Origin of the sequence: Rhizobium sp. 25PS6, assembly GCF_032464655.1 — a bacterium.
In the GTDB taxonomy this organism is placed as follows: domain Bacteria; phylum Pseudomonadota; class Alphaproteobacteria; order Rhizobiales; family Rhizobiaceae; genus Rhizobium; species Rhizobium laguerreae.
The window spans coordinates 1-52,514 of record NZ_JAWDIV010000010.1 but is presented as its reverse complement, the minus strand read 5'-3'; the positions used below and the strand labels follow the sequence as shown (position 1 = coordinate 52,514).

At 60.9% G+C, this 52,514-nt stretch carries 63 protein-coding genes and 1 pseudogene (1 of these 64 running past the window's edge); 38 read left to right on the top strand and 26 right to left on the bottom strand.

Features of this window, described 5'->3' with window-relative positions:
* The 3 genes from RWK44_RS15810 to RWK44_RS15800 form a co-directional block, all read right to left on the bottom strand.
* Positions 1-1,065, bottom strand: the 5' portion of a protein-coding gene (locus RWK44_RS15810) for a thiamine pyrophosphate-binding protein (protein ID WP_316029071.1). The gene continues 567 nt to the left of window position 1, outside the view; only the first 1,065 of its 1,632 coding nucleotides appear in the window; the start codon lies at positions 1,063-1,065; its stop codon lies beyond the left edge, outside the window.
* A gap of 108 nt (positions 1,066-1,173) precedes the next feature.
* Positions 1,174-1,656, bottom strand: coding sequence for a hypothetical protein (locus RWK44_RS15805; protein WP_020052531.1), 483 nt, complete (start codon positions 1,654-1,656; stop codon positions 1,174-1,176).
* Positions 1,657-1,683: 27 nt separating this feature from the next.
* Complete coding sequence (locus RWK44_RS15800) at positions 1,684-3,012, bottom strand: tetratricopeptide repeat protein (RefSeq protein WP_221998442.1); 1,329 nt, start codon at positions 3,010-3,012, stop codon at positions 1,684-1,686.
* A gap of 253 nt (positions 3,013-3,265) precedes the next feature.
* Between RWK44_RS15800 and RWK44_RS15795 the strand changes: the two genes are divergently transcribed.
* From RWK44_RS15795 to RWK44_RS15745, 11 genes are all read left to right on the top strand, one after another.
* A complete protein-coding gene (locus tag RWK44_RS15795) occupies positions 3,266-3,985 on the top strand; it encodes an SDR family NAD(P)-dependent oxidoreductase (RefSeq protein ID WP_246621781.1) in 720 nt (239 codons plus the stop codon).
* A 7-nt stretch (positions 3,986-3,992) separates the two neighbouring features.
* Complete coding sequence (locus RWK44_RS15790; protein WP_020052528.1) at positions 3,993-4,208, top strand: hypothetical protein; 216 nt, start codon at positions 3,993-3,995, stop codon at positions 4,206-4,208.
* 1 nt (position 4,209) lies between these two features.
* A complete protein-coding gene (locus tag RWK44_RS15785) occupies positions 4,210-4,374 on the top strand; it encodes a hypothetical protein (protein WP_020052527.1) in 165 nt (54 codons plus the stop codon).
* The gene (locus RWK44_RS15780; protein ID WP_316029070.1) at positions 4,371-5,468 is read left to right on the top strand and encodes a Rieske 2Fe-2S domain-containing protein; all 1,098 of its coding nucleotides are present in this window, start codon (positions 4,371-4,373) and stop codon (positions 5,466-5,468) included. The genes RWK44_RS15785 and RWK44_RS15780 overlap by 4 nt, the downstream gene beginning before the upstream one ends.
* Positions 5,468-6,238, top strand: coding sequence for a hypothetical protein (locus tag RWK44_RS15775; protein WP_221998437.1), 771 nt, complete (start codon positions 5,468-5,470; stop codon positions 6,236-6,238). The genes RWK44_RS15780 and RWK44_RS15775 overlap by 1 nt, the downstream gene beginning before the upstream one ends.
* Positions 6,235-6,444, top strand: coding sequence for a hypothetical protein (locus RWK44_RS15770; RefSeq protein WP_131639964.1), 210 nt, complete (start codon positions 6,235-6,237; stop codon positions 6,442-6,444). The genes RWK44_RS15775 and RWK44_RS15770 overlap by 4 nt, the downstream gene beginning before the upstream one ends.
* Before the next feature lie 116 nt (positions 6,445-6,560).
* On the top strand, positions 6,561-7,169 hold the full coding sequence (locus tag RWK44_RS15765) for a TetR/AcrR family transcriptional regulator (protein WP_131662894.1): 609 nt from the start codon (positions 6,561-6,563) through the stop codon (positions 7,167-7,169).
* A 115-nt stretch (positions 7,170-7,284) separates the two neighbouring features.
* Positions 7,285-7,839, top strand: coding sequence for a sigma-70 family RNA polymerase sigma factor (locus RWK44_RS15760; RefSeq protein WP_025398402.1), 555 nt, complete (start codon positions 7,285-7,287; stop codon positions 7,837-7,839).
* Complete coding sequence (locus RWK44_RS15755; RefSeq protein WP_020052521.1) at positions 7,836-8,471, top strand: NrsF family protein; 636 nt, start codon at positions 7,836-7,838, stop codon at positions 8,469-8,471. Before RWK44_RS15760 ends, RWK44_RS15755 begins: the two co-directional genes overlap by 4 nt.
* Positions 8,472-8,477: 6 nt before the next feature.
* Complete coding sequence (locus RWK44_RS15750) at positions 8,478-9,035, top strand: chlorite dismutase family protein (RefSeq protein ID WP_032999298.1); 558 nt, start codon at positions 8,478-8,480, stop codon at positions 9,033-9,035.
* Positions 9,036-9,111: 76 nt separating this feature from the next.
* On the top strand, positions 9,112-9,747 hold the full coding sequence (locus tag RWK44_RS15745) for an NrsF family protein (RefSeq protein WP_168323340.1): 636 nt from the start codon (positions 9,112-9,114) through the stop codon (positions 9,745-9,747).
* Positions 9,748-9,867: 120 nt separating this feature from the next.
* On the opposite strand, the gene RWK44_RS15740 is transcribed toward RWK44_RS15745, so the two are convergent.
* Both RWK44_RS15740 and RWK44_RS15735 read right to left on the bottom strand, forming a co-directional pair.
* Entirely contained in the window at positions 9,868-10,329 is a 462-nt protein-coding gene (locus tag RWK44_RS15740) for a GFA family protein (RefSeq protein ID WP_222011053.1), read from the bottom strand.
* 41 nt (positions 10,330-10,370) lie between these two features.
* Complete coding sequence (locus tag RWK44_RS15735; RefSeq protein ID WP_316029069.1) at positions 10,371-11,798, bottom strand: coniferyl aldehyde dehydrogenase; 1,428 nt, start codon at positions 11,796-11,798, stop codon at positions 10,371-10,373.
* Between the two features lie 97 nt (positions 11,799-11,895).
* Here RWK44_RS15735 and RWK44_RS15730 point away from each other — a divergent pair, with 97 nt between their 5' ends.
* The gene (locus RWK44_RS15730) at positions 11,896-12,507 is read left to right on the top strand and encodes a TetR/AcrR family transcriptional regulator (protein WP_222011055.1); all 612 of its coding nucleotides are present in this window, start codon (positions 11,896-11,898) and stop codon (positions 12,505-12,507) included.
* A gap of 169 nt (positions 12,508-12,676) precedes the next feature.
* On the opposite strand, the gene RWK44_RS15725 is transcribed toward RWK44_RS15730, so the two are convergent.
* Complete coding sequence (locus tag RWK44_RS15725; protein ID WP_316029068.1) at positions 12,677-13,051, bottom strand: nuclear transport factor 2 family protein; 375 nt, start codon at positions 13,049-13,051, stop codon at positions 12,677-12,679.
* A 157-nt stretch (positions 13,052-13,208) separates the two neighbouring features.
* Between RWK44_RS15725 and RWK44_RS15720 the strand changes: the two genes are divergently transcribed.
* Positions 13,209-14,093, top strand: a complete 885-nt coding sequence (locus RWK44_RS15720; RefSeq protein WP_316029067.1) for a helix-turn-helix domain-containing protein — start codon at positions 13,209-13,211, stop codon at positions 14,091-14,093.
* Positions 14,094-14,165: 72 nt separating this feature from the next.
* Here RWK44_RS15720 and RWK44_RS15715 read toward each other — a convergent pair whose 3' ends face one another.
* A complete protein-coding gene (locus RWK44_RS15715) occupies positions 14,166-14,765 on the bottom strand; it encodes an NADPH-dependent F420 reductase (RefSeq protein ID WP_221959034.1) in 600 nt (199 codons plus the stop codon).
* Positions 14,766-14,882: 117 nt separating this feature from the next.
* Complete coding sequence (locus tag RWK44_RS15710) at positions 14,883-15,617, bottom strand: SDR family NAD(P)-dependent oxidoreductase (RefSeq protein WP_131662887.1); 735 nt, start codon at positions 15,615-15,617, stop codon at positions 14,883-14,885.
* 263 nt (positions 15,618-15,880) lie between these two features.
* On the opposite strand from RWK44_RS15710, the gene RWK44_RS15705 reads away from it, so the two are divergent.
* A complete protein-coding gene (locus RWK44_RS15705) occupies positions 15,881-16,777 on the top strand; it encodes a LysR family transcriptional regulator (RefSeq protein ID WP_131662886.1) in 897 nt (298 codons plus the stop codon).
* 155 nt (positions 16,778-16,932) lie between these two features.
* Here RWK44_RS15705 and RWK44_RS15700 read toward each other — a convergent pair whose 3' ends face one another.
* Positions 16,933-17,826: a LysR family transcriptional regulator gene (locus RWK44_RS15700; protein WP_316029066.1), complete on the bottom strand. Its 894-nt coding sequence runs from the start codon at positions 17,824-17,826 to the stop codon at positions 16,933-16,935.
* A gap of 153 nt (positions 17,827-17,979) precedes the next feature.
* Between RWK44_RS15700 and RWK44_RS15695 the strand changes: the two genes are divergently transcribed.
* Complete coding sequence (locus tag RWK44_RS15695; protein WP_221949599.1) at positions 17,980-18,627, top strand: hydrolase; 648 nt, start codon at positions 17,980-17,982, stop codon at positions 18,625-18,627.
* 306 nt (positions 18,628-18,933) lie between these two features.
* Here RWK44_RS15695 and RWK44_RS15690 read toward each other — a convergent pair whose 3' ends face one another.
* On the bottom strand, positions 18,934-19,464 hold the full coding sequence (locus RWK44_RS15690; RefSeq protein ID WP_316029065.1) for a dihydrofolate reductase family protein: 531 nt from the start codon (positions 19,462-19,464) through the stop codon (positions 18,934-18,936).
* A gap of 219 nt (positions 19,465-19,683) precedes the next feature.
* On the bottom strand, positions 19,684-20,565 hold the full coding sequence (locus RWK44_RS15685) for an AraC family transcriptional regulator (RefSeq protein WP_131662882.1): 882 nt from the start codon (positions 20,563-20,565) through the stop codon (positions 19,684-19,686).
* A gap of 161 nt (positions 20,566-20,726) precedes the next feature.
* On the opposite strand from RWK44_RS15685, the pseudogene RWK44_RS15680 reads away from it, so the two are divergent.
* From RWK44_RS15680 to RWK44_RS15670, 3 genes and pseudogenes are all read left to right on the top strand, one after another.
* Positions 20,727-20,876: pseudogene (locus tag RWK44_RS15680) on the top strand (GNAT family N-acetyltransferase); the annotation flags it as partial.
* Positions 20,877-20,948: 72 nt separating this feature from the next.
* On the top strand, positions 20,949-21,224 hold the full coding sequence (locus RWK44_RS15675) for an AbrB/MazE/SpoVT family DNA-binding domain-containing protein (protein ID WP_221998421.1): 276 nt from the start codon (positions 20,949-20,951) through the stop codon (positions 21,222-21,224).
* Positions 21,211-21,600 (top strand): type II toxin-antitoxin system VapC family toxin, encoded by a 390-nt coding sequence (locus RWK44_RS15670; protein ID WP_162115490.1) that lies wholly within the window; start codon positions 21,211-21,213, stop codon positions 21,598-21,600. The genes RWK44_RS15675 and RWK44_RS15670 overlap by 14 nt, the downstream gene beginning before the upstream one ends.
* Positions 21,601-21,639: 39 nt before the next feature.
* Here RWK44_RS15670 and RWK44_RS15665 read toward each other — a convergent pair whose 3' ends face one another.
* Positions 21,640-22,536, bottom strand: coding sequence for a LysR family transcriptional regulator (locus tag RWK44_RS15665; protein WP_316029064.1), 897 nt, complete (start codon positions 22,534-22,536; stop codon positions 21,640-21,642).
* Positions 22,537-22,641: 105 nt separating this feature from the next.
* Between RWK44_RS15665 and RWK44_RS15660 the strand changes: the two genes are divergently transcribed.
* Genes RWK44_RS15660 through RWK44_RS15650 form a run of 3 tightly spaced genes read left to right on the top strand, consistent with a single transcriptional unit; the run spans position 22,642 to position 24,715 of the window.
* Positions 22,642-23,016 carry an Atu4866 domain-containing protein gene (locus RWK44_RS15660; protein WP_316029063.1) on the top strand — a complete coding sequence of 125 codons (375 nt, stop codon included), beginning with the start codon at positions 22,642-22,644 and terminating at the stop codon, positions 23,014-23,016.
* Positions 23,017-23,074: 58 nt separating this feature from the next.
* Positions 23,075-23,926, top strand: a complete 852-nt coding sequence (locus RWK44_RS15655) for an oxidoreductase (protein ID WP_316029062.1) — start codon at positions 23,075-23,077, stop codon at positions 23,924-23,926.
* 54 nt (positions 23,927-23,980) lie between these two features.
* Positions 23,981-24,715, top strand: a complete 735-nt coding sequence (locus RWK44_RS15650) for an SDR family oxidoreductase (RefSeq protein ID WP_316029061.1) — start codon at positions 23,981-23,983, stop codon at positions 24,713-24,715.
* A gap of 35 nt (positions 24,716-24,750) precedes the next feature.
* On the opposite strand, the gene RWK44_RS15645 is transcribed toward RWK44_RS15650, so the two are convergent.
* Positions 24,751-25,314 (bottom strand): methylated-DNA--[protein]-cysteine S-methyltransferase, encoded by a 564-nt coding sequence (locus RWK44_RS15645; RefSeq protein ID WP_131639976.1) that lies wholly within the window; start codon positions 25,312-25,314, stop codon positions 24,751-24,753.
* A gap of 271 nt (positions 25,315-25,585) precedes the next feature.
* Between RWK44_RS15645 and RWK44_RS15640 the strand changes: the two genes are divergently transcribed.
* The 4 genes from RWK44_RS15640 (at position 25,586) to ybaK (ending at position 28,320) form a co-directional block, all read left to right on the top strand.
* Positions 25,586-26,185, top strand: a complete 600-nt coding sequence (locus RWK44_RS15640; protein ID WP_316029129.1) for a 2'-5' RNA ligase family protein — start codon at positions 25,586-25,588, stop codon at positions 26,183-26,185.
* Between the two features lie 98 nt (positions 26,186-26,283).
* Positions 26,284-27,345 carry a succinylglutamate desuccinylase/aspartoacylase domain-containing protein gene (locus tag RWK44_RS15635; RefSeq protein WP_168286185.1) on the top strand — a complete coding sequence of 354 codons (1,062 nt, stop codon included), beginning with the start codon at positions 26,284-26,286 and terminating at the stop codon, positions 27,343-27,345.
* 119 nt (positions 27,346-27,464) lie between these two features.
* Positions 27,465-27,815 (top strand): ArsC family reductase, encoded by a 351-nt coding sequence (locus tag RWK44_RS15630; RefSeq protein WP_077977275.1) that lies wholly within the window; start codon positions 27,465-27,467, stop codon positions 27,813-27,815.
* Between the two features lie 31 nt (positions 27,816-27,846).
* Positions 27,847-28,320, top strand: coding sequence for a Cys-tRNA(Pro) deacylase (gene ybaK, locus RWK44_RS15625; protein WP_168286184.1), 474 nt, complete (start codon positions 27,847-27,849; stop codon positions 28,318-28,320).
* Between the two features lie 63 nt (positions 28,321-28,383).
* Here ybaK and RWK44_RS15620 read toward each other — a convergent pair whose 3' ends face one another.
* Complete coding sequence (locus RWK44_RS15620; protein ID WP_131662873.1) at positions 28,384-28,827, bottom strand: MarR family winged helix-turn-helix transcriptional regulator; 444 nt, start codon at positions 28,825-28,827, stop codon at positions 28,384-28,386.
* 82 nt (positions 28,828-28,909) lie between these two features.
* On the opposite strand from RWK44_RS15620, the gene RWK44_RS15615 reads away from it, so the two are divergent.
* On the top strand, positions 28,910-29,590 hold the full coding sequence (locus RWK44_RS15615) for a glutathione S-transferase family protein (protein ID WP_170269624.1): 681 nt from the start codon (positions 28,910-28,912) through the stop codon (positions 29,588-29,590).
* Positions 29,591-29,716: 126 nt separating this feature from the next.
* Positions 29,717-30,970, top strand: coding sequence for an aminopeptidase (locus RWK44_RS15610; protein WP_168257147.1), 1,254 nt, complete (start codon positions 29,717-29,719; stop codon positions 30,968-30,970).
* On the opposite strand, the gene RWK44_RS15605 is transcribed toward RWK44_RS15610, so the two are convergent.
* Positions 30,918-31,829 (bottom strand): EamA family transporter, encoded by a 912-nt coding sequence (locus RWK44_RS15605; RefSeq protein WP_131639984.1) that lies wholly within the window; start codon positions 31,827-31,829, stop codon positions 30,918-30,920. The two genes, RWK44_RS15610 and RWK44_RS15605, sit on opposite strands and share 53 nt — an antisense overlap.
* 81 nt (positions 31,830-31,910) lie before the next feature.
* On the opposite strand from RWK44_RS15605, the gene RWK44_RS15600 reads away from it, so the two are divergent.
* Positions 31,911-32,411, top strand: a complete 501-nt coding sequence (locus RWK44_RS15600) for a MarR family winged helix-turn-helix transcriptional regulator (protein ID WP_168285025.1) — start codon at positions 31,911-31,913, stop codon at positions 32,409-32,411.
* 3 nt (positions 32,412-32,414) lie between these two features.
* Here the strand turns inward: RWK44_RS15600 and RWK44_RS15595 are convergent, their stop codons facing one another.
* Positions 32,415-33,008, bottom strand: coding sequence for an NAD(P)H-dependent oxidoreductase (locus tag RWK44_RS15595; RefSeq protein WP_316029060.1), 594 nt, complete (start codon positions 33,006-33,008; stop codon positions 32,415-32,417).
* A gap of 2 nt (positions 33,009-33,010) precedes the next feature.
* A complete protein-coding gene (gene xseA, locus RWK44_RS15590; RefSeq protein ID WP_316029059.1) occupies positions 33,011-34,591 on the bottom strand; it encodes an exodeoxyribonuclease VII large subunit in 1,581 nt (526 codons plus the stop codon).
* Positions 34,592-34,932: 341 nt separating this feature from the next.
* Between xseA and RWK44_RS15585 the strand changes: the two genes are divergently transcribed.
* Positions 34,933-35,178 carry a hypothetical protein gene (locus RWK44_RS15585; protein WP_131662867.1) on the top strand — a complete coding sequence of 82 codons (246 nt, stop codon included), beginning with the start codon at positions 34,933-34,935 and terminating at the stop codon, positions 35,176-35,178.
* A 119-nt stretch (positions 35,179-35,297) separates the two neighbouring features.
* Here RWK44_RS15585 and RWK44_RS15580 read toward each other — a convergent pair whose 3' ends face one another.
* On the bottom strand, positions 35,298-37,166 hold the full coding sequence (locus RWK44_RS15580) for a hypothetical protein (RefSeq protein WP_316029058.1): 1,869 nt from the start codon (positions 37,164-37,166) through the stop codon (positions 35,298-35,300).
* Between the two features lie 160 nt (positions 37,167-37,326).
* Between RWK44_RS15580 and RWK44_RS15575 the strand changes: the two genes are divergently transcribed.
* A complete protein-coding gene (locus tag RWK44_RS15575) occupies positions 37,327-38,334 on the top strand; it encodes a glycosyltransferase (protein WP_316029057.1) in 1,008 nt (335 codons plus the stop codon).
* Positions 38,331-38,708 (top strand): GtrA family protein, encoded by a 378-nt coding sequence (locus tag RWK44_RS15570; RefSeq protein WP_131662864.1) that lies wholly within the window; start codon positions 38,331-38,333, stop codon positions 38,706-38,708. The genes RWK44_RS15575 and RWK44_RS15570 overlap by 4 nt, the downstream gene beginning before the upstream one ends.
* A gap of 102 nt (positions 38,709-38,810) precedes the next feature.
* Here RWK44_RS15570 and RWK44_RS15565 read toward each other — a convergent pair whose 3' ends face one another.
* Complete coding sequence (locus RWK44_RS15565; RefSeq protein ID WP_168285029.1) at positions 38,811-39,797, bottom strand: Gfo/Idh/MocA family protein; 987 nt, start codon at positions 39,795-39,797, stop codon at positions 38,811-38,813.
* Between the two features lie 178 nt (positions 39,798-39,975).
* On the opposite strand from RWK44_RS15565, the gene RWK44_RS15560 reads away from it, so the two are divergent.
* Together RWK44_RS15560 and RWK44_RS15555 are read left to right on the top strand one after the other, a co-directional pair.
* Positions 39,976-40,923: an aldo/keto reductase gene (locus RWK44_RS15560; protein ID WP_168285030.1), complete on the top strand. Its 948-nt coding sequence runs from the start codon at positions 39,976-39,978 to the stop codon at positions 40,921-40,923.
* Positions 40,924-40,937: 14 nt separating this feature from the next.
* A complete protein-coding gene (locus RWK44_RS15555; protein ID WP_077977262.1) occupies positions 40,938-41,381 on the top strand; it encodes a GNAT family N-acetyltransferase in 444 nt (147 codons plus the stop codon).
* On the opposite strand, the gene RWK44_RS15550 is transcribed toward RWK44_RS15555, so the two are convergent.
* Positions 41,371-41,988, bottom strand: a complete 618-nt coding sequence (locus RWK44_RS15550; RefSeq protein ID WP_168285031.1) for a hypothetical protein — start codon at positions 41,986-41,988, stop codon at positions 41,371-41,373. The two genes, RWK44_RS15555 and RWK44_RS15550, sit on opposite strands and share 11 nt — an antisense overlap.
* Before the next feature lie 146 nt (positions 41,989-42,134).
* Here RWK44_RS15550 and RWK44_RS15545 point away from each other — a divergent pair, with 146 nt between their 5' ends.
* The gene (locus RWK44_RS15545; RefSeq protein WP_221944794.1) at positions 42,135-42,632 is read left to right on the top strand and encodes a YciE/YciF ferroxidase family protein; all 498 of its coding nucleotides are present in this window, start codon (positions 42,135-42,137) and stop codon (positions 42,630-42,632) included.
* 44 nt (positions 42,633-42,676) lie between these two features.
* On the opposite strand, the gene RWK44_RS15540 is transcribed toward RWK44_RS15545, so the two are convergent.
* A complete protein-coding gene (locus RWK44_RS15540; protein WP_221944797.1) occupies positions 42,677-43,585 on the bottom strand; it encodes a LysR family transcriptional regulator in 909 nt (302 codons plus the stop codon).
* Between the two features lie 234 nt (positions 43,586-43,819).
* Between RWK44_RS15540 and RWK44_RS15535 the strand changes: the two genes are divergently transcribed.
* A complete protein-coding gene (locus tag RWK44_RS15535; protein ID WP_222011082.1) occupies positions 43,820-44,815 on the top strand; it encodes an aldo/keto reductase in 996 nt (331 codons plus the stop codon).
* 91 nt (positions 44,816-44,906) lie between these two features.
* Entirely contained in the window at positions 44,907-45,266 is a 360-nt protein-coding gene (locus RWK44_RS15530) for a nuclear transport factor 2 family protein (protein ID WP_017962862.1), read from the top strand.
* A 54-nt stretch (positions 45,267-45,320) separates the two neighbouring features.
* Here the strand turns inward: RWK44_RS15530 and pheT are convergent, their stop codons facing one another.
* From pheT to infC, 5 genes are all read right to left on the bottom strand, one after another.
* Complete coding sequence (gene pheT, locus RWK44_RS15525; protein ID WP_316029056.1) at positions 45,321-47,744, bottom strand: phenylalanine--tRNA ligase subunit beta; 2,424 nt, start codon at positions 47,742-47,744, stop codon at positions 45,321-45,323.
* Positions 47,745-47,760: 16 nt separating this feature from the next.
* Positions 47,761-48,843, bottom strand: coding sequence for a phenylalanine--tRNA ligase subunit alpha (pheS, locus tag RWK44_RS15520; protein WP_024322278.1), 1,083 nt, complete (start codon positions 48,841-48,843; stop codon positions 47,761-47,763).
* Positions 48,844-48,992: 149 nt separating this feature from the next.
* Positions 48,993-49,397, bottom strand: coding sequence for a 50S ribosomal protein L20 (gene rplT, locus RWK44_RS15515; RefSeq protein ID WP_003544622.1), 405 nt, complete (start codon positions 49,395-49,397; stop codon positions 48,993-48,995).
* 38 nt (positions 49,398-49,435) lie between these two features.
* Positions 49,436-49,639 (bottom strand): 50S ribosomal protein L35, encoded by a 204-nt coding sequence (rpmI, locus tag RWK44_RS15510; protein ID WP_003544621.1) that lies wholly within the window; start codon positions 49,637-49,639, stop codon positions 49,436-49,438.
* Positions 49,640-49,950: 311 nt separating this feature from the next.
* Positions 49,951-50,487, bottom strand: coding sequence for a translation initiation factor IF-3 (infC, locus tag RWK44_RS15505; protein ID WP_072640862.1), 537 nt, complete (start codon positions 50,485-50,487; stop codon positions 49,951-49,953).
* A 177-nt stretch (positions 50,488-50,664) separates the two neighbouring features.
* Here infC and RWK44_RS15500 point away from each other — a divergent pair, with 177 nt between their 5' ends.
* Both RWK44_RS15500 and RWK44_RS15495 read left to right on the top strand, forming a co-directional pair.
* Positions 50,665-51,504, top strand: a complete 840-nt coding sequence (locus tag RWK44_RS15500; protein ID WP_131662860.1) for an alpha/beta hydrolase — start codon at positions 50,665-50,667, stop codon at positions 51,502-51,504.
* Positions 51,505-51,669: 165 nt separating this feature from the next.
* Complete coding sequence (locus RWK44_RS15495; protein ID WP_131662859.1) at positions 51,670-52,269, top strand: transglutaminase-like cysteine peptidase; 600 nt, start codon at positions 51,670-51,672, stop codon at positions 52,267-52,269.
* Positions 52,270-52,514: the final 245 nt, after the last annotated feature.

The window sequence follows — 52,514 nt, the reverse complement described above, 5'->3', positions numbered from 1 at the left end:
GGCAAGTTCGTTTTTCACGGCGGCGGGTTGGCCAGCCGTCCAGGTCTTGGCCCCCGCGTGAATATTGGCCAGCGCCTCTAAAAAAGAGCAAGGTGCAGCCTGGATTCTGGTTCCGGCATGATGCATGCCGTGATCCGGGGCAGTATCGGAAATCTCCACCAGCTTTGCTGGATCTCCGACGAAATCCAGCCAGCCGAGCCGCATTTCAATTGGGTCATACCCAATTGACAGGACCAGATCAGAATCCCGGACCAGGTTCAGAAGAATCCGATCCGCCAGCGGCGACAATCCGGCGGCGCCAAGCGACAGAGGGTGGTTCTCGGGGATGATGCCCTTGGCCTTATAGGTTGTGATAACCGGTGCGCCAATTTTTTCGACCAGGTGCTGAAGTGCCGGACCGGCATGATCTCGTACGGCGTCAAGACCAGCGATAAAAAGCGGTCGTTGCGCCCGGCCAATCCTCTCGGCAAGTGTATGAACGGCCGGATCCGTCATTGTTACCGAGGGTTTCAGAAGCTTCGGAGGCGAAATGACATTCAAGGTTGGCGAGACCGCGGCAGCCGTCGCCGGAGACAGGTCGAGATGGACGGGACCCATCGGCTCCGTCATGGCAAGCGCGAGTGCACGAGCGACCGCGGAGGCAGCGCTCTCAGGCTCGATTTCGAAAGAAGCCTTGACCAGCGATCGCAGCAACTGCGCATGGTCGATCACCTGATGGGTGTAACGCGCGCGGGTCGGACGGTCGACAATGCCGGATATGACGATCAAGGGGACGCGCTCCTGGGCAGCATCGGCGATGCCGTTGACCGCATTGGCAAGGCCCGGGCCCACGGTCGTCACGAGAAGTTCCGGGTTTTGCGTCATCGCGCTCGCGCCTGCCGCCATGATCGCTGCCGCGGTTTCGTGGCGTGCAAGGCGAAAGGCGATGCCTGAGGCCTCCAGGCCGTCTATCAGCGTGACCACTTCTCCGCCCGGCATGCCGAAAGCATGACGGACGCCATGGGCATGAAGCGTCCTGGCGACGATGTCGGCAACTCTCGGCGTTACGAAGCTTTCGGTGGTCACGATCAATCTCTCGAATCTGGTGAAGTGGGCTGTGCTCAGCGTTCACTGGAAAAACCTTGCACAGTTAGAAAACCTGCCCGATGGGGCAGGCCTAGTCTCACAACGGGTCTAGCGTTCCAGGCGGCGGACGACGAACGCGACAACCGTACCAAACAGCATGTGGCCGATCAGAGATGCCCAGGTGAGGGTGACAAAACCGAGAAATGCCGGTTGGCCGCCAAACAGGTGTGCCATGACGTAAAGGGCGAAGATCCAAAGACCGATGCCGAAGCCGATACCCGTCAATAGTAATGGCAGCTTGGGGATGATCAGCCGCTGCAACGGCCGGGCGATGAACAGGTAGCCGATCGGATAAAAAACGATGCCCACGATCGCGTGGATCGCTTCGGCCAGCAACAAATTGTTGAACCCGAACACCGATTGAACGAGAGCAGCGGGCTCCAGCGGTCCGCCAACCCACAGTGGCGTGATCAGCCGTGCCCAGATTTCCCAGGTAATATTGGCGGCAAGGCCGGAAAGAATAATCGTCCGGCCGAGGCTCGGTTGAATTTCAGGGAAGACGCTTGTCTTTTGCATTTCCATCATGGACATCGTGTTTTTCCTTTCTTTGAGGTGAGATCAGGCGGATAAACTCATGCCAACCGAATGTTCGATGGATTTGAATAATCGGTCGTCGGCCTTCAGCCGCTGGCGAATCTGGCCGATACGCGAAACACCGACATTATTGCCGTCGGTCGCCATCGCCCTGGCGAGCGCGAGGACGAAAAAGTCGCGCTGTGCGTTGCTGCCGCCGATCTTCGGCAGGTTCGCCACCATGCGTTCGAGCATGTAGCGGTCCGCCGGAGCATGGAGACCCGTGAGAACGCGCGCCATCGGTACACCGATCTCGGCGGCGACGCGGCCCTGGTCATCCATACGAAGCGCCTTGGCTTCTATATGCGATACAAGCTCCACAGCCCCATCGCGGTCGCCAACGGCAACCATGGCGGCAAGATTATGCAGAGCTGCAAAAATCAAGGTCGTGTCCGCCTTTCGACGATGGGCTATTTCTGCCAGATCGGTCCAGCGATCACCGACATGAGCTCCCGATTGCTCCATCCGCCACAGGAGCGAGACAGCATTCGCCATGTCTCGGAAATCGTCGGTTTGCTGTGGGCGAACGTCGTCGTCGTAGATCTGCAGCACCCGATCATGATCGCCGCGTTCCAGGTGTAGCAGACCGAGATGCCAGGCCATATGGAAGGAGAAATTGTTGCAGCGCGACCAGGCCTTGCGGTTCGCCTCGAGCCAGTCAATGCCTTCTTCCGTATCGCCACGCATCTCGAAGACATGCGAGACGGCGTGAAGGCCCCAGGAATCATCGGGCTGCAGAGCAACCGCAAGCTGTCCCGCGGCAAGCGCCTCGGCATACCGACCATGCTCTTCAAGCGAAAACGCGTGGCAACCAAGAATAAAGCCCTTCGCCGTCGTGCTGGTGTCAAGGCGGGCGACTGCGCGCGTGCTGGCCCGTAGCATGCCGCGCGCATCTCCAAGCATGAAACGCAGAGCCTGCGAAATCTTAAAGGGCAGGAACGTCACCGACCGATCCTCAAAACCATCGTCGAGAATATCCGTCGCACGCGAAAACGAGCCTTCGACGGCGGCCTCCAGTGCTTTCACAAGGGTGCGCTCGTCACCGGTTCCTCCGTCTCTGACCACCAGCGCTGCCTGCGCATCAACAAGTGCCTTGGCAGCCGGTTCGTCGAGCTCCGACCGCGCCAATATCAGATTTGCAAAGCCCTTCAGCGCATGGCCGGCAACATGATGCGGGTCGGCTGCCAAAGTTGACTGGATGGCTACACCAGTACTTGGCCGATGCGCCGCCAGACCAAAGACGGCATTCTCGAATGCCCGTTGTGCCTCGTTGCTGTGAGTGCTGGTCATGAGACCGTAAGCATCGCGCTTCATTCGTTTGCTCCTTCAGGAGGACGCCGATCGGAACCTTCGAGATCCCATTACCCTTCGTCCGACAGAGACCTTTACGGTCGCGTCAGGTGGTTCGTTACAGCCGGTCCCGAATTTTTTCGCAGCCACATCAAAATTTCCTGGCGTCGCATAGCGGGCGGGAATTTTTTAAGAACGTGTGTAACAAAACCATGTGCTGCCGCGAATTATGGGCGAGCCTTTGCAGGCGGCCTCAACTCGAAAGGGCGGGACCATCATGAGTGAAGCAACAGGAACAAGCACCGTTGTCATGGTTACGGGTGCAGCAGGAAACCTTGGAAGCGCCGTCGTCAGGGAGCTTGCGGCGAACGGTGCGCGGCTCGTCTGCGTTGAGCACAATTCGGAAGCCTTGGAAAAATTGGCAGATAGCCTGCCCGACAGCAGCGAAATCCTGCTGATCGGCGGCATGGATCTCGCCGATTTGACCCCATGCCAGGAAGCGGTCCAAAAAACGCTCGCGAGATTTGGCCGGCTCGATGCGCTCGCCAATACCGTCGGCGGCTTCCAGACAGGACCGGTCGACGAGACGGGCGTGCACCAGTGGGACCAGTTGTTTCAGATGAACGCCAGAACAGCTTATGCAATTAGTGCGGCGGTCCTGAAACCGATGCAGCAGGCAGGCTACGGCCGCATCGTCCATGTCGCGGCAGCGCCGGGACTAAAGGCCGGCGCCAATCAAGCCGCCTATGCCGCATCGAAAGGGGCGGTGATCCGGCTTACGGAAGCGATCGCCGCGGAAAACCGCGACAAGCGCATTACCGCCAACTGTATTTTGCCGGGCACGATCGACACGCCGCAAAACCGGTCGGCGATGCCGAATGCGAAGACGAACAGCTGGGTTCAGCCGACGGATATCGCCAAGCTTATCGGGTTCCTGATTTCGCCTGCAGCAGGCATCGTCACCGGTGCGGCCATACCGGCGACCGGCCGCATCTGAGGGTCCCATGGTGTCGATCTCCGATCCCGTCTCCGCAGGATTGATGCTTTGGGCCGGCATCGGTCTTGCCGTCGCCGTCGCCTTTCTGCTGTTCGGATTCGACAAGGTCGATCCGGGAGCACGTGACGCCTATGCAGTCCGGCCGCTCCTTATCCCCGGGCTCGTTCTCCTCTGGCCGCTGGTCGTCTGGCGGTGGACCAGACTTTCCAGGGGAGAGTCCTAGCATGCAGCGCCGTCACCGTCGCGCTCACACAGTGATCTGGACAGGCCTTGCGGCCGTCATCCCGATCATGCTTGTCGTCATCTTCGCGAGCGTCCCGAAACTGCCGGCCGATGCGCCGGCTGTGCGCCTTGATGCCACTGCAGCACAGGGGGATAAGCAACCGTGAGCGTGTCCTACAAGCCGGTCATCTGGAACAAGACCAAGATCATCTATGACGCGGTCATGCTGGCCGGGATCTTCATCTACATCCTCATTTTCCTGCGGCTGGGCCCAGTCATGTCCTCTGCGCTGCGGGATACCGACCTGCCGATCCAGCGGATGCGCGCCTTCGGGTCTCTGGCCCTGCTGATGCTGACCATCGTCCTCGCAATCGGGCCACTGGCGCGGATCGATGCCCGTTTCGTTCCGCTCCTCTACAATCGCCGCCATTTTGGCGTGATGACCGCGATCATCGCAGCCACGCACGCCTACTATGTGCTCGGATGGTATTTCTCCTTTAGTCCAACACCACAGCTCACGGCGCTCTTCACCAGCAATACCAGCTTCACGAGCATCGCCGGCTTTCCTTTCGAACTCTTCGGCGTCTTCGCGCTCGTCATTCTGGCGGTCCTTGCGGTAACGAGCCACGATTTCTGGCTTTCCTTCCTGACGCCGCCGCTGTGGAAGGCGATCCACATGAGCGTCTACTTCGCCTACGCTGCGGTCATCCTGCATGTGGCGCTCGGCGCTGTGATCGATCGCCGGGATCTTGCTTTGGCATTTTTGTCGCTCGGTGGATTGGCGACACTGTGCGTCCTGCACCTTGTCGCAGGTCGGCGGGAGACATCGGCTGACGCGGCTGCGTCGCGAATGGCCACCGAGGCGCCTTGGGTGATCGTCGGCGATGTCAGCGAGATTGCCGAAGGCAGGGCGATCATCGGGGTGGCACCGGGCGGCGAGCGCATCGCCGTCTTCCGTTCAAAGGGTGGTCTTTCAGCCGTATCCAATATCTGCTCGCACCAGAACGGCCCCATCGGCGAAGGCAAGGTCGTCATCGGCTTTATCACCTGCCCCTGGCATGGCTATCAGTATCGCCTCGAGGACGGTTGTTCGCCACCGCCGTTCCGGGAGCGGATCCGTAAATATCGCCTTCGCCTGGAGGGATCGAGCATTCTGGTTGATCCGGAACCTTTGCCTCTTGGCACAAAGCTGGAGCCGTTGGCCATCCCCGCGGAGTTGCTTCCCGCGGCTGCCGCGCCGAAGAATGGAGGAACGGTTTGATGCTGAGGCCCGTCGAACGCGGATTTTTTGTCGGTTACTTCAAGAAAGTCCCAGCCGATGTCAGGGTGCTGATGATCGGGTTCATCGTGTTCTTCATTGCCACTATGGCGACGACTTCGGCGTTGCTGTCCCTGAATACCGAAAGTCCAGGCGCGGGCAGCTATGCCGACGAGCTCTCCGGCGAGCATTTGATCGGCACCATGGAGGTAAAGCCCTATCCGATTCTTCGTGTTCCCTCCGACGGCAAAAAGCCCGCGCGCGCTGTCATGCTGGCGGGCTCGGGCAAGTTCGGGGTGGACGACAGGGCGCTGCCACTTGCGGGCAAAACCGCACAGGCCGGTGGCATCTTCGTTAAGCGTGGAGACCTGGTCATGCTGCTGATCGGCGGCGAAGACGACCTAAAAGCAGCCGATCCGCAAATGCCGGCCCTGCCGGTCACGTCCGTGCCGGACAATCTCGGTCGGTGGCGTTTGACGGGCGAGATCTGTGATGGAAAATGCAGTGCTGGCGCCATGAAGCCGGGGACGGGCCTCGCGCACAAGGCCTGCGCTAATCTGTGTATTTCTGGAGGTGTTCCACCCGTCTTCGTTTCCACTGCACCCGTGGACGGCCACATCTTCTTTCTTCTCGCTTCCAAGGACGGAGGACCGATGCCGGCGGCCTTGCTCGACAAGACCGGTTTACCGGTGGTGCTTGAAGGTAATATCGAACGCCGCGACGATCTGCTGATTTTCAAGATCGACAGTTTCCGCGAGGTGGCGGGAGCATGACCCAGAAAGGGAGAGGCTTCTGGCGCCATCTGTTCGGTCTATTGCTGGCGCTGATTGCTACCATCATGATCGTCCTCGCATGGCAGTATGGTCTGGACTATCTGAGCGGCACCCCGTTCGAAGAACTGCGCTACGTGATCTTCGGGGTTGCCGTTATCGGACTGCTCTCCGCCCTTAACAGCCTGACGCTGAGGCTGATGAAGTAGAAAGCAGACAAAGGTTGAACCATACAGGGTTGAGTTTTAGACCGTATGTTCTAAAATAGATCGGCGATAGCCCTGGGCAGTCGCCCGTTCGATCCATGTTCTGGGAGACAGGATGTATGGCAAGACCTAGAGAATTTGATGAAGAAAAAATATTGCTGCTGGCTGTAGAGCGGTTTTGGGAACACGGCTACGAGGCAACGTCAATCCGCGATCTGGCCCAGGCAATCGGGCTGACCACCGCAAGCATCTACAATGCCTTTGGCGACAAGCACGCATTTTATCGCAAAGCGCTCGATTTCTATGTCGAACGGAGCTTCGGCGACCGTGTCGGCCGGTTTGAGACGAAGCCGCCGCGTGAGGCGATCGGCGCATTTTTCAACGAAATTATTGAGCGGTCGTTGAGCGATACAAAGCGGAAAGGCTGCATGCTGGTCAATTCCGCGCTCGAGGTAGCACCACATGATGATGAGTTTCAGCGGGTGGTGGCTCAAGTCCTGGTGCGGGTTGAGGCTTTCTTCAGGCACTGCGTCGAAAAAGGCCAGAAAGACGGATCGATCAATCGTTGCCAAAAAGCATCGGACATGGCCGGCACGCTCCTCGGCACACTGCTTGGTATTCGTGTGCTAGCGCGCACGCGTCCAGAAAGAGACCTTCTGGAAGGTCTTATCCGGCCCGTTTTTGCACTGCTGGAACCCCAATCACAGTCAGACAATCTTATCTCATGATCGATGACATGAACGTTCAAACGCTTGCACGTTTCGGCCCGATATCCCACACGCAAAAAAATCCGGCTGGTCTCTGTAACAATTGCACGAGAACCGCCGAAGAAGGATATGTCGGATGAAAGATCTGGCGCGTGAAAAGGAATGGGCATCCTGGCTGCGTTCCGCGATTGCGGGCGACAGTCATGCCTATCACAAATTCCTGACGGCCCTCACACCACATTTACGGGTGATGGCGCGGAAGCGTTGTGACCAGTTCGGTGCGCCGGCCAGCGAGGCTGAGGACGTGGTTCAGGAAGTGCTGCTTACTATCCATCTCAAGCGGGGGACATGGGATCCGTCACGGCCTTTGGGGCCATGGCTATCGGCAATCGTTCGCAACAAGGTGGTCGATAGCCTGCGGCGCCGTGGCAGTCAGTCAGTACCACTCGAGGACGTCGTTGCTACACTTAAAGCAGACGAACGCATCGCAGCCTCCGATCGCATCGATATCGAACAGATTTTGGGCAAGCTCAAGGATCCGCAACGAACGATCGTTCAATCGATATCGATTGAAGGGTCGAGTGTTCGGGAAACCGCCGATCGGCTGGAAATGACAGAGGTGGCGGTACGTGTTTCCCTGCATAGGGCATTGAAGGGGTTGGCTGCTCTCTATTCGGGGCGGGTGACATGAAAACTGATGAGTTGATCGAACTGCTCGTGCAGGATACCCCGGTTCGACTGAATCTTGATCATGCCCTGATGCATGCTGCCACTGCCGCTACATTGATCGCCGCCATTTTGTTCTTCGCGGTCATCGGCTTGCGTGCGGACTTCGTCACGGCCATCGAGACCGGCCGCTTCCTGTTCAAATTCGTGATCACGGGATCTCTCAGCTTGACCGGTGGGATGGTCATGTTCCGGATTGGAAGACCGGGCGTCCCGGTTCGGTTGACGGCATTGGGCTTAACGGTTCCAGCTCTGTTGATGAGTGCAGCGGCGATCTTTGAACTGTTGGTCATGCCGTCGGAGACATGGGTGACGCGCATGATCGGGCGCAATTCCAGCCTCTGCCTGACGATTATCCCTTTCTTATCGGTGGGTCCTCTTGCCTGTTTTCTCTACGCGCTTCGATCCGCTGCCCCCACCCGACCCGCGGTCGCCGGAGCTGTTGCCGGGCTCGTAGCGGCAGGGATTGCGGCGACATTCTACGCAGCCAATTGCGATGACGACAGCCCGCTCTTTGTAATGCTGTGGTATCCGATTGCCATTTCGATAGTTGCCGGAACCGGTGCTTTGCTTGGCCACAGACTGTTGCGCTGGTAGGTCACGATGGTGAAACCGACATACTTCGTGGCTGGTGAGAGTGGCCAATGGCAGGTCGAGGCAACGCGCGCCATTATTGGCAAGGGTCTGGATGTTGCGCCTCGTCTTAGTGTCATGGACACCGATCAGGTCATATTACCCGATTCGGCGGCCTGGATTCTGCGCGGAACAGCCGGCAGCGCGCGATACACGACCCGTGTCGAACTCGATCAGCTTGGAGAACGCCAACCACCGTTGGGCCGCGCAACGGCCTGCCTCGCGGTCTTGATCCCGATCCGCAAGTCGGATCTTTGGTGGTCTCTTGCGCAGGACGAACGCCGTGCCATCATTCAGGAGAGGTCGGCGCATTTTCAGATTGGAATGGACTATTTGCCTGCGGTCGCTCGACGCCTCTATCACAGCCGTGATCTTGGCGAGCCTTTCGATTTTCTCACCTGGTTCGAATTCGCGGAGGAAAGTGCCTCTCAATTTGAGGCCATGCTCTTTCGATTGCGTGCGACCGAAGAATGGCGTTATGTCGAACGTGAAGTCGAGATCCGCTTGCGGATATGGCAAGATGAATAATGTTGTCAAGACAGCCAATCTTTGCACAACGAAACGGGACGGTTCTCGTCGGACCAGCCGCAAACGGAGTACTTGAGTGAACACGGAAGACCTGATCAATCTGATATCAGAGGACACACGGCGGCCCGTCAACCTCTCGAGGGCGCTTGCTCTGGCGACAGCTGCTGGCGCATTGGTAGCGGGATTGGTGTTCTTTTCGGTCCTGGGTGTTCGACCTGATTTTGCTCAAGCCATCCTGACTGCGCGCTTCGCATTCAAGTTCATTGCCACCTTGGCGCTGTTTTTTGTGGCGGCATCGCTGATGGAGAGCCTTATTCGTCCAGGAGAGAGCGCAACGGCTCGGCGCTGGTTACTGCTGCTGGCACCAGCGCTGTTGATCGCCGCCGCCACCATCGAGATGATCGTCACCCCGGCCGATCTTTGGGGAACCAGACTGTTGGGCCATAATGCGTTGCATTGCCTGACGGTTATACCGATCCTCTCATTAGCGCCGACCGTGTTCCTCTTTCTGGTGATGCGCCATGGTGCGCCGGATCACCCCGGTCAGGCTGGGGCAATCGCGGCTTTGGCTTCCGCCGGTATTGCCGCTACGCTTTACGCCTCCAATTGCCCCGACGACAGTCCGTTGTTCGTCGCAACCTGGTATCCAATCGCCATACTCATTGTGGCCGTTGCGGGCTATTTTGCAGGCCGACGCTTTCTAAGGTGGTAGCTACGACGAAGCAGTTGCAATGCCAGGCCCTATCCGTCCGGCGAAAGTCGATGGCGTTCATTATGAACAATCGTCTGGAACGGGGCCGCTGATTGCAAGCCGACAGCTTTGGCTGGAGCCCTACAAACCACCCATGATCAGTTTCCCGACCGCGAACTCGCTCGCGAAATAACCGCTGTACTTGGGTAAACTGTCTGCCATGTCCATCACACGACGGTGATAGAAGATGTCCATCCGTACCGGCGGCAGCCGGGTTTCCGGGCCGAAGTTGCTGGTCGGAATGAACATCACCTTGAGTGGCCCCGCCCCCATAACCTCTACGACGGGATTGTCGCAAGTGCGGCAGAGCCCGCGATCGAAGTTCGGCGGTGAACGATACTTCTTGAACGAGATATTATCGGCACCTTTCAGTGTCACATCCTTGGCGCGAACAGCGACAACATCGGCGAACAGTTTGCCGTTGAACGCCTGGCAGATCAGGCAGTGGCACCGGAACCTGGCTTTCGGCGAGGTATGCACCTCGAACGAGCAAGCGCCGCATTCGCATGCGCCGCGTAGCCGCGACGACGTGTCGGTGGTCATGTGCTGATACTCCTGAGCTTGATTTGATGACGGCATGCTGATCACCGGAGCATCATTTTGAGGATGATATCGATCGGCTGTCTGAACGGGGCATGGAGCAGGTTGGAGAGGTTCCAATGGCCCTGCTCATAGATCCCCTTGGCATGGCTGAGGGTGCGGAAGCCTTCGATGCCATGGTATGCGCCCATGCCGCTGGCCCCGACGCCGCCGAAGGGCAAGTCATCCTGAGCGATGTGCATGATCGTGCCGTTCACGGTGACGTTGCCTGAGGTTGTTCGGCTCAGCACCATGCGTCGGTCTTCATCATCGGCACCGAAGTAGTAGAGCGCGAGCGGCCGGGGCCGGGCGTTCACGTAGGCGATCGCTTCTTCAACGTCGCTGTAGGGAAAAATCGGTAGGACCGGGCCGAAGATTTCCTCGTGAGCGATGCGCATGTCGTCTGTAACGCCAAGCACCACGGTTGGCGCCAGCGTGTTGGGGCGACGGGATGCATCGTCGGGCCGGTTGCCGACCTCGATGATCCGCGCTCCTTTGGAGCGAGCATCGTCGATAAGGCTCCGGAGCCGGGAATAGTGCCGCTCGTTGATGATCGAGGTGAAGTGTTCACTCGTCGGACCGTCAGCATAAAGCGACGCCACTTTCCGGTCATACGCCTTGACGAATGCGTCAACCTCGCTTTCGTGGACCAGTGCGAAGTCCGGGGCAATGCAGGTTTGTCCGGCGCTGAGCAGCTTCCCGTAGGCAATTGACGCCGCCGCCTGGTCGAGAGTGTGGCCCTTGGCGACGATGACCGGTGATTTGCCGCCGAGTTCGAGGGTAACCGGAACGAGGTTCTCGCTTGCGGCCTTCATCACCGATCGCCCTACTGCGGTGCTCCCGGTGAAGACGAGATGGTCAAACGGGAGGGCAGTGAATGCCGCCCCCACGACCGCATCGCCCGTGACGACCGCGAACTGATCTTCGGAGAAGATCTCGCCGAACATTTTTGCGAGCAGCGCATTGGTGACGGGCGTGAACTCCGAGGGTTTCAGCATCACCCGGTTTCCGGCAGCGATGGCGGTCGCGACCGGCATCAGCGCGAGGTTCACCGGATAGTTCCACGGCGACATCACGCCGACGACGCCAAGCGGCTGATATTCAATGCGGGCCTTGCCCATCCGCATGTGCAGAGCAACGTGGCGGCGGGTCGGCGTCATGAATTTGCGAAGGTTGCGGATCAGATACTTTGTACCCTCGGCGACCCCTCCAACCTCCATGATCGCCGTCTCGTACCTCGATCGATGCCCGAAATCGGCATTGATGGCATCTTCGATCGCTTTGCGGTGCCCGATGAGCGCGGCCCTCAACTTGGCCAGATCAGCGCGTCGCTGCGCCAACGAAGGCGCTCCCTCGCGCAGGAAGGCAGCGCGCTGGCCTGCGAGGAGACTGCCCAGCCGATTAGCCTCGGTGATATTTGCGGTTGCGTTCATGGTCCGCTCCAATGTAGACAAGAGAAACTTACGCCCTTGACATAAGCGCTTAAGTAGTCACTGTCAACAATGTAATCACAAGAAACTTTGAGGTATCATGCCGGACACATCCAGCCGCCCTTACCATCATGGTGATCTCCGTCGTGCGCTTATCGAGACGGCGTTGGATATGCTTGCCGAGGAAAAGGGCTGGCAGTTCACGCTGCGGGAAGTCGCGCGCCGGGCTGGCGTCAGCCACGGGGCACCCTACAAGCACTTTCCAGACAAAGGCGCGCTGCTCGCGGAGCTCGCAATGATTGGCTTCGACCGCCTGCGGAAGTCCCTTTCGGCTGCGAAGCCCAAGGCGCCCAATTCTCTGCGCGACGAAATCACTCCGATAGCTCGTGCCTACGTCGCGTTCGGAACGGACAACCCGGCTCTCTACCGCCTGATGTTCAGCGCAGGGGAGGAGAAAGCCGCAGGGGTGCATCTCAACGAGCGGGCGCTCGCGGTCTTCGATGTGGCGCTCGAAATCCTCCAGCGCGGCCAGGCCGCGGGGAGCATACGCAAGCGGCCGATAGAAGGTCAGGCGGCAGCCTGGTGGGGGCTCATCCACGGCATGACCATGCTTGCGATCGATGGGCTCCTAGTGCCCGAGAAAGTCGGATCGGCCCCCTTGGATGCGGCTTTGAGCACGCTGGTGGAAGGGCTGGCGAGCCCGGCAACATGACACGACCTGCGCATGGTTGACCTCTTCTTCGTGAAGGTGAGCCGGCGTCGCAAGTAGTCCTTCGGCAGATCGTGATACGCGTTGGTGACGATACTTTCGAAGTGCGTCGCGTTGAGCAGGGTCGCTTTCGTTCCGCTGCTCCAGATGCGGTGACTTATTTACCCGAGAACTAGTCCTCTTCTTCCGGATCGGAGGAGAACAGCCAGACTTCGACGATCTTGCCATCCTGCACGCGCAGCAGATCGATACCGGGCTGGTCGACCTTGGCGCCTTCACGCTGACCGGCGAACTCGATCTCGATGGCAACCAGGTCGCCGTTGGCGAGATAGCGATGGGCATGGGTGATGGCGAAACTACCACCAGACTTTGCCATCATGGCGCCCATCATGGCACCAAATTCGGCAATGCCGTTCTTGGTGCCCGAGAACTGGTTATTGCCCGGCTGATGCCAAATGACCTGGGGCGAAAGCAGTTCGCCAAGCGTGGCCTGATCGCCGGTCTGGACGGCTTTGATATAAGCTTTTCCGATGTCGATAGTGGTCATTTCGGTCTCTCATTTGCAGATGTTGGAACCTGCTGCGAAGTGCCCTTCGCAGTTCATAAGAGTGATAATAATGGGTAGCATCCCATTCTGTCGTGGTTCATAATCGCCGAAATATGATACTTATCGGACATGTCCGACCGGAACTGGCGCAACGCGAATGACAAAGAGCCGAGCGAAGCTGGATCAACTCAATTACCGTCCGAGTGGGCGCGATCTGGATGTTGAGATATTTCATTTTTCGGACTTGCGGCGCCGCGTGACCTCCGAGCAAATCCTGGCGCTGTACCATTATTCCTTCCACACGCTGATCTGCGTGACCGAGGGTGCGGTGACCCAGATCGTGGACTTCCAGCCGATCAATTGCGCGGCCGGATCCCTCCTCGTGTTGAGGCCCGGACAGGTTCACAGTTTCGGCAGTGATAAAGGCTGGGACGGGTGGATGGTCCTGTTCCGCGCAGAATTCCTCCCATCGGAGACGCAAACGACTGCCGATCTGCTGCCTGTCCTGGGTCTGGATCGGCTACCCGATCACCTATCCCTATTCACTGCCGATTTCGGCGCTGTGAATGAGGCGATCGCCAGGATGCAGCAGGACGCCACGAGCCCCGCTCCGCCCAAGGATGTACACGCGCTCTTGCGATACGAACTTTGTGCGCTGCTTCTGCGCCTTGCCATCCTGCAGGATAAGCACATGGGCATTGACGTCGCACAAAGCCCGGGGGTGCAGCGTTATGCCAGGTTTCGCAGGCTACTCGAACAAAACTATGCTGGCTGGCATCAGGTATCCGCCTATGCGGCAGCTCTAGGCTGTACCGAGAAAAGCCTGACGCGAGCGGCGTTGGAGGCGACCGGGCAAAGCGCCAAAAACGCCATCACGGCTCGTATCGCCTTGGAAGCCAAACGGCTCCTGGTCCATACCGACAGGCCCATCTACCTCATCGCAGAGGGCCTCGGTTTCGCGGAGGCAACCAATTTCGCTAAGTTTTTCAGCCGCGAAACCGGTTTCACCCCGATTAAGTTTCGCAAGCAATACAAGAACTGAACGCCTTAGGGATAGCACCTCAACCGCCACGGATAGCTTGGGGACGGCGTCGATCACACGGTTGTAGATCGATTACTGCTCCTTCTTGTACAAATCCTGGAAGATGAGCCGGCCCCAAGTGCGGCCGCGTGCGTGCACCAGCGCGCCACCCTCGTTGAGCTTTCCCAGCTTGACGGGTGCGAAGCCGAGTTGTTTGGCCAAGGCCGCCACGGGAGTGATCGCGTCCTCGTCGTCGCTCGACAGAAAGACGACCCGGTGGCCGCCCTCAACGGCCGGATCGGCAGCCAGGGTGGCCGCAATCAGGTGATTGAACCCTTTCACGAGCTTGGCGCCGGAGAACGATTTCGCTACGAAGGCGGAGGACGGGAGGCCGTCCAGCTCTTCAGGGACGGGAAATGCGTTCATCGCATCGATGACTGTCTTGCCTTCCCAGCTCGGCAGAGCCTTCGCAACATCGCGATGCTCTCCGAACGGGACCGCCAGGATGATCGTGTCGGCCTCGAGTGCATCCCGCAGCGACTTGGCGACGACCGTGGGTCCAATAGCCCGAGCCTGCGGCGCCAACGCCTCGGGCGGCCGGCGGCTCGCGACGGCCACCTCGATGTTTTTACGCGCGAAGGCGTGGGCGAGGGCCTGGCCTATCTTGCCGAATCCTACAATTGCGTAGCTCATAATGCTTCTCCGATATTGTGTTGATATTGATTTCCCGGCCCTGGACGGCGCTGGGTTATCTGCCGAGCCCCACAGAGCTCCGAATAAGTGAACGGGCGCCTGGCCGGGTGCAGGGCGTCAGAGTTGGGCTAGGCCGCCGTCGACGGCTACCTCGCTGGCGGTCATGAAGCTGCTGTCCGGCGAGGCGAGGAAGGCCGCCGCCGCCCCGAGCTCTGCCGGATCGCCCATGCGCTGAAACGCCGTCATTGAGCCGTAGGCCTTCAGGCCGTCCTCGCCGAGCGCTTCGGTCGCGAGTTCGGTCGCGATGGCCCCAGGCGACAGGACGTTTACCCGGATGCCGGTGCCCTTGAGATCCTCTGCCCAGGTTCGCGCGAGGTTGCGCACTGCCGCCTTGCTCGCGCTGTAGGCGGTGAATGCCGGGGCGCCCGTGGTACCGGCGCTCGATCCGGTCAGAATAATCGAGCCACCTTCGCCCATCAGCGGTAGCGCCTTCTGGACCGTGAAGATCGTACCCTTCACATTGACGTCGAAGGTTTCGTCGATGTGCTCGGCGGTGATCTCGCCGAGCTTAAGCTGGCTTCCTACCCCAGCATTGGCGAAGACGATGTCGAGGGTTCCGCGCTCGGTCTTCACCGCCGCGTAAAGTCGGTCGAGATCGGCCTCATCGGAAACCGAGCCCTGCACCGCGCGGGCATTGGATCCGAGCTCGGCGACGGCGGCGGCGAGCGCATCCTGCCGGCGGCCGAAGATGAAGACGAAAGCGCCCTCCTCGATGAAGCGCTTTGCAGCGGCGAGGCCGATGCCGGTGGCGCCACCGGTGATCACGGCCGTCTTTCCATTCAGTCTGTTCATGTCATGCATCCTTTGATTGTCCAGGGACTCCTCCCGAGACCCTCAAAATAGGTCCGCCGGAGTCAGGCGTTGAGTGCGGAAGCGCGCACATCGGTGGTGCAAAATCGATCCGGCTGGACGACTGACGCCAGCCGCGACAGCGGTGCCCGCGTTCGGAATTGGGCCGTGCTCGTCGACATAAGCTATGATGACCGCCCGTTCTGCTGTACGAATGCGTTCGATACGGGCTTTGGAAGGCGCACCGAGCGGTGCCGGATTGCACCATGATCGACTGGGATGACATTCGCTACTTTCTTGCCGTGGCGCGCGGAGGCTCGGTGCGGGCTGCCGCCGAGGGCCTCGGGGTGTATCACTCGACCGTGCTGCGACGCATCGCCCAGCTCGAGGAACGCCTCGGGGCGCAGATGTTCGAAAAGCTGCCTTCGGGCTACCGCCTGACGGCTGCGGGCGACGAGGTCCTCGAACTCGCTAACCAGATGGAAGCGTCGTCGCACCAGCTGGAGACGCGTGTCTTCGGGCGCGACCAGAGCGTGCGCGGGCAGCTGCGGGTGACGTTGGCTCCAACCCTTGCGACGCACCTGCTCATGCCGGACCTCGCCGATTTCGCGCGTCAGCATCCTGATATCGAGATGGACATCTTGTCGTCCGGCGAGCTGGCAAATCTGACCAACCGAGAGGCCGATGTCGCGATCCGCGTCGTTTACGACCGCAAAACCCTGCCGCTCAATCTTCACGCCCTGAAGGGACCGGAGCTGTTCGGCGGCGTCTACATGTCCTGCGATCGACTGGCCGCGTGGCGCGCGGGCGCGCCGGATCCCATCCGGTGGATCGTCATAAGCATGTTTGGTATCCCGGACTGGGCCAGCGAGGGTGAGGTTCGCACCACGGGGGTTCCGTTCAGGACCACGGACGGCGAGGCGCAGATCGTTGCAGTACGGCAAGGGCTCGGGATCACAACACTGCCGTGCTTCGTCGGAGATGCCGACCCCCTGCTGGTGAGAGTGCCGGGCACCGACCTGCACATGCATGGAACGCTCTGGCTTCTCACGCAGGGGGAGACACGCAAGACGAAGCGCGTGCGGCTCTTCACGGAGTTCGTATCCCGCAGGCTCGCCGCGTACGCTCCGCTTCTCGCCGGGCTGTCCATATCGCGCGACTGACGTCCGGCAGGTCGCCGGCGGCGCTTGCCGTCATCCGGCCGGAAGCCGAGCTGCGATCGCTTGAAGCGGCGTCGTTCAATCCGCGAATGTTGCGCCGTTTGCGCTTTAGATCAGGATGTCGTCCGAAAACCGCTCACACTTTTCGGCATCATGCTCTAGCGACCGACACCTGCAAAGTGCGGAGCCGGTTCGCAATACTCAATCAGCAATTCGGTGAGGACCCGTATCTTCCGTGCGGGATGCTGACCTGGCGGGCGGATGACATATGCACCTGCCGGGGGTGGTGGATAATGCGTCATGACCGGCACAAGCGCGCCGGAGGCTATAAATTCATGGGTAAGGCAATCGGGCAGGTAAGCGATCCCTAATCCTGCTGCCGCGGCGGCGACTAGAGCGGTGCCGTTGTCGGCTTTAAAGCGCCCCTGCGGACGAACCGTGATGATCTTGTCGCCATCCATGAGTTGCCAGGCTTCGGTGCCCTGCATGAGGGCCTCGTGAGCGACGAGCGCGTCCGGCGTCTCGGGAGATCCATGCACCTTGATGTAGTCCGGGCTCGCGACGAACTTCCCATAGATCGGTCCGACGCGTCTTGCGATCAAGTTGGAGTCCTGAAGATAGCCAACCCGGATCGCACAATCATAACCCTCTGTGATGAGATCGACGAAGCGATCACTGTAGCAGGTGTGGATGTGGAGCTGGGGGTGGCGGCGCGCCATTTCCGCGAGGATGGGAGCGAAGTGAGTCTGGCCGAAGGAAAGCGGCACGGCAACTCGCAAGCGGCCGCGAAGGTCACCGGCGGGTAGGATCGTTTCCTTGGCCACGTCGATCTCGGCGCAAACTCTCGCTGCATAATCTCGGAACGTGGCCCCTGCTTCCGTGAGAGCGGCGCCCCGAGTGGTCCGTGCAAGAAGCTGGACACCAAGTTCCGCTTCAAGCCGGGAGAGCCGCCGACTGACGATCGACTTGGAGACGCCGAGCCGGAGCGCAGCCGGCGAAACTCCCCCGGCATCAGCCACTTCCACGAAGGTTTGCAGTTCTTCGATGTCCATTTGGCGTTCCCCTTTTCGCGACATAGCTTGCCATAAAAGGGTGCTACCGCATCTCGAGTAGGAACGGCAATACTGCTTCCGGGCAACGTCGCCCCTGGCGCATGTCTCCCGCAAAACCAATGCCGCTCATGGGCGGCAGCAAAGGAAGTAATAATGACCTTTCGTAATGGCCTTGCTTCGCTTCTTCGTCCCGAAGATTCGGTACTCGTTCTGATCGACCACCAGCCTTACCAGCTCACGAACCTGAACAGCCACGATCCGCAGGCGGTGGTCAACAATTCGACGGCCCTGGCGAAGGCCGCGAGGGCTTTCGGTGTTCCCACCATCCTGACGAGCGTGATCGCCGATCGGGGCGGTCTGATCTTCCCGCAAATCACCGATGTCTTCCCGGGCCAGGAGGTGATCGACCGGACGTTCATCAATACCTGGGAAGACAGGAAGGTCGTGGACGCGGTCAGGGCGACCGGCCGCAAGCAGCTGATCATCGCCGGCCTGTGGACCGAGATATGCGTCGCGATGCCGGTGATCCAGGCGCTCGGCGAAGGCTGGGATGTGACTGTTATCACCGACGCGTCGGGGGGCACGTCGGTCGAGGCCCACGAGGTCGCCATCCAGCGCATGATCGCGGCTGGCGCGAACATGATGACCTGGCTGGCGCTGGCGTCCGAATGGCAGCGCGACTGGGCTCGGACCGAGCACGCTGCAGAGTTGACGGAGGTTCTCAAGCAGCACGCCGCTGGTAGCGGTATCGCGTACCTGTGGGAGCAGCAGCTGCTCAACACGCCTGTACCTAGAGCATGATGCCGAAAAGTGTCAGCGGTTTTCGGACGACATCATGCTCTAACTTTTAGAACAGGATTCAGATTTTAGGCCAATCTGGCCTAAAATCATCCCGTTCTGGCAACGCAGGCTGATCTGCACCCGGATCAGGCGCCCGTCCGCTATCGCAGGCATCACCTTTGCGACGGGCGCCCCTATGAATTCGTAGGCTGCGCGCCGTCACCTCCGTCGACGGCACGACGGCGCCGCCAAGCGGGCTGTTTCCGTCGCTTTGACCCAACCCAAGACCAGACTTTCGCGGCGATTTCCATCTGGCGAGTCCCGAGATCAAGCCGGAACGTAGGTCAACCTGATCACATCCTCGCCAATCCGGTCATGAGCCATCAGGCGGAGCGGCGGCCGGGGTCCGGCGAAATATGGCTTGCCGTAACCGAGCACGACGGGGTGCAGGTAGATGCGATACTCATCGATCAGGCCAAGTTCGGTGAGGCTTTGCGCCAAATGGGGGCCGGCAACTTCGATCTCCCCGTCACGTTCCGCCTTAAGCTCGCGGATCGCGGCCTCAAGGTCTTCCCCAACAAGCCTGGCGTTGGGACCGACCGACTTCAACGAGCGCGAGACGACCCATTTCGGCTGATTCCGCCACGCCGCCGCGAAAGCCCGTCGCTCTGCATCCCATTCAGGATGTTCGTCGTCCCAGTAACGCATGACCTCATACATCTGGCGACCGTACACACTGCCCGCCTGCCGCTCTGCCTCCTCGATGAAGTGGCGGAAGAGCGTCGGGCTTGGCCCAAACGCCATATGATCGACGTAGCCGTCCAGGGACTGGTTCATTCCGAATACGAGCTTAGCCATCCTCACTTCCTTTCCTTAAACGGCATATCCGTATATCTGATTGCATTATGCAATCGGTTGCGATTTAACTCAACTGGTTTTAAATCGCAATTTGTTTTTGGAGCAGCCTGAACGCCCACGCTCAGGCTGCCGACTAATCTGCCTGTCAAGGCTACCTGGGTGGACAACGGCCTGTCCGCTTCCAGCGATCCGAAATGGACAAGCCATCGTCAGAGGGCGCTATTTCAGCGGCAGAAACAACTCCGCCACCGCCTCATGCTCCGGCACTTCGGGGAAGAAGCTCAGCCGCTGGCAATAGATCGGGAAGTCGCGTGCTTCCTCGCCGCTGGCCGGAAGCCAGTCGCGATAAAGGTAGAGCGCGGCGGGCTCCAGATTGTCGGTGTTGCCGACGACGCGCAGCACCGCGCAGCGTCCGCCAGGGATCTCGCCGGCTTTGATCTCTTCGCCGTTCGCCTGGATCGGTTGGTCGGTCCCGACACAAAGGTCGACGCTATAATCGGCAGGCGACTGAGGACGCCGCTCGGAACGCCAGACGTTAAAAGTCGGATTTGTCCTGGGGTGCAGGCCAGCGGCCTTGCGCCAGGCGATGAACCGCTGGATGGTGGCACCGAGCGTCGCCGGGTCGCCCCGATGCTCCATGATCGCCACCGGCGTGGCAGGCACATTGCGAATTATCACGTCGTCAGTGGTAAAAGTCTTCTGCATGAGCTTGCTCCTTGCATTGTCGAGAGGCCCGAAGGCGGCAAGCCACAGCTCCCAGTCGGGAGACTTCCGAAACGACGAAGGCGATTGACCGAACCGTTGCCGAAAGGCGCGGGCGAAGGCATCCGGCGCATCGTAGCCGGCATCCATCGCTATATCGGTGACGCGTTCTTCGTCCCTGTAAGCCAGCCGGTATGAAGCGCGCTTCATGCGGGCAAGCTGGATATAGCGATGCACGGACAATCCGAAGGTCGCCGTGAACTGCCGGTGGAAATGAAACTTCGAGAAGGCTGCGACACTGCTCAAAACATCAAGATCGAGATCGTCATCGAGGTGCCGGTCGATATAATCCAGCACTCGCTGCATCCGCTCATGATAGTTCCGAACCGCTGCGGTCATTCGTCTTGGTCTCCGTGGCAGCTCAAACTAGATCCCTCAGGCAACGCAGCGCTCGACCGATCTTGCGGTTTGGCATGGATCAGCCGGCGTGCCGCTCGGCATCGCGACCGAGAGCTGATCCTCGCTCTATCGCTCGGCCTTTAGCGTGCCAATGCTGGCGCATGACTAATGTCGAGAAGACTATGATTATCGAACTAACGTCTCATGATTTTGAAGCGCTGCTGAATGGCATCGCGCCACGTCATCTGCGCCTTGTCCAAGACAGCGCCATTGCGCCTCCTGAAGTATTGACGATGTTGAACCGCCTCGCGGTGATCTTAAACCTTGTATGCAAAGGTCGATAAGGCTATCTTACCTTTGTCTTACCTGCAGGGCTCAAGCCGATGGCTCACTCTGAAAATCTCATTACGACCGTCTCGACCAAAGGGCAGGTCATCCTTCCCAAAGCGATCCGTCAGCGGCGGGAATGGGAGGCTGGTACTCGGCTGATCGTTGAAGAAACTGCGGAAGGCGTGCTTCTGAGGCAGGCTCCTGCCTTTTCTCAGACCCGGCCGGACGATGTGTTCGGCATGCTTCCCTTCAGCGGTGAGCCGAAAACTCTGGAAGACATGGAAGCCGGCGTATTGGCCGAAGCTCGCCGCCGTCATGATCGCGATTGATACCAATCTTATCGTCCGGTATCTGACCGGCGATCATCCCGAACAATCTTCCCGTGCCCGCGAGATCGTCGATGGGCAGCCGGTTTTTGTTGCCGTTACGGTGGTGCTGGAAGCAGAATGGGTGCTGCGCAGCGCCTATGGGTACGGTCGACCAGACGTTGTTCGTGCGCTTCGCGCTTTCGGCGGCCTGTCAACGGTCACGATTGAAGATTCGGCAATCGTTGCTGCTGCTTTCGATCTCGCCGAGAACGGAATGGATTTTGCCGATGCCTTACACCTTACCAAATCGGTCCATTGCGAAGAGTTCGTTACCTTCGACCGCAAATTTATGAAAGCGGCTCAAGCCGCGGGTTATGAGGCAGTCCGGGAAGCCTGAAACCAATTCGTTGACATTCGCCGGAGGTAACGACGATGTCTACCGCCGGTCGGACCTGCGGACATAATCGACCAATGCGCGCAGCTTCAGCGGCTGCCTCTGGCGCCTGGGATAGTAGAGATAGAAGCCCGGAAAGGGTGGGCAGAAATCTTCCAGCAGCGGCACGAGTTCCCCGCGGTCGATATAGGGCTGGAAGGTCTCCACCATGCCGAAGGTGATGCCGGCTCCGGCGCAGGCCATGCGGATCATCATGCCCATGTCGTTGGTCGTAACGGCGGGATCAATCGCGACGTCGAAGTCGCGGTCGTTTTCGGTGAACTCCCAGCGATAGGGTGCCGTATCCGGGCGTGGCCGCCATCCGATGCAGGCGTGGTTCTGCAACTCGCCGGGATGGCGGGGGTGGCCGCGGCGCTCGAGATAGCTACAGGATGCGGCCGCGCATTGTCGCTGCTCTTCGGAGACTGAAATCGCGATCATATCCTGTTCGATCACCTCGCCGAGCCGGACACCGGCGTCAAAGCCGGCCTCGACGATATCGAATTCGTCATCGGTGATGGTGATATCGAGTTTGATATCAGGGCAGGCTTCCATGAAGCCGGCCAGCAAGGTGCCGGAGAGGAAGTTCTCGGCGATCGAGGAAACGGTGATCCGCAGCAGGCCGCTCGGGCGCGCCTGCATTTCCCGCACCGTCTGCATCGCATCCTTGACCTGGCGGACCGATGGGCGAACCGCGTCGAAGAACACTTCGCCGGCTTCGGTCAGGCTGACGCTGCGCGTCGTGCGCTGGACCAGGGCGACGCCGACCCGATCCTCCAGGCGCTGCAGGGCCTGGCTGACGGCGGAGCGGGTGACACCGAGCCGCTCGCCGGCGAGCCGGAAGTTCCGCGCCTCCGCCACCGCAAGAAAAACTGAAATGCCTTCGAGATCGTCGACCATTGGTTAGCATTTCTAACCAAGTCATCCTGGATTGGCAACTTAATCACTCGAGTTCTCCGTACTATCTTTCAGTCGAAGTCAACGAAGGCTTCGAAAGGCAAGGCAATGCGAAGGATTTTCACAAGCCCCCTCCTGCGGTTTTTCACGGCGGTCACCCTGGCTGGCGTGGCGACCAGTTCGTTCGGCGCCGATACCGTGAACGACCGAGAAACTCAGCAACAACAAACATGCGAGAACAGAATGCAGCAACATCCCTATGTCGGCATGTGGGTTACGGATGATGGCCGCGTCCGCCATGAGCTTCTGCCCAATGGCCGCTACGACGAAGCCCGCGGCAGCCGGGAAAGCGCCTATCGGGGACGCTACGACGTCACCGGAAGCCACATCGAATATTGGGACGACACGGGCTTCACGGCCGACGGCGATTTCGTCGACGGCAATACCCTCCATCATGGCGGCATGGTGCTTCGGCGCAGATGACGTGCCGCCCGAAAGGCAACACCACACAGAAGAAGGCCGCGTTTGCCGGCCGGAAAGGATGACGATCATGTCTTCCCCAACCCCCATCTGGTTCATCACCGGCGCGTCGTCCGGCCTCGGCCGGGCACTCGCCGAAGCCGTTCTGGCGCGTGGCTGGCGCGCCGCCATGACGGCACGCAGACCCGAGACCCTGGCAGATCTCACGGCAGAGCACGGAGGCCGCGCGCTTGCCCTTGCACTGGATGTGACGGATAGCAACGCCATCGCCGGCGCGGTTCATGACGCCGAAACGCATTTCGGTTCGATCGACGTCCTCGTCAACAATGCCGGCTACGGCTACCTCTCGGCGATCGAAGAGGGCGACGACGCCGAGATACGCGCCCAGTTCGAAACCAATGTCTTCGGACTGATCGATGTCACCAAGCAGGTTCTGCCGGGCATGCGTTCACGCCGGCAAGGGCATATCTTCAACGTCTCCTCGCTTGGCGGGCTCGTCGCTTTTGCCGCAACCGGCTACTACCACGCTACGAAGTTTGCGGTCGAAGCCTTGTCGGAATCGCTTTCCCATGAGGTCAGGCCGCTCGGCATCGATGTGACGATCCTCGAACCCGGCGCCTTCCGCACGGATTGGGCCGGCCGGTCGATGGTCGAATCCAGCACGATCATCGAAGACTATGCCGAAACGTCAGGCAAGCGCCGCCAGGCCACCCGCTCGATCTCCGGCAATCAGCCGGGCGATCCCGCGCGCGCGGCAACCGCGATCATATCGGCGTTCGAGGCGGACGCGCCGCCGCTGCGCCTGCTGCTCGGCGCACCTGCCCTGAAGATCGCCCGCGAACGGCTCGATGCGCTGCGCGCAAACTTCGACGCCTGGGCGGAGACATCGCTCAGTGCTGATTTTCCCACCTGACCACCAAAACCCTCAGCCGCATCGCCAGGCGAGCGGCGTATAATGGAGCTTGAAATGTCTGATATCAAAGGAAAAGTCATTGCCATCACCGGCGCCAGCAGCGGCATCGGGGAGGCTGCGGCAAAGGTGCTGGCTGCCGCAGGCGCCCATATCGTGATCGGCGCCCGCCGCACCGAGCGTCTGGAGGAACTCGCCGGCGAAATCGCCGCAACGGGCGGGACGGTGCGCCCGCGACAGCTTGACGTCACCGATCGTTCCCAGGTGGAGGCCTTTGCAGGCTTTGCCCGCTCCGAATTCGGCCGGCTGGATGTCATCGTCAACAATGCCGGCGTCATGCCGCTGTCGCCGCTCGAGGCTCTCAAGGTCGACGAGTGGGACCGGATGGTCGACGTCAACATCAAGGGCGTTCTCTACGGCATCGCGGCGGCGCTTCCGATCATGAAGGCGCAGGGATCGGGGCAGATCATCAACCTGTCTTCGATCGGCGGCCACAGCGTGTCGCCGACGGCCGCCGTCTATTGCGCGACGAAATTCGCAGTGCGGGCGATCTCGGACGGATTGCGGCAGGAGACCGATCGTATCCGCGTGACCGTCATCTCTCCAGGCACGACGACATCGGAACTGGCCGACACGATCACCGATCCGACCGCGCGCGATGCCATGAAGGCTTTCAGGGCGATCACGATCAGCCCCGAGGCGATCGCCAATTCGATCCTCTACGCCGTCAGCCAGCCTGATGACGTCGATGTCAGCGAGATCATCATCCGGCCGACAGCCAGCCCTTATTGAGCGGCTGAGACTCAGTCAAAAAGCACCTCCGCCGCCTAAAATCCCAGCGACTGCTGGGCAGGCGGCGGCGGGGCGAGGTTGACGCCCTCGAGCTCCAGCATGCGGGTCTTCGATGACGAACCGCCGGGAGCGGAGAAGCCGCCGATCTTGCCGCCGGCCGCAAGCACCCGATGGCAGGGAATGATCAGAGCCACCGGGTTCTTCGCCATCGCCTGGCCGACGTCGCGGGCGGCTTCCGGCCCGACGCCGAGCTCCTTGGCCAGCGCACCGTAAGTGGTCGTGTGGCCCCAGCCGACACGCCTTGCCGCCGCATAAATATCCCGGAAGAAGGTATCCTGGCCGGCAAGGTCGAGTTCGACGCCGGAAAAATCCGTCTCCTCACCCTGGAAGTAACGTTTCACTGCCGCGACCGTCTCCAGCACGGCAGGCGTCGGCGCGCCGGGTTCGGCATCCGGCAGGCGGAGCAGCAGGAGCCGTTCGGTGGCCTCTGCTGACTTGGTCGGCAGCTGGAAACGGGTGATGCCGGCGTCGCTCCAGGCGATGCCGCAGAAACCGCCCGCGGTTTCGAAGATGAGATAGTGGTGCGTTGTCTCAGCCATGACACAGCCTCCGTGTTTTCGATGACCCTCAAAATCGTATGAGACGGCCGCTGTTTCAACCCGTTTCTTGCGCGCGTAAGGCGTCCGGGAAATATTGCGATGCGTCCCTCGCAATGTCGATCGAACATCCAAGTCATCCGTTCAGAGCGGATTGTATCGGAAGATTATGTTCCCTTTCTGTTCTTGTTATTCAATCCCACCGGAGTATCCTTCGCCGCGTTTTTGGAAACGGCGAGGCGGGTCATGACGACCCTGAGAACCGACGAACCAGATTTCCTTCGACTTCGAGGATGGGCGAAGTCGGCGCGGGCGACCGCGCGAACACCATAGCGGCGGACACCGGCTTTTCTTCGCTCTCTGTCCACCTGGGGCGGTTGAGCGGCAGGCGGCTTCGATCTCCTGTGATTATGGCAAGGCTTTCTCCCTTTCGGCAAAGCCGCGGCTGAAGACGCTGCATGTGACGATCATCGGCATCGACGATTATCAGGAATTGCCGGAGGGCGCGGTGTTTGCGGCGCGGCAAGCCGGCGCCACGGTGGAGGGCGCGCCGATTGCGATCACTTTCGACAGGATTATGAGCTTCAGGCGGGAAAGCAAGGCGCGACCGCTCGTGCTTTGCGGCGAAGGCGGGCGGAAGGCGCTCACCCGGCTGCATGTCCAGCTCGGCGTCGGCATGCACAATGCCGGACTGCGCCACAATATCCGCCGCGATTTCACGCCGCATATGACGCTACTCTACGACCGCAAGACCGTGCCGCCGACGAGCCTCGACGCACCCGTTTCATGGACGGCATCCGAATTCCTGCTCGTCCACAGTCTTCTCGGAAAAACCGAACATCGAATCATCGATCGCTGGCCGTTGCTCGGCTGAGGCAACGATGTCCTCCCTACTCCGGCTTGCGCTTGGCTGATTTACGCGCATAAAGCTCGGGAAACCTGTTCGGATTGCAGCCGGGGAGCGAAGACAAAATGGACGTTTCAGAGATCATCATCCCTGGAGATACGCCGGGAACGGAGTGGCGGTTGCCGGTACTGCGCTTTAAAGGCCACGATCCGAAGGCGCCGAAGACCTATATCCAGGCGGCACTGCATGCCGGCGAGCTGCCGGGAACGGTGCTGCTGCATTTCCTCTGCGAGCGGCTGCGGCGGTCGGAAAGCCAAGGCGGGATCGCCGGCGATATCACCATCTTGCCGCAGGCCAATCCGATCGGTGCGGCGCAATCGCATTTCGGCGAGCTGCAGGGCCGTTTCGACCTGGGCTCACGCACCAATTTCAACCGGGATTTCCCGCTGATCTCGATTGTCGATCGCGCCACGCTGATCGAAGATCTCGACGATTACCCGGCTACCGACAGATTGAAGCGGCAGCTGCTGCATATGGCGCTTGGCGCCGATCTGGTGCTCGACCTGCATTGCGACGATGAATCCCTGCAATATGCCTATATCGACGAGGCCTTCTGGCCGGAAGCCGCCGATCTTGCCGCTGCACTCGAGATGGAGGCCGTGCTGCTTTCGGATGGCGAAAGCTCGGCCTTCGAGGAGGCCGTCGGCTTTGCATGGAAATATGAAGTTCCCGGCGAGCGTCGGGCCCGGCTGCCCGGCAAACTCTCCGTCACAGTCGAGCTGCGCGGCAAACGCGACGTCGATCCGGTGCTGGCGAAAAAGGATGCGGACGGGCTCTGGCACTTCCTTGCGGCACGGGGGATCGTTGGCGATGGGAAGCCGGCGGCAACGGTATTTTCCGGTCCGGCCGTGCCACTCGACAATGTCGAGATCATCCGCACACCAGAAGGCGGAGCCGTGCTCTTCCATCGCGATATCGGCGAGAGGGTTGCGGAAGGCGATCTTCTCGCGACGATCGTCACCCGGCCAGGGCAGCCGGGCGGCAGCATCGACCTCACCGCGCCGCAGGACGGGCTGATCCTCACCCGAACCTCCGACCGGCTGGTGCGGCGGCGCGGCGACCTGATGAAGATCGCCTGCGACGAACCCAGCAAGGCCTCCCGCAAGGCCGGCACGCTGGAGAATTGAACGGGACCGATTTTGTCCTGCTGCGATTGTCGACGCGCTGGGGGATAAAAAGTCGTACGGCGTTTGCGCCGGCCTTCGTGCATGTTATCTCGCTGTCATCACAGGGAGATCGATCGGGCATGGCCGTCACCATCTATGGCATCAAGAATTGCGACACGATGAAGAAGGCCCGCAGCTGGCTGGAAGAACATCGCGTCGCCTATGAGTTTCACGACTACAAGGCGCTCGGTATCGACCGCGCCCATCTCGAAACCTGGATCGACCAAGCCGGCCTCGATACCGTGCTCAACCGCGCCGGCACCACCTTCCGCAAATTGCCCGATGCCCAGCGCGAGAACCTGACCCGGGAGAAGGCAATCCAGCTGATGCTCGATCAGCCGTCGATGATCAAGCGGCCCGTGCTGGAGGCGAAGGGCAAGCTGCTGGTCGGCTTCAAGCCGGAGATTTACGCCGGTGCATTCGGCGGCTGACGGCGGGCCGCTGAACTCACGAGGGAAAGAGATGTCCAAGGCCACGCGCGCGACACAGCTTCTTTCGCAGGCAGGCGTCGCCTTCACTGTCCATGTCTATGACTACGACCCCAATGCCGAGCGCGTCGGGTTGCAGGCGGCCGAAGCACTCGGCGAGGCGCCGCATCGGGTGCTGAAGACGCTGATGGCGGAGGTGGACGGCAAGCCGCTCTGCGTCGTCGTGCCATCGGATCGTGAAGTCAGCATGAAAAAACTTGCCAGCGCCTTTCGCGGCAAATCGGCCAACATGATGAAGCCTGCCGATGCCGAGCGGCTGACAGGTTATCATGTCGGCGGCATCAGCCCTTTCGGCCAGAAGAAGACCGTGCCGACGGCGATCGAGGAGGCCGCGCTTGGCGAACCGCTGGTCTACATCAATGGCGGGCAGCGCGGGCTGCAGGTGCGGCTCGATCCGAAGCATGCGTTGAAGGCGCTGAAGGCCGTCGCCGCGCCGCTGATTGCCTGATCGGAGCATGATGCCGAAAAGTGTGAGCGGTTTTCGGACGACATCATGCTCTTACTATTGAATCTAGAGGAAGCGGTCGAGCAGCCGGGCGATCGTCTTCGCCTCGTTTTCGGCAAGCTTGCAACCGATATGGGTCTCGATCGATTTGGCATAGACGGTCCACATGCGCTCGCGAAGCTTTCGGCCGGCATCAGTGATCACCACCCAACGGCCGCGCCCATCTTCAGCGAAGGCCTCGCGCCGGACCAGGCCCTCTTTTTCCAGCCGATCGATCAGCCGGGAAAGATTATACTGGGCCAGCAATGTCCGCTCTTCGATTTCGTAGGGGCGCAGCCTGCCGTCTTGCGAGCGCGCCAATTCCCACAGCACGTCATACCAGGCAAGCGGCGGCATGCCGGCCGCCTTCAGGTCGGCTTCGATGGCGCCAAGCAACCGCTCGCGGGCGCGCATGATGCTCGTCCAGGCAGAGGTGACCGCTTCGCTCGGATTCGACGGTTTTTCAGACATAAATGCAGTTACATCTATCTTGAATTCTGTTACAACCGATATTAGATGCATTTACATCTATCATATTGCCAAGGAGAGCGCCATGAGCAAGCTTACCCTCGTCAGCCATCATCTCTGCCCCTATGTGCAGCGCGCCGCGATCGCGCTGCTCGAAAAGGGCGTGCCCTTCGAGCGAATCAATATTGATCTTGCCGACAAGCCGGACTGGTTCCTGAAGATCTCGCCGCTCGGCAAGGTGCCGCTGCTGCGGATCGAGGAGGACGGCAGTCAGGCCGTGCTGTTCGAAAGCAGCGTCATCTGCGAATATCTGGAGGAAACGCAGCCAGGTGTGGCGCTGCATCCAAAAGACCCACTGACACGTGCCCGCCATCGCGGCTGGATGGAATTCGGCTCATCCGTGCTTTCCGATCTCTGGGGCTATGAGACGGCGCAGGTTGCGGACCAGCTGGACGCCAAGCGCACGGCGCTCATCTCCAAATTCGCAACGCTCGAGAAGGTGCTGACGGACGGCCCCTATTTCGCCGGCAACGACTTCAGCCTGGTCGATGCCGTCTTCGCGCCGGTCTTTCGGTATTTCGATCTCTTCGAGACGCTCGGCGACGGCGACATCTTCGAAGGGCTTGAGCGTGTAAAGCGCTGGCGCAAGGCGCTCTCCGAACGGGCGAGCGTCAAGGCCGCCGTTGGTGAGGATTACCCGCAGCGGCTGATGGAATTCCTCGAAAAACATAACTCGATCCTGCTCAGGCTGCCTGCCGCAGCTTAAAGCCCCGCGAGCGGCCGGACACATAATCCGGCCGCTGTAATTCGGCAGCGGCGCGCTTCATTTTCGCCGCAAACGGGTCTAAGTCTTCCAGCCTCCCACCGTCGATGACAGAAGGCAGGTTGAACCATGACTTTCATGCCCCAGAGCCAGAACACCGTTGATCCCGTCAAGCTGGAAAAGCTTGCGGAAGTCGCCATCAAGGTCGGGCTGCAACTGCAAAAAGGTCAGGATCTGGTGATCACCGCGCCTGTCGTGGCGCTGCCGCTCGTCCGCCTGATCACCAAACATGCCTATCTGGCCGGCGCCGGACTGGTCTCCGCTTTCTATTCCGACGAGGAAACGACGCTGGCGCGCTATCAATATGGTAGCGACGAGAGCTTCGACCGCGCCTCCGGCTGGCTCTACGATGGCATGGCCAAGGCCTATGCCAATGGGGCTGCCCGTCTCGCGGTTGCCGGCGACAATCCGATGCTGCTGTCCGAGCAGGATGCCGGCAAGGTGGGCCGCGCCAATCGCGCCAACTCCACCGCCTACAAGCCGGCGCTGGAGAAGATCTCGAATTTCGACATCAACTGGAACATCGTCTCCTACCCGAACCCCTCCTGGGCCAAGGTGGTCTTCCCCGACGATCCGGAACCGATCGCGATCGCCAAGCTCGCCAAGGCGATCTTTGCCGCCTCGCGCGTCGATGTCAGCGATCCCGTCGCCGCCTGGGCCGAGCACAATGCCAATCTTGGCAAGCGCTCCGCCTGGCTGAACGGCGAGCGCTTCGCCTCGCTGCATTTCCGGGGACCGGGCACCGACCTGACGATCGGCCTTGCCGACGGACATGAATGGCACGGCGGCGCGTCCACCGCCAAGAACGGCATTACCTGCAATCCGAACATCCCGACCGAGGAAGTCTTCACCACGCCGCATGCGCTGCGCGTCGAAGGCCATGTGTCGAGCACCAAGCCGCTCTCGCACCAGGGCACGCTGATCGACAATATCCAGGTGCGTTTCGAGGGCGGGCGCATCGTCGAGGCCAAGGCCTCGCGCGGCGAAGAAGTCTTGAATAAGGTGCTCGATACCGACGAGGGCGCGCGCCGGCTCGGCGAAGTGGCGCTGGTGCCGCATTCCTCGCCGATCTCGGCCAGCGGCATCCTGTTCTACAACACGCTGTTCGACGAAAACGCCTCGTGCCACATCGCGCTCGGCCAGTGCTATTCCAAATGCTTCCTCAATGGCGCGACGCTGAGCCAGGAGCAGATCAAGGCACAGGGCGGCAATTCCAGCCTGATCCATATCGACTGGATGATCGGCTCCGACAAGGTCGATATCGACGGCATCAAGCCGGATGGTTCGCGGGTTCCGGTGATGCGGCAGGGCGAATGGGCCTGAGCGGCATCGTCGTGCGCTGACTGAGCCAGACGCTGGCAAGCACCATAGCGAAACCGCCGATCTGCACCGGCGTCAGGCTCTGGCCGAGCGCCAGCCAGCCGAGCAGGGTCGCGACCAGCGGGCTCAAAAAGCCGAGCGAGGCAACCGCCGAGGGCTCGATGCGCGACAGGCCACGGAACCAGAGCAGATAGGTGAAGGCTGCGCCGATCAGCCCGAGATAGGCGACGCCGGCAATGTTTGCAGCGGTCGGCATCGGCAGCGCCGGTTCCAGGAAAAGGGCGAAAGGCACCAGCAGCATGCCGCCCGCTGTCAATTGCCAAGCGGTGAAGGTGAGGTTTGAGACCGGCGGCGCCCAGCGGCGCGTCAGCACAGTGCCGAAGGCCATCGAGACGGCGCCGGCCAGACCGGCAGCGACACCTATCGGATCGAGCCCCGCCTTCGGCGTCAGCACCAGAAGTCCGACGCCGGCCATGCCGACGAGACCGGCCAGCACGGCCAGCGGCCGGATCGGGTTGCCGAGAAAAAGCCGCGACAAAGCGATGACGATCAGCGGCTGCACCGCGCCGACCGTTGCGGCAACCCCGCCCGGCAGCCTGTAGGCCGAGACGAAGAGCATCGCCCAGAAGAACGAGAAGTTCAGCGCGCCGAGAACGAAAGCCCTTCCCCACCAGATGCCGACAGGCAGCTTTCTGACCAGGAAGAGAAGCAGCAGGCCGGCCGGCAGGGCGCGCAGCATCGCAACCGTCAGCGGATATCCGGCCGGCAGGAAAGCGGTGGTGACGATATAGGTGCTTCCCCAAATGGCGGGCGCGAGCGCGGTTGCCATAAGATCGGCGACATAGCGTGAATTTGTCTTCATATCAAGAATCTCTATTTCAAGATAAATTAATCCTACACCTTCTTATCTTGACGTCAAGATAATGAATGGTATCGATGGAGCATGAGCGAAGACGGCAAGATGGACCATGTCGACAAGATCCTGGCGCAATGGCGACGGGAGCGGCCGGACCTCGACGTCGAACCGATGGGCATCCTCGGGCGTCTGAAACGTCTGAGTACCCATCTCGGCCGCGAGGTGGAGGCCGTGCTCATGCGGCAGGGGCTTTCGTCCTCCGCCTTCGACGTGTTGGCGACGCTACGCCGCGCCGGCGCCCCCCACCGGCTTTCGCCGGGGGCGCTTCTGGAGATGACCATGGTCAGCTCCGGCACGATGACCAACCGCATCGACCAGTTGGAGAAGGCGGGCTACGTCGAACGTATCCTCAATCCGGAGGATCGCAGGAGCGTGCTCATCGCACTGACGGAAAAAGGGCTTGCGACGGTGGAGACCGCCGTCGATGCGCATGTCGCCAATCAGCACCGGCTGGCGAAAAGTCTGAGCGCGGCCGACAAGGCGGAACTCGACAGGCTGCTGCGCAGGTTTCTTGCGGACTTCGAATAGCGCCTATCGAACTGCCGATAGCAGCTTGCGCACGCGATTGAGATGCGCCCTGCGCTTGGCATCGGTGGCCCGGTCCATGTCGTGCAGGCTGAGCATGCGGAAATTCAATCCCTTCGAGCAGAAGGCGGCGATGCCACGCTTCAACAGCCGGCGCACCGGATCGCCCATATAGAGACGCACCAGCCACCAGGGCGAGCCTGTCGTCGTCAGCGCATAGAGCAGCCTGATATTGGTCAGTTGCGGCACGATACGGCCGCCGGCGGCATCATGGCTGAAGGCAACGCCGGGAGCGAAAACACGGTCGAAGAAACCCTTCAGGATGGCGGGGAAATTGAACCACCATTGCGGAAAGACGAAGATCAGGCCTTCGGCAGCCTTCAGGCGGGCGACGATATCGGCAACGGCTGAGGTATCGTAGGGCTGATCGAAATAACCGCTGCGCTCGGCCTTCGAAAGGCGTGGATCGAAATTTTCGGCATAGAGATCGAGCAGGTCGACCGTATGGCCTGCTGCTTCCAGCGCCTCACGCGCAGTCCTTGCCACGGCGGCGGCGAAACTGTCCTCCAACGGATGGGCAAGCACCAGCAGGATTCGCATCGTCAGAACAGGCTTCCCTGCTTCGGCGGTTCGGCGGGTTTTGCGCTGCGCTTCTTGGCACCGGCCGGCGGTGTGCCACCTTCCGTGGTCATCGCGCCGACACGGCCGTCGGCGAATTCGATGGCGATGCCCATGCCGGCGGAGAGGTGAGCAGCCTGCGAGACCGGCCTGTTATCCTCATCGCGAATGACGGCGTAACCGCGCTTCAGCACATTCTTATAGGAGAGCGACTGGAGCACGCGGTCCTGCGCGGAAAGCTCGGCGCGCGCGCGGGTCAGCTGGTGGCGGACCGCCGTATCGGCATGGCGCGAAAGATTGCCGATGCGTTCGCGACCGCGGTCGGTCTGGGTCTTCAGCCGGGCTGGCAGCGAGGCGAGGATGGCTTCGGCGCGGTCGACGCGTGATTTCGAGCGGTCGATCAGCCGTTCGACCATGCGCTCGGCCCGGGCCATGCGCTCGTTCAGCGTCTGGCGGCGCTCGGCGATGCGATTGGACAGCACATCAGGACGCAGATGCGCGGCAACACGCTCGAAGCCGCGACGCTTGTTGATGGTGTTGAGCTCCAGTCCGCGGCCGAGGCCGATTGCCGCCTCGTCGAAACGGCGGCGCGGCAAGGCGAGAAGCTGATCGAGCGACGGCAATGCCCGCATCAGAGCACGCACCGAATGGCGGCGCTGATCCATCTGCCGGTTCATGCAACCCTGCAAGCGCGCGGCAAGAGCGGCGGCTTGCGCCTCCAGCTCCGCCTTGACGGGAACCGCCATTTCCGCGGCCCCCGTCGGCGTCGGCGCACGGATATCGGCGGCATAGTCGATCAGCGTCCAGTCGGTCTCATGGCCGACGGCCGAGATCAGCGGTATTGCGCTTTCGGCGGCGGCACGCACGACGATTTCGTCGTTGAAGCTCCAGAGGTCTTCCAGGCTGCCGCCGCCGCGCGCGACGATCAGCACATCCGGGCGCGGGATGGCGCCTGAGGGTTCCAGCGCGTTGAAGCCGCGAATGGCGTTTGCCACCTCCTCGCCGGAGCCCTCGCCCTGGACCTTCACCGGCCAGACGAGGACATGCACGGGAAAACGATCGGAGATGCGGTGAAGGATATCGCGGATCACGGCGCCGGTCGGTGAGGTGACGACGCCGATGACGCCGGGCATGAAGGGCAGCCGCTTCTTGCGGGCGGCATCGAACAGGCCCTCGGCGCCGAGCTTGCGCTTGCGCTCCTCGATCAGCGCCATCAGAGCGCCGGCGCCGGCCGGTTCCAGCGTCTCGATGACGATCTGATATTTCGAGGAGCCCGGAAAGGTAGTGACCTTGCCGGTAGCGATGACTTCCATGCCCTCTTCCGGGCGGAATTTCAGCCGTGAGAAGGTGCCCTTCCAGATGACGGCGTCGATGCGGGCGCGGTCGTCCTTCAGCGCGAAATAGGCATGGCCCGAGGAGTGCGGCCCGCGATAGCCGGAGATTTCGCCACGCACGCGAACCTGGTCGAAGGCGGTTTCGACGGTGCGCTTGATCGAGCCGGAAAGTTCCGAAACCGAATATTCGGCAAGGTTGGTCGGCGAATCGCCGTCGAAGACGTTGCTCATCCCTCTTTCTATGTCCATCCGCTGGAAACAGGAAGGGTGGCACGGGCTTTGGGATCGGTTTTCCCAGCCGTTGAAATCGTTGTGAGGAGGGGTTCGTCGCCATTGCATCAAGCACGCTCATCTCCTGGCATCCTGCACATGCATACGTTGCGGCCAGGTGGACAAACAACAAAATCGTGTAAATATGTTTTGGTGCGGAACGGATAGTTAGAATACGCGTTTTACCCGAAAGGGATTGCTAACCACCGCAATACAAAGGCTTTTCGGCGAAGATCGCCGGTAAATCTTTGTTAGTTGGCGCTTCCTATGCTTCCCCTCGTTCTCTCTGGGAAGGTGCTGAAATGATTATTCTCACAGCAGCAGCATTGGGCGTCAGCGCCGGGCAGACGCGTTCGGCTGGCGTGATCGCGCTGGTCGCCGCGCTGATCGGAATGACATTCGCGTTGGCGGCGATCACCTCGCCCGGGCCGGTGTCTATTCTCGCATTCGTCTATGCCGTGCTCGGCTATAATGGCGGCCTCATGCTCTTCGTGCTCGGGCTCTATGCCAATCAGCGCCTTCGTCGCGCCATGCGCGTTTCAAACTGACAGCGCGTTTTCACACTGATAAGGGCGTCGCGATCCTTCAGATTGGCTTCCCGCGCTTGCTTTGTTTTTACGCATGTCGTTGTCGCGACATGGTTATCCCATCCTGAAGATTGCCGGCGTCAATTCGTCGCCGGCCGATAGCGGAAGAACTGAACGCCCACGTCCGCCGCCTTCGGAAGCGGTTCCAGATAGGGCGGGATATTGCCCTTGCCGAGCTCAGCATAGAGCCCATCCGGCTTCAGTTTGGTGATCTCGCGGGTCTGCAGATCGCCGAGGCAGAAGGCAAGCACCGTCACGCCGGTCCCCTTCAGGAAGGCTTCCGCCTCCCGCGGCTCCGCCATGCCGATATGCAGCTCCGTCAGCATGCCGCCCTGATTGCGATGATAGGGCGCGGAGAGAACCCGGTTCGCGGTGAAGCGGAGGATCGGCACGCCCATTTCTGAAGGCGCCGAGACCAGTCCGGCCGGTAGCCCGGCGAGCGGCGCCAGCGCCGCTTGCGATGTGCAGGAAATCTTCTTTGCCGGCTCTGCCGCCTTTTTCTGTGCAGCATTCTGCATCTGCAGCGAGATAAACCCGCCACCGACGGCCCAGGCGGCCGGAGCACTGGCGAGCACGGTGACGATATAGATGAAGGCGGCGGCGACATTCTCGCTGTCGCTGTTGGAGATGCGCCTGATATCGATGATCAGCAGAGCAAGCGGCAGGATCGAGATCAGGTTCGAGAACGTCGAACCGCGCACCTGGACCAGCGCGATAGCCCAGCTCGTCATCAGCAGGAAGAGCAGGACCAGGTGGATTTGCACGCGGTCACGCTGGACGACGCGGAAGATGCAGACGGCGATGCCGAACAGGCCGGCCGCATAGAAGGCACCGATCGCGAAGGGATCGGTGCGTGCGAGAGCAAAAATCGACTGCGCTTCCGAAACATTTCTGAGCCAGAGCTCGACCAGCATCGGGTCGAGACCGACCAGCGGATCGCTCAGGCATTGCGGTGCGATCACGATCGCCGAACCGAGAACGCCGGCGCCGACGACGGCGAGTGCGGCAAAGCGCAGGGGCCGGCGCAAGCGGCTGGCAAAAACCGCCGAAAACAACAGCAACCCGCCGCCGATCGCCGCCAGGCTGTAATAGCCGAGCGAGAGATTGTCGCAGGTGACCGTCGAATAAAGCCGGGGCGGCACCGTTGCGAAGAAAAGGATGCTGATCGCAATCGTGAGCGCCAGCCCGAAGGCCTTGGCGGCGGCGGCGAAATTTTCGCCCTCCCACGCCCAGAGCAAGGCAATGGTCAGGCAGACGGCGGCGACGAAGGGGGTCGTCTCGGCGCCGATGGCGATGGCAACGGCTGCCGCGATGCCGGCGACCGCGTAACTCCAGGCGCGACGCTCTGGATCCAGCAGCATCGCGATCATCGTCGCGACCAGCGCCAGCTGCGCATTGTGGTGATCGATGGCGCCCGGCGCGAAACGGTTTCCGGTGTAGATCGCAAGACCGGTCAAGCCGAGACTGATATGCATGGCGGCAACCCCGCCGATGCGCCGGCCGGCGACCGCCATGGCGAGCATGGCGGGCAGGATGAGCGATACCGGCCAGGCGGCGAGCGCCAGCGCTTCGGCCGTCTCGCGGGGCGCAAACAGGCCGAAGAACCAGATGAGCGAGGCGATCGGCATATCGATCAGCCGCGACCAATGCATCAGCGTGCCGCCATCGAGGCCGAGACGGTATTGCATCAGATCGAACCAGCCCTGCCCGGCCAGAAAATCGCGAACCTCGACGAGACGCATTCCGTCATCATTGTCGGGGCCGACGTAATCGGTGGCGACGGAAAGCTTGGTGATGAGGATGGCGGCAGCAAGGATGACGCTATAGGCGATGACGGTTGGCCAGAGACGCGTCAGCAGGTCGCGCAGCCCGCCCGTGGGAGCGGGCAGCCCGCCCCTGGGAGCGTCGATCGCGGAGGATGCATGGGGGATCGGCTGCACAGCGTTCATTGTGGTTAGCGGTTCGTTTCGATACCCGAACTTTAGCCGTCGCCGATCAAGAAAGTGTAAAGCCGTTTGTGGCAGCCGCCGATTTTGCCTGCGTCATAGGGTCTTATTAACGGCGCATGATTTAGGCTGAGCGCGGCTTTCAAGTGTAACGAGTAGAGTCATGGCCCGATCGCGTACCGATAATCTGAATATTGCCGTCCTGCTCCCCTGCTATAATGAAGCGGCGACGATCGGCCCTGTCGTGCAGGGTTTCCGGGCGACGCTGCCCTATGCTGCGATCCACGTCTACGACAACAATTCCACCGACGGCACCGCGCTGCAGGCAATGCTTGCCGGCGCGCATGTCGTGCGCGAGCGGCGTCAGGGCAAGGGTCATGTCGTGCGCCGCATGTTTGCCGATATCGACGCCGACATCTACATCATCGCCGACGGCGATGGCACCTATGCGCCTGAGGATGCCGAGGAACTGGTGCGCACGCTGCTCACCGAGCGCGCCGACATGGTGGTCGGCACCAGGCGCGGCGTGCACGCCGATGCCGGCCGTCAGGGACATGCGCTCGGCAACCGGCTTTTCAACCTGCTCTACCGGATGATCTTCGGCCCCGACTTCACCGATATCTTTTCCGGCTACCGCGCGTTTTCGCGCCGCTTCGTCAAGAGTTTCCCGGCGGTATCTGGCGGCTTCGAGATCGAAACCGAGATGTCCGTGCATGCCTCGCGGCTGAAGCTGCCGGTCAGCGAGCTGGAGCTCGACTACGGCCGCCGGCCGGAAGGCTCGCACTCCAAGCTTTCGACGTTCCGCGACGGCGCCAGGATCCTCTGGATGTTCGCGATGCTGATGAAGGAAACCCGGCCCTTCGCCTTTTTCAGCGCGATCAGCGCCACCTTCATGCTGACGAGCCTCGGCTTCATGGCGCCGGTGCTGGCGGAATATTTCGAGACGGGTCTCGTCAGCCGTATGCCGACCTGGGTGCTGTCAACGGCGCTGATGATGATCTCCTTCATGCTGTTCACCGCTGGCGTCATCCTGGATTCCGTCGCGCGTGCCCGCGCCGAACAGCTTCGTATTCACTATATGAGCCTGGAAAGGCCGAGCGCGTTGAAGGCACCGCTCAGTGCCGCAGGGCCGGTATCGCGTCCGCGTTCCGGCAAGGCGGATGCGGCATGAGGAAGATCGTCCGCTTCACCATCGCCGGCGGCATCGGCTTCCTCGTCGATGCCGGCATCCTGTCGGCGCTGCTCCATCTGACGTCGCTCGGGCCGTTTCTGGCGCGGCTCGTGGCGATCGTCTTCGCCATGGCCGCGACCTGGGCTTTCAACCGCAGCTTCACCTTCGATCGCTCCGGCCGTTCGCTTGCCGCCGAAGGCTTCCGCTATGGCTCGGTCGGGGTGACGGCAGCGCTCGTCAACTACGGGCTCTATTCCGCGCTGCTGCTGTCGCTGCCGCCGCTTCAGCCGCTGGCGGCCATGGTGATCGCCAGCATCGCCTCGATGATCTTCAGCTTCTTCGGCTATTCGCGCTTCGTCTTCCGCGCCGAGTGATTAGAGCGCCGCGCGTCCAATAGGACGCGCTAAGGACGCTCTAACCCTCTGAAGTGGCGCATAATCCTTTCCGAAAATCGATTCCTATTTTCGGGTTATGCGCTAGACTGCCTCCCAGCCGTCCTTCTCGCTGGCCCGGTAGATCGCATCGATCACCTTCTGGTTCAGCTTCGAATTTTCGAGCGTGACGATCTCTTCCTTGCCGTTCGTCACCGCCCGGGCGAAGGCCTCGACCTGCCGCTTGTACTGGCGGCTGTCCTGGAAGCGGAAGATGCGCGATTCAGTGTGGCTGCGGTCGGCAAGCTCGATCTCTTCCGGCCCCCAGCGATTGGCGTTGAAGGGCGACTTGACCTCGATGTACCCTTCGGTGCCGTGGAAGACCATGACCTGGCGGTTGGCCATCTGCGTCGAGATATAGAAGCTCAGCTCGAAATCGCCGAAATCGGCCTTGACGCTCGAATAGATATCCGTGCCGAAATCCGGATCGCGCTCGGTGATCGCCTGGATCCAGAGCGGCTCCTTGCCGGTGGAAAAACGCGTGCCCATAACGGGATAGACGCCGATATCGGGAAGGCCGCCGCCGCCGAGCTCGGGGACGTTGCGCATATTGGCGGGGTCGCGATTGAAATACGTGAAGGCGCCCTGTACATGCCGGAGCGAACCGATGGCGCCCTCGTCGATCAACGAGCGCACCTTCTGCCAGACCGGGGAATAGGTGATCATATAGGCTTCGGTGACAACCACCCGGTTGCGGTCGCGGGCGGCGATCAGATCGTCGATATCGCCTGATTTCAGCGCTAAGGGCTTTTCGCAGAGCACGTGTTTACCCGCATCTGCCGCCTTGATCGACCATTCGATATGCTGCGAGGTCGGCAGCGGGATGTAGACGGCGTCGATAAGGTCGGAGGCCAGCATCTCCTCGTAGGAGCCGAAGGCATGCGGCACCGAGAAGCGGTCGGCCATCTCTCTTGCGCGCCTGAGATCACGGCTGGCAATCGCCGTGACGACGCAATTCTCTGCATCCTGGATCGCCGGAACGACATTGTCGCGGCCGATCTTCGCCGTTGAAATGATACCGAAACGCAGCATGATCCAAGTCTCCCGAACTGATTTCCGCGAACCATATTCAGGCCTTAGCTGCGGCGCAATGGCGCGGCCCGAAATCACGGAAGTTTGCCTTCCCGGATGCGCGGATCGCACTAAGTTGCGCAGGGCGGCATCCTGCCGTATCCGCGATTTCAATTCCTTCACACTTCTGGAGAGCGTCATGGAAATGCGCCGACTTGGAAAAACTGGTCTTTCGATCGCGCCGATCGTCATCGGCGGCAATGTCTTCGGCTGGACAGCCGACGAAAAAACATCCTTCGCCATTCTCGACGCCTTCTTCGACGCGGGCCTGAATACGATCGATACGGCCGATGTCTATTCCTCGTGGGTTCCGGGCAACAAGGGCGGCGATTCCGAGGAGATTATCGGGCGCTGGCTGAGCCAAGCCAAGGTCTCCCGCGACAAGGCCGTTATCGTCACCAAGGTCGGCTCCGACATGGGGCAGGGAAAGACGCTGAAGGAGACCTATATCCTGAAGGCGGTCGAGGATTCGCTCAGCCGGCTGCAGACCGACTATATCGACCTCTATCTCTCGCACTGGCCGGATGAAGATACGCCGCACGAGGAAACGCTCGGCGCCTATGCCAAGCTGAAGCAGCAGGGCAAGATCCGCGCCATCGGCTGCTCAAACTATGATGCGACACTGCTTCAGGCTTCCTTCGCCGCTGCCGAGAAGGCCGGCCTGCCGCGGTACGATGTGCTGCAGCCGGAATATAATCTCTATGAGCGCGCAAGCTTCGAGGGGCCGCTTGCCGATCTCTGCGTCAAAGAAGACATCGGCGTCATCACCTATTTCAGCCTCGCCGCCGGCTTCCTCACCGGCAAATACCGCAGCAAGTCCGATACGCAGGGCCGCGCACGCGAGGGCCGAGTTTCGCAATATCTCGACGACAAAGGCCTGCGCATCCTGGCCGCGCTCGACACGGTTTCAAGCGAGACCGGTGCAGCGCCGGCAGAAATTTCGCTCGCCTGGCTGCTGCGCAAGAAGGGCGTGACGGCGCCGATCGCCAGCGCGACCAGTCTTTCGCAGCTTGAAAGCCTGGCGAAATCGGCGACACTGGCGCTTTCCGATGAGGCGATGGCGCTGCTCGACGAAGCCGGCGCCTGAAAGAAAGAGACGCCATGACCGTGACGATACGTGATGCCCGCCCCGAGGACGAAGCCCGCTGGCGCGAACTGTGGGCGGCCTATCTCGCCTTTTATGACGTCACGGTCGATGCCGATATCACGGATTCCACATGGCGCCGGGTCTTCGATCCGGAGTCGGCAATCGCGATGCGTGTCGCCGACGTCGACGGCAGGATCATGGGATTTGCGCTCTATCTCACCCATGAGGGCACGTGGATCCACGGCAGGGACTGCTATCTCGAAGACCTGTTCGTCGATGCCGATGCGCGTGGCAAAGGCGTCGGGCGGGCGCTGATGGACGATCTCGTTTCGACCTGCAGAGCCAAGGGCTGGTCGCGGCTCTACTGGCATACGAGCGAGCAGAACAGAACCGCGCGAGCGCTCTATGACAGCTATGTCGAGAGCGACGGCCATATCCGCTATAGGATCACCTTTTGAGCGATGGAAAATTCCCATACCATTCGGAATGATCGCCTTTCCAATTGGCCATACCCGGTTTGGTGAGTATGCCGCGCGGGCTGATATAGCTCTGGATCACCCGCTTCGGCCGTTCGTGCCACTGAATATTGAAGGCCCAGAGCTTGGGGAAAAAGCAGAGCGAGGCATAAGGCAGGTGGTCGTGAATCCACCAGGCGAGCCGCTGCCAGTCGCTTTCATCGTGGTAGTGGTCGATCATCCATGGCACGGCGATGCAGACGGCAGCACCCATGCAGCCGTCAAAATCCCTCATATCCCAGATGTGATGCGCTGATGTGGCGGCATTGGTCGAACAGTTCAGTTTGTTCTCGTTGCCGAACCTGTTGACCGTGGGCGAACGATAACCGGAACGGATGTGCAGGCGCCCGAACGTCGCTTCCAGTGGCTCCAGCAATTCCTCGCAAAGCCTCTTGCCCGCGTCGATCGCTAGATCGGGATCTTCGGGGATATTGGGGATGCGATGGAAATCGGCGATTTCGGAATGCAGGAAATCGCGGAGGAAGAAGTTTTGCGACAGCCGCACGCGGCCGAGATCCTCCAGACCTTTCATCGAACCCGGCTTTCGCATGACTTTACCTCCCATGTCGACGGTAAGAATCATCGCCCCGCACCAATTTTCAGTCCACCCGAAATCGATCGGGAACAATTGGCGCGATCCTCGCTTCTTAATGTGTCGCCGCATTCGCGGTTTTTCCCAGAACAAGGATTGAGAAAATGGCCAAGGAAAAGACGTTGGAAGATCTCTTCTACGACACGCTGAAGGACATCTACTTCGCCGAACGGCAGATTTTGCGCGCCCTGCCGAAGATGGCGCGTGCTGCCCAATCCCCCGATTTGAAGGCGGGCCTTGAAAAGCACCGCGAGCAGACCGAAGGACATGTCGAGCGCCTGCAGCAGGTCTTCGAACTGATGGGCAAACGCGCGCAGGGCAAGACCTGCGAGGCGATCCAGGGCATCATCGCCGAGGGCGAGGAAATCATGGAGGAATTCAAGGGCACCCCGGCTCTCGACGCCGGCCTGATTTCGGCCGCCCAATCCGTCGAGCATTATGAAATCGCCCGTTACGGCACGCTGAAGACCTGGGCCGCGACCCTCGGCCTCAAGGATGCCGTCAGCCTGCTAGACCAGACGCTGCAGGAGGAAACGGCCACCGACAAGATCCTCTCTCAGCTCGCCACCACGGCGGCAAACCAGAAGGCAAAGGCTGCCTGATGGAAACGGCGCTCTGATGGTACGGGCGGCCCGGCTTCCATTCCTTACCGGCCGCCCGTATCCTGCTCGCTGTATCTGAAGAAATCGATGAAGGCGCGTAGCGCCGGCCGCATCTGCCGCCGGCTGGGGTAATAGAGAAACGGCCCGGAATAGGGCGCGCACCAATCCTCCAGCACCCGCACAAGTGTGCCGCCCGCCAGTTCGTCGTAGACCCGCATGTCGAACAGATAGGCAAGGCCGGCGCCGTTCAGCGCCGCAAGCAGGGCCAGCCGGTCCTCGCTGACGATCAGCGGTCCATCGACCGAAACGACGAGTTCCTGCCCGTCCTTTTCGAATTCCCAGCGATAGATCGAGCCATTGGTGAAGCGCCGCTTGATACAGCGGTGATGGACGAGATCGCGCGGATGCTCGGGCTTTGGATGATGCTCGAAATATTCGGGCGAAGCGGCGATCACCGTCGTCAGATTGGGCGAGACCCTGACGGCGATCATATCGGCCTCGAGGCTCTCTTCCAGCCGGATGCCGGCATCGAAACCCTCCTTGACGATATCGGTGAACCCATCCTCATTGGCGATCTCCAGGGTGATATCGGGATAGAGGTTGAGAAAGTCGCCGAGCCGGGGAGCGAGCAGCAGATCGGAGGCGAAGCGCGGGGCGGTGATGCGCAGGTTTCCGGCCGGCTTGGCGCGCGTATCGCGGACGGCCTCCAAGGCGATATCGATCTCCTCGAGTGCGGGACGAAGTCTTTCAAGTAGCAGGCGGCCCTCTTCCGTCGGCGCGACGCTGCGGGTGGTGCGCGCCAGAAGCCGCACCCCCAGACTTTCCTCGAGGCTCGATATCGCATGGCTGATGGCCGAGGGCGCGACGAGGAGTTCCTTCGCCGCCGCCCGGAAGCTGCGATGCTCCGAGACGGCGGCGAGAACGGCGAGTTGTGAAAGCTGTGTTCTGTTCATTGATCGAAATGATAGAACAACCTGTTAGAAACTGCATGTATTTTCTGATTGATAGCGCAGCGATATGGTCTGTCGGTACCGCAAGCATCCAGAACAGCGTGATTTCAGGCCGGTCGGCCTAAAATCTGAATCCTATTCTGAATTAAATAGTTAGAGCATAATGTCGTCCGAAAATCGCTCACACTTTTCGGCATCATGCTCTGGCGGCTCAAAATCAGCTCAGAGGAGCACATCATGAAAATCCGGAAACTCGGAAACGATCTGACCGTCTCTGCCGTCGGCCTTGGCTGCATGGGCATGAGCTTTGCCTATGGCGCCAGCGACGATGCGGAATCGATCAGGACGCTGCATCGCGCCATCGATCTCGGCGTCACCTTCTTCGACACCGCCGAAGTCTATGGTCCCTTTACCAACGAGGTTCTGCTCGGCAAAGCGCTGAAGCCGTTCCGCGACCGCGTGGTAATCGCCACCAAATTCGGCTTCAAGATCGATGCCAGCAAGCCGGGCGCTGCCGCCATCGCCGGCGTCGACAGCCGCCCCGAGCATGTGCGAGTCGTGGCCGAGGCCTCGCTGAAACGCCTCGGCATCGAGACCATCGACCTCTTCTACCAGCACCGGGTCGATCCCAACGTGCCGATCGAAGAGACCGTCGGCGCCATGTCGGAACTGGTGAAGGAAGGCAAAGTCCGGGCGCTCGGGCTTTCGGAAGCCGGTAGCGCCACCATTCGCCGCGCCCATGCGGTCCATCCGATCGCAGCCCTGCAGAGTGAATATTCGCTCTGGACGCGCGATCCCGAAGAGGAGGTGCTTGCCACCTGCCGCGAACTCGGCATCGGCTTCGTGCCCTACAGCCCGCTCGGCCGCGGCTTCCTGACCGGGGCGATCCGCAAAGTGGAGGATCTCGCTGCCGACGATTTCCGTCGGCAGGTGCCGCGGTTCCAGGCGGAAAATTTCGACGCCAATGCCGCCCTCGTCTCGACGCTCGAGCGGCTTGCCGCCGAGAAGGGCGTAACGGCGGCGCAGCTCGCGCTCGCCTGGGTATTGAGCCAGGGCGACGACATCGTGCCGATCCCCGGCGCCCGCAAGCTTCACCATCTCGAACAGAATGCGGCCGCTGCCGATATCGTGCTGAGCCCGGCGGAACTCGAGCAGCTCAGCGAAGCGATCCCCGCCGGACAGGTAGCCGGCAAGCGCTATTCGGACGCCTCGCTTGCCATGACGAATATCTGACCTGGAAAAGCCCGGTCGATCACAACCGGCCGGGCTTGCCTTCGGGGCTGGCGAAACTATCTAACGCCATCTCTGAGAACGGGATGACAATATGTCGGACAGGCAGGCAGTCGAACAGACGGTTCATCTCTATGTCGAAGGCATGGCCTTCGCCAATGAGGCAGCCTTGAAAAAGGCCTTTCATCCGAAAAGCTCGATCATCGGCCATTACGAAAATGCGGTCGAATGGCTGACGCGGGACGAATTCATCGCCGCGATCCTGCAGGAGGAGCCGGCGCCGCCCGGCACGCAGCCCTACATGGACATTCAGAGTGTCGATGTCGAGGGTGAGGCGGCAAGCGTCAAGGTCACCGACGATTTCGCCGGAATGCGCTTTACCGACTATCTCTCGCTGCTGAAGATCGACGGCCGCTGGACGATCGTCAGCAAACTCTTCCATCTGCATCGGTGAAAAGACCGGCCGCCATTCGCGACCGGTCCATTATCTGGCGACGTTGGATGAAGCTCAGCTTCTGAGAACACCGCCGGTAAATTTCATCACGCTGGCGACGATCTTCTGCGTCAGCGCCTCGAAATCCTCATCCGTCAGCGTGCGCTCGACCGGCTGGATCTGCACCTCGATCGCCACCGATTTCTTGCCGTCGCCAACCGATGCACCTTCGAAGATATCGAAGACATTGACACCGGTGACCAGCTTGCGGTCGGCACCGGTGGCGGCCTTGACGATGGCGCCTGATGCCACCGCCTTGTCGACGACGAAGGCGAAGTCGCGCCGGACCAGCTGGAAGGGCGACAGCTCAAGCGCCGGCTTGGTGCGCGTCGCCTTGCGCTTGGCCTCCGGCATGGCGTCGACATAGACCTCGAAGCCGCAGAGAGCGCCGGAGACATCAAGTGATTCCAGCGTCAGCGGATGGAATTCGCCGAAATAGCCGAGCACGACCTTCGGTCCCATCTTGATCGTGCCGGAGCGGCCGGGGTGATACCATTCCGGTCCACCCTGCTCGATCTGGATATTGCCCATCGGCAGGCCGCAGGCTTCGATGACGGCGAGCGCATCGGCCTTGGCGTCGAAGACGTCGACCGGCTTGCCACCGCCCTTGGCGGCGTTCGACCAGGCGCGACCGGCGCCGGCAAGCGAGGCCGTGCCGCGGCGGATGCCGCCGGCGACGCGGCGCTGACCGTCCGGCCGATCGTTCTCATAAGTGCCGGAGACCTCGAAGAGGGCGACGTCGCCATAACCCTTGTCGGCATTGCGCTGGGCAGCAGACAGCAGGCCCGGCAGCAGCGACGGGCGCATATCCGACATTTCGGCGGCGATCGGGTTGGCAAGCTTGAGGGCGGGCGAGCCGCCGCCGAAGAGCTTGGCCTGGTCTTCCGGAATGAAAGACCAGGTGACGGCTTCGAGCATGCCGCGCGCGGCGAGCGCGCGCTTGGCGAGGCGGCTGCGGATCTGCAGCGTCGTCAGGATCTTGGCGTTGACGGCCGCATGGCTTTCAAGCGGCGCCGGCTTGATATTGTCGACGCCGTGAATGCGCATGACTTCTTCCACGAGATCGGCCTTGCCGTCGACATCGGGACGCCAGGAGGGGACGGCGACGGAGACGCGCTCGCCGGAACCGGAGACGGTGAAGCCGAGGCGCGTCAGAATCGTGTTGCTTTCCTCATTCGAGACGTCGAGGCCCGTCAGGCGCTTGACCTCCGAATAGGGGAAGTCGACGATCTTCGGTTCGTAACCCTTGTAGCCGACAATCTCGGCCTTGGCCGGGGTGCCGCCGCAAAGCTCCAGCACCAGCTCCGTCGTGCGCTCAAGACCCGGAACCATATATTCCGGATCGACGCCGCGTTCGAAACGATAGCGGGCATCGGTGATGATGCCGAGCGCGCGGCCGGACTTGGCGATGTTCATCGGATCCCAAAGAGCGGATTCGATCAGCACGTCGACGGTGTTTTCATCACAGCCGGAATGTTCGCCGCCCATGATGCCGCCGATCGATTCGATACCGTTCTCGTCGGCGATGACGACATTGTTCGGGCCGAGCTTATATTCGCGCTGGTCGAGCGCCAGCACGGTTTCGCCTTCTCTAGCGCGGCGCACAGTCAGGTTGCCCTTGACCTTGGCGACGTCGAAGACGTGCATCGGCCGGCCCTGATCGAAGGTCATGTAATTGGTGATATCGACGAGCGCATTGATGGGACGCAGGCCGATGGCGAGCAGCCGCTGCTGCATCCAGCGCGGGCTCGGGCCGTTCCTGACGCCGCGCACCAGGCGCAGCGCGAAGCCCGGGCAGAGCTTCGGATCGTCGAGATCGAGCGTCAGCTTGACCGGCGTCTCACCCTCGACGGCGAAGGACGGGGCGGGCCGCGTCTTCAGGGTGCCGAGGCCGGAGGCGGCGAGATCGCGGGCGATGCCGTGGATCGAGGTGCAGTCCGGCCGATTGGGCGTCAGGTTGATCTCGATGAGAGGATCGTCGAGATGAGCATAGGCGGCATAACTCTGGCCGACCGGCGCATCCTCGGGCAGATCGATGATGCCGTCGTGACTGTCGGAGATCTGCAGCTCCTTTTCGGAGCACATCATGCCATGGCTTTCGACGCCGCGGATATTGCCGACGGCGAGCGTGACATCGATGCCGGGAACATAGGTTCCGGGCGCCGCGAAGGCGCCGATGAGACCGGCGCGCGCATTCGGGGCGCCGCAGACGACCTGGACCGGTGCTCCGGAACCGGTGTCGACCATCAGCACCTTCAGGCGGTCGGCCTGCGGATGTTTTTCGGCTGAGACAACTCTGGCGATGACGAAGGGCTTGAATACCGCCTTGTCGTCGACATCCTCGACCTCCAGCCCGATTTCGGTGAGGCGCGTGCAGATTTCATCGAGGCCGGCATCCGTTTCCAGATGCTCTTTCAGCCAGGAGAGCGTGAATTTCATCGTCCCAATTCTCCGTTCAAGCGCTGAGGCCGCCGAACAGCGTCGGCATGTCGAGCGGGCGGAAGCCGTAATGCGTCATCCAGCGGACGTCGGCGTTGAAGAAGTCGCGCAGGTCGGGCATGCCGTATTTCAGCATGGCGATGCGATCGAGGCCCATGCCCCAGGCAAAACCCTGATATTCGTCCGGATCGAGCCCGCCGTAACGCAGCACGTTCGGGTGGACCATGCCGCAGCCGAGGATTTCCATCCAGTCGGTGCCCTCGCCGAACTTGACGATCGGACCGGAGCGGTCGCACTGGATATCGACCTCGAAAGAGGGCTCGGTGAAGGGGAAGAAGGACGGGCGGAAACGCATCGTCACGCTGTCGACCTCGAAGAAGGTCTTGCAGAATTCTTCCAGCACCCAGCGGAGGTTGGCGACATTGGCCTTCTTGTCGACGACCAGGCCCTCGACCTGATGGAACATCGGCGAATGGGTGGCGTCCGAGTCCTGGCGGTAGGTCTTGCCGGGAATGATGATACGGATCGGCGGCGTCTGCGCCTCCATGGTGCGCACCTGCACCGGCGAGGTGTGGGTGCGCAGCACCTTGCGCTCACCATTCTCATCCGGGTTGAAGAAGAAGGTGTCGTGCATCTCGCGGGCCGGATGGCCCTCGGGGAAATTCAGCGCGGTGAAATTGTAATAATCGGTCTCGATGTCGGGACCTTCGGCGATCGAGAAGCCCATGTCAGCGAAGATCGCGGTGATCTCGTCGACGATCTGGCTGATCGGATGGATACGGCCGCGCTCGGCGGGCGAAGAGCGCACCGGCAGGCTGACATCGACCGTCTCGGCTTTCAGCCGCGCATCGATCGCCGCTTGCCGGAGCGTCGTCTTGCGGGCGGTGAGCGCCTCGGTCACCGCGTTCTTCAGAACGTTGATCGCCGCGCCCTTGCTTTGGCGCTCTTCCGGCGTCATGGCGCCGAGCGTCTTCAACAGTTCGGAGACGGAGCCCTTCTTGCCAAGGGCGGAAACGCGCACGGCTTCGAGCGCCGTTTCGTCATCGGCGGCGGCGATTTCGGCGAGCAGCGATGTGTTGAGCTGGTCGATATCTGACATTGTCACTTCTTTCCGTCCAGTATCAGGCGGGCGATCGGGAGGCAGGCGGCGCCGGCCGGCGCCAGGAATATAAAGAAAGAAAAACCCGCGCTAGCCCAAACCAGCGCGGGTTTCCCAAATCATAAATTCAAAAGCTTGGGAAGCGCTGGTTACTTGACCGCGCCTTCAAACTCGTTCGCCGTGCCGGCTTCCTTGAGGTATTCAAGAGCCTTCTTGGCGGCGCTGACAAGCGCGCCGAATGCTTCCGGCTCGTGGATCGCCATGTCGGAGAGAACCTTGCGGTCGACTTCGATGCCAGCCTTGTTCAGGCCGTCGATGAAGCGGCCGTAGGTCAGGCCGAATTCACGCACAGCGGCGTTGATGCGCTGGATCCAAAGCGCACGGAAGTTGCGCTTGTTGACCTTGCGGTCGCGGTAGGCGTACTGCTTCGAACGGTCGACAGCAGCCTTGGCGGTACGGATGGTGTTCTTGCGGCGGCCGTAAAAGCCCTTTGCTGCCTTCAGAACCTTCTTGTGCTTGGCATGAGAGGTGACGCCTCTTTTTACACGTGCCATATCATGATCTCCTTAAATCTAGCGTTCGCGGACGAGTCTCAGAGACCGTTCGGCAGGTAATTCTTGATAACCTTGCGGCCATCCGGTTCTGCGAGAACCATGGTGCCACGTGCATCGCGAATGAACTTGTTGGAACGCTTGATCATGCCATGGCGCTTGCCGGCAGCGGCAGCCTTGACCTTACCGGTTGCGGTGATCTTGAACCGCTTCTTGGCAGAGGACTTCGTCTTCATCTTGGGCATTTTGCTACTCCTTCTGTCCTCCCTGCGCGCTTTATCAAAAAAGCCCCTCTCGCGAAGTCCGGTTCTCCGGCCGTCGCAACAAGGTGCGGGAGCGTTTGTTGTTGATCTGCGGCATCGGCGACGAACCGTTCCGCAAGCATTCGAAACTGCCACGGCATGCCCTGCCGGTCAGTTCGGACGCGCGCTTATAACCGCAGCGTCATGAAAGTGCAACGGGGCGGCGGAGGAATCTTCGCGCCTCCCGAAATACAGTGGCAGAAAGCACAAAAGCCGCCCTTGCGGACGGCCTTGGGCGAAAAACTGCCTGGCGCTTATTTCGGCGCCAGCACCATCATCATCTGGCGGCCTTCGAGCTTGGGTTCGGCTTCGACCTTGGCGAACTCGATCGTATCGGCCTTGACCTGCTGCAGAAGTTTCATGCCGAGTTCCTGGTGGGCCATTTCACGGCCGCGGAACTTCAGCGTCACCTTGACCTTGTCGCCTTCGTCGAAGAAGCGACCCATCGCCTTCATCTTCACCTCATAATCATGGGTGTCGATGTTCGGGCGCATCTTAATTTCTTTGACTTCGACGATCTTCTGCTTCTTGCGCGCCTCGGCAGCCTTCTTCTGGTTGGCATATTTCAGCTTGCCCAGATCGAGGATCTTGCACACCGGCGGTTCGACATTGGGGGAAATTTCGACGAGATCGAGGCCGGCTTCTTCCGCCATTTTCAAAGCCTGGTCGGTGGGCACGATGCCGACATTCTGTCCATCAGCTCCGATCAGCTGAACTTTGGGAATGCGGATTTCACGGTTCGAGCGCGGTCCGTCCTTCACGGGCGCATCGGTTTTAAAAGGTCTGCGAATGGTCGTATTCTCCTCGCGTTGTTTTCGGAACGTTGCAGCCTCGCGCTCCCGATCAGGGGCACAAACGTGTCGCGTCATCGCTGCAACGGAGTCAATATCATCCTTTAGCGGAAAAATCACCCGCTGTCAGCCTGCCAAGAATCTGTTTTATAGGCCAAAACAACAGGAGTTTCGCCGATGTCCGATCAGATGCCCGATTCCGCGCCGCAGTTCCTGACGGTCGGCGACGGCGAAGCGGCGCGTGAGATCGCCATGCTCGTCCGCCCGGCGCAAGCCGGCAATGGCGCACCGGCACTTGTCTGGCTGTCCGGCTACCGCTCCGACATGAGCGGCACCAAGGCGGTGGAACTCGACGGGCTGGCGGCAGAACTTGGGCTCGCCTGCATCCGCCTCGACTATTCCGGCCACGGACTTTCCGGCGGCAGCTTCGGCGACGGCACGATCTCGCGCTGGCTGGAGGAGGCGCTTGCCGTCATCCGCCATGTCGCGCCCGATCGGGTGATCCTCGTCGGCTCGTCGATGGGCGGCTGGATCGCGCTCAGGCTGGCGCAGGAGCTTGCGCCGCAGGGCGGCGTGACGCTCGAAGGCCCAAAGCTCGAAGGGATGGTGCTGATCGCACCCGCCCCCGATTTCACCTCGGAGCTGATCGAGCCGAACCTCAAGGCGAAAGAGCGCAAATCGCTGGCCGAGCGCGGCTATTTCGAAGAGCGTTCGCAATACAGCCCGGAACCCAACATCTATACACGGGCGCTGATCGAGGACGGCCGAAAGAACCGGGTGCTCGACGGCATCATCGAAACAGGCTGCCCGGTGCACATTCTCCAGGGCATGAAAGACGCCGACGTGCCGCATGCGCATGCGATGAAACTGGTCGAACATCTTCCCGCCGACGACGTGGTGCTGACCTTCGTCCGTGACGGCGATCACCGCCTTTCCCGCCCCGGCGATATCGCGCTTCTCTTGAGTGCCGTCAAAGGCATCATCCGTTCATCAACAAATAGGCAGATGCCCACTTGAATGGCAGAGGCGGATAAATTCACCTGAGGCAGGTCCCCCAACCCGTTGCATTTTAACCATATCGGCGGGTCGTAAGGTCTTCCCAAGAAGTAACGATTGACTCTTTCCGGCCCTCTCCATTAACACTTTGTTAATAAATAAGGGCGATGCAAGGAAAGAGCGGGCGTGCGGATCAAGGGTATCTTTGTGGCCATGATGGCCATGTTTGCGATGGCGACGGCCGCCATACCAGCCCCCAGCAGAAATGCTTCCATGGTGACAGGCAATGCCACCTCACAGCCGATCGGCCACTACGATTTCTGTCAGATCCACCGCAATGAATGCGGCGCAGACCGCAATGCAGGCCCGGTCGCCATGAACCCGGGGAAGTGGTCGCTCGTGCGTTCGGTCAACGCCACGGCCAACCGCACGATCACACCGATGACCGACAAGGAAATCTACGGCAAGGATGAGATCTGGGCCTATCCGACCACCGCCGGCGACTGCGAGGATTTCGCGCTGTTGAAGCGCCGCATGCTGATCCAGCGCGGCTTTCCGGCTGCCGATCTGCTGATGACCGTCGTGCGCAAGCCGGATGGAGAAGGCCATGCGGTGCTGACGCTGCGCACCGCCGAGGGCGATTTCGTACTCGACAACCTCGCCGCCGACGTCAAGCCGTGGTTCGGGACCCCCTATTCCTTCGTCAAGCGCCAGTCGAGCTACAATGCCGGCCGCTGGGTCACCATCGAAAACGGCCGCGACGTCCTGGTCGGCGCGCTGCGGTAAGGGTTATAATAGAGAATGTGGAAAGGCCGGCGGTTTGCCGGCCTTTTGCTTTTTGGGAGTTGGCTTCACCTCTCCTCCCTCATTCCTGTGCTCGTCACAGGAATCCAGCCACGGCGCGTCTGCGCCGTGAATGACTTCGGTGCTTGAGACTTTTAGCTATCCTTCGATTTCGCTTCGCCAGGCAATGAAGCCCGAATCGAGGTTCTCCCGCCGCGCGGACGCGCGGCTGCTGGATTCCTGTGACG

What these genes read in the sequence shown, in the direction of transcription:
- RWK44_RS15500 (WP_131662860.1), top strand. Translation starts at nt 50,665, where the DNA reads ATGTCCGATCAGATGCCCGATTCCGCGCCGCAGTTCCTGACGGTCGGC.
- RWK44_RS15655 (WP_316029062.1), top strand. Translation starts at nt 23,075, where the DNA reads ATGACGATCATGTCTTCCCCAACCCCCATCTGGTTCATCACCGGCGCG.
- RWK44_RS15765 (WP_131662894.1), top strand. Translation starts at nt 6,561, where the DNA reads ATGGCAAGACCTAGAGAATTTGATGAAGAAAAAATATTGCTGCTGGCT.
- RWK44_RS15675 (WP_221998421.1), top strand. Translation starts at nt 20,949, where the DNA reads ATGGCTCACTCTGAAAATCTCATTACGACCGTCTCGACCAAAGGGCAG.
- pheT (WP_316029056.1), bottom strand. Translation starts at nt 47,744, where the DNA reads ATGAAATTCACGCTCTCCTGGCTGAAAGAGCATCTGGAAACGGATGCC.
- RWK44_RS15600 (WP_168285025.1), top strand. Translation starts at nt 31,911, where the DNA reads ATGAGCGAAGACGGCAAGATGGACCATGTCGACAAGATCCTGGCGCAA.
- RWK44_RS15585 (WP_131662867.1), top strand. Translation starts at nt 34,933, where the DNA reads ATGATTATTCTCACAGCAGCAGCATTGGGCGTCAGCGCCGGGCAGACG.
- RWK44_RS15660 (WP_316029063.1), top strand. Translation starts at nt 22,642, where the DNA reads ATGCGAAGGATTTTCACAAGCCCCCTCCTGCGGTTTTTCACGGCGGTC.
- RWK44_RS15710 (WP_131662887.1), bottom strand. Translation starts at nt 15,617, where the DNA reads ATGAACAGACTGAATGGAAAGACGGCCGTGATCACCGGTGGCGCCACC.
- rpmI (WP_003544621.1), bottom strand. Translation starts at nt 49,639, where the DNA reads ATGCCCAAGATGAAGACGAAGTCCTCTGCCAAGAAGCGGTTCAAGATC.
- RWK44_RS15755 (WP_020052521.1), top strand. Translation starts at nt 7,836, where the DNA reads ATGAAAACTGATGAGTTGATCGAACTGCTCGTGCAGGATACCCCGGTT.
- RWK44_RS15535 (WP_222011082.1), top strand. Translation starts at nt 43,820, where the DNA reads ATGAAAATCCGGAAACTCGGAAACGATCTGACCGTCTCTGCCGTCGGC.
- RWK44_RS15695 (WP_221949599.1), top strand. Translation starts at nt 17,980, where the DNA reads ATGACCTTTCGTAATGGCCTTGCTTCGCTTCTTCGTCCCGAAGATTCG.
- ybaK (WP_168286184.1), top strand. Translation starts at nt 27,847, where the DNA reads ATGTCCAAGGCCACGCGCGCGACACAGCTTCTTTCGCAGGCAGGCGTC.
- RWK44_RS15650 (WP_316029061.1), top strand. Translation starts at nt 23,981, where the DNA reads ATGTCTGATATCAAAGGAAAAGTCATTGCCATCACCGGCGCCAGCAGC.
- RWK44_RS15615 (WP_170269624.1), top strand. Translation starts at nt 28,910, where the DNA reads ATGAGCAAGCTTACCCTCGTCAGCCATCATCTCTGCCCCTATGTGCAG.
- RWK44_RS15575 (WP_316029057.1), top strand. Translation starts at nt 37,327, where the DNA reads ATGGCCCGATCGCGTACCGATAATCTGAATATTGCCGTCCTGCTCCCC.
- RWK44_RS15785 (WP_020052527.1), top strand. Translation starts at nt 4,210, where the DNA reads ATGCAGCGCCGTCACCGTCGCGCTCACACAGTGATCTGGACAGGCCTT.
- RWK44_RS15580 (WP_316029058.1), bottom strand. Translation starts at nt 37,166, where the DNA reads ATGAACGCTGTGCAGCCGATCCCCCATGCATCCTCCGCGATCGACGCT.
- RWK44_RS15560 (WP_168285030.1), top strand. Translation starts at nt 39,976, where the DNA reads ATGGAAATGCGCCGACTTGGAAAAACTGGTCTTTCGATCGCGCCGATC.
- pheS (WP_024322278.1), bottom strand. Translation starts at nt 48,843, where the DNA reads ATGTCAGATATCGACCAGCTCAACACATCGCTGCTCGCCGAAATCGCC.
- RWK44_RS15570 (WP_131662864.1), top strand. Translation starts at nt 38,331, where the DNA reads ATGAGGAAGATCGTCCGCTTCACCATCGCCGGCGGCATCGGCTTCCTC.
- RWK44_RS15705 (WP_131662886.1), top strand. Translation starts at nt 15,881, where the DNA reads ATGATCGACTGGGATGACATTCGCTACTTTCTTGCCGTGGCGCGCGGA.
- RWK44_RS15645 (WP_131639976.1), bottom strand. Translation starts at nt 25,314, where the DNA reads ATGGCTGAGACAACGCACCACTATCTCATCTTCGAAACCGCGGGCGGT.
- RWK44_RS15550 (WP_168285031.1), bottom strand. Translation starts at nt 41,988, where the DNA reads ATGCGAAAGCCGGGTTCGATGAAAGGTCTGGAGGATCTCGGCCGCGTG.
- RWK44_RS15690 (WP_316029065.1), bottom strand. Translation starts at nt 19,464, where the DNA reads ATGGCTAAGCTCGTATTCGGAATGAACCAGTCCCTGGACGGCTACGTC.
- RWK44_RS15635 (WP_168286185.1), top strand. Translation starts at nt 26,284, where the DNA reads ATGGACGTTTCAGAGATCATCATCCCTGGAGATACGCCGGGAACGGAG.
- xseA (WP_316029059.1), bottom strand. Translation starts at nt 34,591, where the DNA reads ATGAGCAACGTCTTCGACGGCGATTCGCCGACCAACCTTGCCGAATAT.
- RWK44_RS15800 (WP_221998442.1), bottom strand. Translation starts at nt 3,012, where the DNA reads ATGAAGCGCGATGCTTACGGTCTCATGACCAGCACTCACAGCAACGAG.
- RWK44_RS15775 (WP_221998437.1), top strand. Translation starts at nt 5,468, where the DNA reads ATGCTGAGGCCCGTCGAACGCGGATTTTTTGTCGGTTACTTCAAGAAA.
- rplT (WP_003544622.1), bottom strand. Translation starts at nt 49,397, where the DNA reads ATGGCACGTGTAAAAAGAGGCGTCACCTCTCATGCCAAGCACAAGAAG.
- RWK44_RS15735 (WP_316029069.1), bottom strand. Translation starts at nt 11,798, where the DNA reads ATGAACGCAACCGCAAATATCACCGAGGCTAATCGGCTGGGCAGTCTC.
- RWK44_RS15715 (WP_221959034.1), bottom strand. Translation starts at nt 14,765, where the DNA reads ATGAGCTACGCAATTGTAGGATTCGGCAAGATAGGCCAGGCCCTCGCC.
- RWK44_RS15670 (WP_162115490.1), top strand. Translation starts at nt 21,211, where the DNA reads ATGATCGCGATTGATACCAATCTTATCGTCCGGTATCTGACCGGCGAT.
- RWK44_RS15795 (WP_246621781.1), top strand. Translation starts at nt 3,266, where the DNA reads ATGAGTGAAGCAACAGGAACAAGCACCGTTGTCATGGTTACGGGTGCA.
- RWK44_RS15725 (WP_316029068.1), bottom strand. Translation starts at nt 13,051, where the DNA reads ATGACCACTATCGACATCGGAAAAGCTTATATCAAAGCCGTCCAGACC.
- RWK44_RS15805 (WP_020052531.1), bottom strand. Translation starts at nt 1,656, where the DNA reads ATGTCCATGATGGAAATGCAAAAGACAAGCGTCTTCCCTGAAATTCAA.
- RWK44_RS15665 (WP_316029064.1), bottom strand. Translation starts at nt 22,536, where the DNA reads ATGGTCGACGATCTCGAAGGCATTTCAGTTTTTCTTGCGGTGGCGGAG.
- RWK44_RS15595 (WP_316029060.1), bottom strand. Translation starts at nt 33,008, where the DNA reads ATGCGAATCCTGCTGGTGCTTGCCCATCCGTTGGAGGACAGTTTCGCC.
- RWK44_RS15630 (WP_077977275.1), top strand. Translation starts at nt 27,465, where the DNA reads ATGGCCGTCACCATCTATGGCATCAAGAATTGCGACACGATGAAGAAG.
- RWK44_RS15540 (WP_221944797.1), bottom strand. Translation starts at nt 43,585, where the DNA reads ATGAACAGAACACAGCTTTCACAACTCGCCGTTCTCGCCGCCGTCTCG.
- RWK44_RS15565 (WP_168285029.1), bottom strand. Translation starts at nt 39,797, where the DNA reads ATGCTGCGTTTCGGTATCATTTCAACGGCGAAGATCGGCCGCGACAAT.
- RWK44_RS15545 (WP_221944794.1), top strand. Translation starts at nt 42,135, where the DNA reads ATGGCCAAGGAAAAGACGTTGGAAGATCTCTTCTACGACACGCTGAAG.
- RWK44_RS15555 (WP_077977262.1), top strand. Translation starts at nt 40,938, where the DNA reads ATGACCGTGACGATACGTGATGCCCGCCCCGAGGACGAAGCCCGCTGG.
- RWK44_RS15530 (WP_017962862.1), top strand. Translation starts at nt 44,907, where the DNA reads ATGTCGGACAGGCAGGCAGTCGAACAGACGGTTCATCTCTATGTCGAA.
- RWK44_RS15685 (WP_131662882.1), bottom strand. Translation starts at nt 20,565, where the DNA reads ATGACCGCAGCGGTTCGGAACTATCATGAGCGGATGCAGCGAGTGCTG.
- RWK44_RS15605 (WP_131639984.1), bottom strand. Translation starts at nt 31,829, where the DNA reads ATGAAGACAAATTCACGCTATGTCGCCGATCTTATGGCAACCGCGCTC.
- RWK44_RS15620 (WP_131662873.1), bottom strand. Translation starts at nt 28,827, where the DNA reads ATGTCTGAAAAACCGTCGAATCCGAGCGAAGCGGTCACCTCTGCCTGG.
- RWK44_RS15750 (WP_032999298.1), top strand. Translation starts at nt 8,478, where the DNA reads ATGGTGAAACCGACATACTTCGTGGCTGGTGAGAGTGGCCAATGGCAG.
- RWK44_RS15700 (WP_316029066.1), bottom strand. Translation starts at nt 17,826, where the DNA reads ATGGACATCGAAGAACTGCAAACCTTCGTGGAAGTGGCTGATGCCGGG.
- RWK44_RS15730 (WP_222011055.1), top strand. Translation starts at nt 11,896, where the DNA reads ATGCCGGACACATCCAGCCGCCCTTACCATCATGGTGATCTCCGTCGT.
- RWK44_RS15790 (WP_020052528.1), top strand. Translation starts at nt 3,993, where the DNA reads ATGGTGTCGATCTCCGATCCCGTCTCCGCAGGATTGATGCTTTGGGCC.
- RWK44_RS15740 (WP_222011053.1), bottom strand. Translation starts at nt 10,329, where the DNA reads ATGACCACCGACACGTCGTCGCGGCTACGCGGCGCATGCGAATGCGGC.
- RWK44_RS15610 (WP_168257147.1), top strand. Translation starts at nt 29,717, where the DNA reads ATGACTTTCATGCCCCAGAGCCAGAACACCGTTGATCCCGTCAAGCTG.
- RWK44_RS15770 (WP_131639964.1), top strand. Translation starts at nt 6,235, where the DNA reads ATGACCCAGAAAGGGAGAGGCTTCTGGCGCCATCTGTTCGGTCTATTG.
- RWK44_RS15760 (WP_025398402.1), top strand. Translation starts at nt 7,285, where the DNA reads ATGAAAGATCTGGCGCGTGAAAAGGAATGGGCATCCTGGCTGCGTTCC.
- RWK44_RS15720 (WP_316029067.1), top strand. Translation starts at nt 13,209, where the DNA reads ATGACAAAGAGCCGAGCGAAGCTGGATCAACTCAATTACCGTCCGAGT.